A 57,671-nucleotide genomic window follows, 5' to 3' on the forward strand; every position below is an offset into this window, starting at 1 on the left:
ACGACGAATCGAAACAAGAGCTAGCGCAAATAAAACGATATAAAAGCTATTAATCGCAAAGAAATAAATAGCGACCATTTCGAGATAACGAGGAATTAATTCATTTAGAAAACTCATGCTTCTTTCCTCAAGGCCTTGGCGGGCTCTAAAATCTGACGATATAATCTTTGTCCATGCGGGCTTTCATCCACGGACAGGCGCTGCGTGATTTCCATTTTTAAGTCCGGACGGATTTTTAACAAAGACAAATAGGCCACGTTTCGTACAAAGGCGGTTTCCACGCGGGTCATCTTTTGCAAGATCTCTTCGGACTCTTCGTCCGGCGCCATCGTCAAACACAGCGTGTAACGACGGAAATCAAAGTCTTCAAATTCTGGAAATCCTTCGCAGCGAAGTCCGTCGATGAGTTGGTCTTTTACAATCGGCAAAGCCTCCACCACTTGCAGGCGGTTGACGACCTCTAGACAAATACTGACGACTTCACGGCTTTGATGCGTTTTTAAAAGCTCTAAGAAATCTTCGGGGCTGGCGCTGGCATACATTTCTAAAATCTGCATCGCCGTATCCATGCGTCCTAGGTCTTTCAGCAGATTTAATTCTTTCGCAATATTCACATACAATTTAGGGCATTTAATTTTTAAAAGAAACTTTAACGCCGCAAAATGCACATAAGGGGACGGATCGTGCAACATCTTACCCACTTGCCCCGCCGACTCGCTATCTTTTAAGATATCAATGCGCGAAAGTGCCGAAAGACGTTTGGCAAAACTTGAACTGTGTAAAAGTTTTTGGTCTTCGGCTAAAAAACCCATATCACGGTAAAGCTTTTCTAGGTTTTCACGGTAGGCACCGCTCACGCTATCGACGGCCTTTAAAATCAATCCCCGCACAATCAAGCGATGGCGCGTTTTCAGTTTTAGCAAGTCTTGAATATCCATATTCATGCCGCAACAGATATCCGTGACACGCTCATGAAGCTTTGGCATGACTTCCGCAGTTTCTTTTAATGAACCTTTACGGATGATCGTCATGCAAAAAATCAACGAAACGCCCAACGCGTTTAAACCCACCTGAAAGACAATCAGGTAAGCTGCCCAGTGATCATGCATTTTTTGAACTAAGGCATTTACCATTGCCACTTGAGCCCCACTCCCCACTGAGATCCGCGGCGCGTCTGGCCTTGATAGTCTTCAAGGTTTAAGTACAGATGGGCTTTTTTATAGACATATGAAATCGTTATCGCGTAGGAGTTAAAGGGGTCAATAAATCCCACGTCTTCACGATTTTCACCCCCCGCCCAAGAAAGTTCGGCAGAATAGCGTTCATAACGTGCACGGAAAAACTCTCGATGAGCATGATGCCAGCCACTATCATCGTAAAACCAGCTGCTATGGCCAAGGCTTAATTGCTCATTAATAAAATAAATGATCTGGGGTTGATAGCTTTGAACCTCGCCAGTTTCGTATTTTCCGTAATGAAAACCCAGCGCCAAATCCCAATTGGTAAAATAAGACGTGTGCGGAATCATCGAAACCGAAGTTTGGGGACCCACCAAGGTGTCGTCATCAAACGCGCCCGCCAGTTCCACATAAGATTTGAGGTTATCAAAAACAACCGTATCCCCGATCAACACGGCGTCGCGATAAAATCCGACTTCGCTGGTGTAATCACGACGGGCGTGCTCATAGCCCAGATAGAATTTATTTTTATCGCCTAGGTCCGTGTTTACCAAAACTCTATGGCCGGATTCGTGATAAGTATTTCCATAATCGCCCTTAAAGTAAGACGTATCCACGGAAGTAAGTCCCGCCCGCGCGTGAAGTGACATCAGCAAAGAAAAAAGAAGCGCCATTATCTTCATGAACGGCCTATGACGACCTTCACCTTGGCTAAGATCAGCGGCAAGTTGTAGGGCTTGGTAAGGTGGTCTAAGGCGCCGATTTCTAAACTCTTTAAAGAAGCTTCCTCGGACTTATTGGAAGTTAAAACAATGGTGGGCGGCAGCACGTTTTTATCGCGCGCATGCCAGATAAGTTCCACACCCGAAAGTCCGGGCATAGATATGTCCGTGATCAGAAGATCAAATTTATCTTGGCTTAAGTGCTTTTCAAAAGCCTCAAGGCCATCATGAGCGCGAGTCACCTGATAGCCTGCGGATGTTAAGGCACGCTCTAAAATCATACCTTCAATTTGACTGTCTTCTGCAATTAGGATTTTCTTTGCGCCCATATCTCACCAATAAGAAGTTCCCCCGACAGTTCTATTTGTACTTGGAGAAAGCCACGTTGAGCCTCCACCCGTAAGAATATTCACCACCGGTGCTGTGACAAAATCTACAAGGGTTAAATTTAAATCCTTAACTAAGTTAGATAAAAGCGGCGGACTGACGCTCACGATTTTAAGGCCGCTCACACCCGACGCCACATAAAGCAGGTTGTTTCTAGCAAAAACGTGGTTCACCGAAATCCCAGAACCAAAACCGATTTTGCCCAAACGATTTAACGTTAAACTGTCACAACCATTGCTTAAGATATTAGCGTACTGCAAAGAATAAACCTGCACGCCGCCCTCACCGTTACCAGCATATAAAAGACCATTATCGATCGTGGCTGCATTCGTCACGTTACGTCCTGCGGGAACGGTGGCATCCGGATACGGAGTTTGCGTTTGTAAAACACGACCGTCGGTATTACACATAATCGAAAAACCACCATCACCAATAGCTGCCACGGTGAAATACACACCCGACTGCAAAGTCCCTTTAGATTCCGGAATCGTCGCCCCGCCTAGCGCTTTTGATACAGTGGGCGCTGGAGTTTGTCCGGTTGCCGATGTCGAGAGCGCCGCAGGGTTGTAAGCCAAGACGCGACCATTTTGCGCACCTAAAACCAACAAAGCGTTGGTGAAGGTCGGCATCGAAAGAGCCCGAGAGTCATAAATATTACTTTGCCCCAAAACCGTGTAGTTCGTGTTATTAACGATCGAAAGACCGCCGTTGTCCCCGGTAGAAACAAAGATAAAATTACTGGTAACCAAAACGGCATTGGCCACGTAACTTGGCAAATACACCAAGGCCGCCTCCGTCGTTGGCAATCCCGTGAGTGGATTTAAGTTTAAAACACGTAAATAAGAAGGGGGATTGATGTTATCACCTTGCGCACCTACTAAATAAAGTCGACTGCCATTGATCGCCATCGCATTCACGTTATATCCCGTGTATGTGATTAAGCTTTTAGATTTTGGAAAATAGGGGTTTGAGATGTCGATAACTTCTAAAGCCCCAACACGTGTGCTTCCTTGAACGTTGTAAGACACGTAAGCAAAATTTCCGCTAACCAAAGTCTGCGTCGCACCTAAAGTTAAGCCATTCACGACCGGAGCTGGCGCTGTCCCAATCAGAGTCATAGACAGACTTAAAAGACCACTGGCATTCACCAGATCAATCTTTGTGTTTTCAATTTGTATACGACCTGTATCAAGACTGCTATGCTCGCCCCAAAGCACCCCTGAACATCCCAAACTTAAACTTGCGATCGCAGCGATCAACGCTCGACGAATCATTTGACACCTCATCTCGCATTTTTTATCGGTAAAACTTGTTTAGTAATGCAGGAACTGAAGAAATCTTGAACAGTGGTGAGTCTCGCAAACCATTTCTCGAAATGAAACAGAGGTAAAATATTAATTTCACTCATCCTTCTTATTAGCCATCCGATAAGTATTAAGCTGGACTCATCAGGGGAGAAGAACAAATGCATAAAAGGCAAAAGTCTTTGTACGCTATCTTTTTGATCTTGCTGATGGTGCCTTTTCAAAACTGCGGACCTTCGTTTGAAGTCATTAAACAGTCCGACATGAATAGCGTGATGTCTGAAACCGATGTCCTAGTAAAAAAGGGCCAAGCCCTTTACGAAAAAAACTGCATGGGCTGCCACTCTCCCATGATTCAATCTACGAAAACAAATCGTTCAGCCACGAAAATCACTGAGGCCATTAATAACATTTCCCAAATGACTCATCTTAAGAGTTTAAGTGCAAGTGACATTCAAGCCATCGCCGTGGCTTTAGAGCGCCGTTCTGACGGAAATCCATTTACATGTCTGGCGGACCGATCCCCTTCCAACGATGCGCTTCGCCGCCTTTCGCGTGATGAATATCTCAACACCTTAAGTGATCTTTTTGAAGGGGCCGTGAGTTTAAGTGAACTGCAAGCTCAGGTGAATTTATTCCCGCTCGATGTAGGCGATGACGGTATGCCGTTTGATCGCGCGTCACGCACGGTGACTTCGGGTATCTTTAGTGCGCAAGTAAGCATCGCCGAAAAAGTGGGTGACTTGCTAGCGACGAATGCCACGAAAAGACAAAGAATCTATTCGGAATCTTGTTTCACGGCGAGCACGGTGACGGATGCCTGCGTAAATACCTTCGTCCAACGCTTTGGCAAAAAAGCCCTGCGCCGTCCAGTCACTGGTGGCGAGCAAAGTTTATTTCTAAATGCTTATCGCATTGGTGAAAATCACGCGGAGGGTTCACGCTATTTAACGCGTGTTTTGCTTTTGCATCCAAGCTTCCTCTATCACACTGAATTTAACGGCACTTTGGCCGAAGGAAAATCGGATCTTTATAATTTAAGTGCCTATGAGCTCGCCTCTCGTTTATCTTTTTTAATTACCGGCTCTATCCCTGATGCGGCTCTGACAGCCAAGGCGGATGATCAGTCGATTTTAAAAGCCGAAGTTTTATCTCAAGAAGCCACGCGGTTACTTGCGAGCAACAAAGCAAAATCAAGTTTTCGCCGCTTTTATCGCAAATACTTAGTGCTTGATAACTTAAAAGCACCGACTTACTCCGCCGCTTTCAGAGAAAGCATTTCCACGTCAAACTTAAATGAAGACGCCGTCGAAGAAATGCTTTCATTCACGGACTATATCACTTTGAATAATCGCCCCTTGCCTGAAATGCTCAACTCGCGCGTGGCTTTCGTTAAGTCGGCCAATCTTGCCAGCGTTTATGGTATTGCGCCCTCTTCCAGCGCCGATGGTCAAGTGACCTTGCCCGCCGGACGTGCGGGAATCATGACCCGTGTTGGATTTTTATTGTCAGGGAACGATACGACAAATCCTATTCATCGCGGCTTTGTCACCAGAAGTTCTTTACTTTGTGATGAGATCGGCTCTCCCGATCCGACAAAACTTCCACCGGGATCTTTAGAACATCCGCCTCTGGATCCCAACTTAAGCACTCGTCAACGTTGGACCGTAAAAACATCAGCGCCCGCTTGTATCGGTTGCCACAGTCAAATCAATCCCCTGGGTTTTGCCTTAGAAGGCTTTGACGGTATGGGCCGCGCGCGCGCGCAAGAAACCGTGTTTAACTCTTCAGGCACGGTTATCGCCCGCATCCCGGTGGACACCAAAGTCAGCCCGAATATTGCTAGCGAAAGTGAACGCGGCGTTGATGGAGGCAGTGAATTGTCCGCCGCCGTGGCCGAAAGTCAAAAATTCAACGCCTGTTTTGTAAAAAAATGGCATCAGTTTGCTATGCGCAAAAAAGTAGATCCACAAGATGGCTGCATGGCCTCACAACTTTATGAAGTTTTGCAGCGTCCTGACGGAACGCCTTTAGAAATGATTAAGTCTTTGATCAATCACCCCAACTTCCGCCAACGCCGGCAGAGTCTGTAGGAGATCCCAAATGAAATACAATCCCATCACTCGCCGGTATTTTCTTAAAGGCCTAGGTTCTGCGGTTGTGTACTTGCCGATCTTGTCTTCCCTTTCTCCACGGGAAGCTTTCGCGCAAACCCGGGCTCACAGCCGCTTTATCGTGATTGGACAAGATAACGGTTTTCATACGCCAAATTGGTTACCACCCACATCTAACAAATCACGCATGACTTTAAACGGAACCTTCCGCGAAATGCGCCTTACAGATGTGACCGGTCCCCAAACTGGAGCTATTTCAAATATCTTAGGTCCTGAGTTTTCATCTTTAAGATCAAAAATGATGCTGCTTGAAAACTTAGACACTGTTTGCCCCTGGACGCGGGGTCATCAAATGGCCACAATTTTATGTGGAAACTTCGGCCGTGTGTGGTCTGACGCCAAATATTTTGGACCGAGCATTGATCGCGTGATGGCCAGATCCTCAAAAATTTACCCGACCGCTTCAAAAATTGATGGCCTGCACTTGCGTGTCGAGCAATTACAATCAGAACCTGAAATTGATTTATCCTGGGATTACCGCAACGGCCAGATGGTCTTCCCCACCGTCTATGATCAACCGCAAGCCGCCTTTGACGCGATCTTTGGCACCCAAACCACGGGCAATGCTCAAGCCGCGCAAAAAGAAATTTTGCTGGTCGACCAAGTCAACGAACAGTTTAAGCTTTTACGCAACAATTCCCGCACCTCCAGTGCGGATAAAAAAGTACTCGATGAGCACATGGCGATGATTTTTGATCTACAAAAACGCTTAACGGCCTCCGCCCCGACTTGCACTCCGGGAACTCGTCCTTCACGCACTTATCGTAATTATGCTCCGGAAGATCGCTCGGCCCTGATTGATCTGCATACGCAAATTTTAGTCGCCGCGGTGAAATGCGGTCTGACTCGTATTGCGACTTTATCTATCTGTCGCGGAGTGGATGATCTCAATTACAACTCTTTAGTGGGTATTAATTTGCCTCACGGCTGGCATGAACAAAGTCATATCGACTATACCACGGCTGAAGTTTTAAAAATCTATCAGTTCTATTCAAAAAAAGTGGCGGCCTTACTCACCGCACTCGACGTTCCAGAATCGGGCACGGACGGCACTTACCTTGATAATTCGATCGTCCTCTACGGCAATGGACAGTCTGAAGGCGACCATCGCTATTCCAACCGTCCGACCTTGATTGCGGGTGGCGGCGCTGGCGCCATCAATATGAACAAATACATCGACTATGGGGGATTTAATAATGTCGCGGCTCCCTATGGACCGAACTATACGGGCCGCAATTACAATCAATTGCTGATTGCCATGATGCAGGCCATGGGCTTGTCAGAGGAAGATTATTATACATCCGACATGGTGGCTCGTGGTATTCAAGCGGGCTTTGGGGATGACCGTGCACCAAATAATTATAAATCAGATCGTCGCAATCCATTGCCCGGGATCTTAAAAGCGGCGTAAAGCTTTTTACATTAACCAAGGATGTTGTTAATTCTCATCACCTTCGCTATTTTTTTCCTATCTGGTTGCAGGTATCGTCTTTTAGAGAAAATTATCTCTATCATCTTCATCTAGAAAGGACATACTCCATGCCCACAAGAAGAACTTCCACCGAAAAACCAAGCCGCACCAAAGTCAAATCGCCCGTACTTCCGGAGCCAACACCCTCACCATCGCAAGATGAACGCAAAGCTTCGTTTTCAGAGATCAGCCCGGAACAACGGGAGCAGATGATTCGCGAAACCGCTTATTACTTGGCCGAAAAAGATGGCTTCCCCGGTAAAGACGATCAGTACTGGCAACAAGCCGAAGAACAAATTGATAAAATGTTAAAGGCTTAAAGTTCATCGTTCATTTACTCATTTCGGAGCGTGTTTTCAAGGCGCTCCGAACAGCCCTTGATCTAGATGCCAAAAAATTAGTATTTTTGAATATTTAGAATTCACGCAAGCCCGCCCACTTGACAATTTTTTTGAAATTCGCAAAATATTTTTAAGCCCCCACAGCGGGGTTTAAAAAAAATAACTGTTTCAGCTTCAACGCCAAATGAAAGGAGTAATTGGTTATGAAACAGCTAAATTCTCATCTCAATAATTCTCTAAAATTAAAAGCCCGTGATTTTTTAGAGCGCACCATCTTAGCTCTTGGCGCCACCGCTTTAATTGCGATTGCCACTGATGCTCACGCGCTAGTACGGCTTCTTTGACTTGCCCTGGGAGGCATCGTTATACTGGACCCTTACGAGGTAAAAAGTGTTGCGCATGCAGAGTAAACTCACCGAGTGGCAAACCCAGGGACTGATTTCCCAAGAACAGGTCGACGCGATTCATCGCTATGAAGAATCCTTACCAAGGATAAATTGGACGCAAATTGGTTTTTTAATAATGGGTGTTGGCACGGTGGCCTTGGGTCTTGTGGCTTTGATTGGCTACAACTGGCACTTGATTCCAAATGCCGCGAAGCTTTCGGTGGGTTTTGCGATTCTTTTTGGTTTAGCGTACTTGATTTACTCCCCCCAAGGTCGCACCTCCGTCGCCTTACAAAACGGATTGATTTCCTTTTTTGGCCTTTATTGTTTTGCGATGATTGGTTTGATTGCGCAGATTTACAACTTAAGTGGGCCCGGCTATCAGACCGGGCTTTTTTGGTCGGCTATCACCTTGTTGATAGTCACCTGTGCCAGCCACATTATCGTGCCCGCGTTTTGGACGCTTGTTTTTACAACGTCCCTTCTGTGGGGTTGTTATGAGTGGCCACCAGTAAAAGAAAACTTGGTGACGCATTTTAATTTCTTTTTGATTTTTCTTTTGGTCATAACCCTGACCAGTCGGAAGTTTTTTAAAGACACCGGTCTGCAAAACTGCCTTGAATATTCGACCCTCGTTTTTTGGGTTTTTGGGATATTGGCGGCGTCCCTGTCATTTGGAGCGAACTACAAACCTGGAGTGAGCTTCACGGCCATTATTCCACACCTGATTTTAAGCCTGGTGGCTTTAACTTTAGTACAGCTTTCCATCTTAAAGAAGATAGTTAAAACCATGTTCAGCATTATAATCATTTTGATGGCTATTTGTTCTTATTTAGATTTTCAAGTCATCCGCATGGACACCGTCCTTGCGCTCTTAGGAATTTTGGGATTGCTGGCTGGGGCGATCGCTTTTTACGCTGAAGGATGGCGTAAGATGTTCAACCTGATGATGGTCTTTATCGCCTTTAAAATCTTTGAAATTTTCGTACAAAACTCGACAGGGCTTTTAGCGACGGGTTTAGGCCTTTCAGCCGCCGGAGCTTTGGTTTTATTCGGTGTCTATGCTTGGAACAAAAATAAGGTCGTCCTTGAAAGCCGCTTGCAGGAGTTGATCAAATGAAGAAATTATTGCTGGCCTTAGCCATCCCCTGCTTAGCCCTTTTGTCGATGGCCGCTTATCATCAGACTCTGATTATGACCGCGCCCGAACATGAATTTGAAATTGAAGGGTATGATCCCCGCGATCTTTTATCGGGCCATTACCTGCAATTTAGAATCAAGTACCCGACAGAGATTAAATGTGAATATCCACAGCCTGCCCATATGTGTGTCAGCCCCACTGTTCGATTGATGACAGGAAATAATTTTGAAGGGTGTCGCCAGTGGATTACGGGCACGTGCAACTATGGCGTTTTTTCTGACAACCTGACCCGCTTTTATATTCCCGCAGATCGGGCCGCAATTTTAGAAGCCGCTGTGCAAAAAGGTCGAGCGACTGTCAAAGTCGCCGTGGCCCAAGGCAATGCCGTGATTAAAGATCTGCTCATCGACGGCAAAAGCTGGCAAAACATCAAATAGGCATTTTGATCCCACCATGTATTATGCCAAACTTGGCCGCAAAATATTGCGATCATAACAAGCTTTGCTCAAAATCGGGCCTAAGCTAGGAGGCTTGTCATGAGATCTTTTATTGTGGGACTACTTGTTTTTAGCATGACCTTTTTGAACTCTGTCAGTGGGTATGCCGCAGGCATCGTGACCTTACAAGAGTTGCAACAACAAAACCGCCTTGCCACGCAAGCTTTGCGTGAATTAGATCGCCCCGAAGTGCAAGCTCAACTTGCCGCTTTTGGGATTACTCCCGATGAAGCTAAAACTCGTCTGGCCGCTTTAAGTGATCAAGAAATCAAAGATTTGGTAAGCTCTCACACGGGTCAAAAAGCCGGTGGTGATATCGTTATCGGTCTGACGACGGTTCTTTTGATCATCATCATTATTTTGCTTTTAAGATAAAATGAAAATTTTAAGCCTGCTGTTGCCAGCCCTTTTACTTATGGGCTGCGCCACCAGCAAACATCGTTGGGCCCAAGATCTTACCGAGGAAGTTCCGCAAGAAAAGGTCTTGGATATTCCGTTCTTGGCCCAAGAAAAAAACATGTGCGGGCCGGTCGTTTTAAAAATGGCCACGAATTTTTCTGCACCTGAATACACTTTAAGCGATCTTAAAGAAATGACCTTTCGCGAAGAAGTCCAAGGCACGTTTCAAAGTGACATCCTTTCTGCCGCTCGTCGCATGGGCTTAACCCCTTACCGGGTTCCTTCATCCAGCGCGATGTGGAGTCAAATCCGTGATGGACGTCCCGTCATTGTTTTTCAAAACCTAGGGGTGTCATGGCTGCCGGCCTGGCATTTTTCGCTCTTAGTAGGATATGACTCGGTGAAAGACAAAGTTTACTTGCACACGGGCACCGAAGCCCTGCAAAGCATCGGGATTAAAAGATTTCAAAAAACCTGGGAGCGTGGCGGTTCATGGAGCTACGTGGTGACGGCCCCTGCAGATATTCCGGCCAACGCCTCTTTTGAAGAAGCCCTGCAAAACGCCATGCTTTTAGAAAAAATCGATCAGCAGAAACCAGCCGCTGAAGTTTATCAGCAAATGATCGTAAAATTCCCCACTCGCTTTGAACCTCACCTTGGATTAGCGCAAATCTATTACGCACAAGGAAACAAAAAAGCCGCTTTGAAAGAATCAGAAACCGCTTTAACAAAAAGTCCGGGTCATATTGCCTTGCTCTTTAATTTATCGATTTTATATTTTGAAAATGGCGCGCTGGAAAAAGCGCGAGAGCTAAAAAGAGAAACTCTGGCTCACGCCTCCCCTGAAGAGCGCGCCGCTTACGAGAATCGCTTTACTTTTTAGAAAATGAAAACCTAAAGTCCACCATGGCTTGCGCTTCGACCTGAAGATTTTTTAAGTAAGTGACAATTTCTTTCATGGCTTGAGCTTGATCCGCCCAGCTTACCGGCTTAGATAAAATCACCTGATCATAATCAGGTCCCGGATCCCAGCCTTCGCGGGCTTTAATAAAATCACGCGCGGTTGTACTTGAAGCTTTCGCAAAAGAGCTGTCTAAATTATCTTGAAACTGTTTTCTAAGTTCAGGGTCCAACTGAGGGTCTTGGGCCTGATAATAAGCGATCATAACGGCGATTTTTAAATTATAGGCTGGAAAGGCCGCTAAGGACTTGCCTGGGAGATACTGTATAAGCCCTCTCTCGGCATCAGTGAGTTCCCCGTAAAGCTCACCCCATTGCTGGTTCCAGTACAAAAGATCACGTGCGGTGGTATAATTTTTAGGATCTTGTAGCCAATTTTCTAAAGGACCGTACACCTTAAAAAACAATCCGCCTTGAGGGCCAGCAAGAAATGATTGATATTTTTTCTGGGTTTCAGAAAAATTCATTTGAGCAAAATCTTCTAGAGCCTTTTTTTGCAAAGAAACGGCTTCAGCTTCCGTGGTCCCAAAAAAATGAGAGAACTCGTGAATTATTAACGCCGCCAGTTCAGACTCGAAGTTACTTTTAGAAAGTTTTTTGCTAAGTAAAAGCGCACTGATACAAATCTGATTTTTTTGACTTGCATAGATGCTGCCATCTTTAGGCGTGCCGTTTTTATCAAAACAGGGCTCTGACAAACGAATCTCGATAGAGCCCTGCTTAAGAAGAACAACCAGTTGAGGGTTCAGGTCTGCTTGGTTTTTATAAATCCATGGAAAAACCCAAAAGCTCAACTCAGGGATTTTATCTGCAATTTCTTGAGCACTGACGTTAGAAGCTCCGAGAGAGTTTCCTCCGCCATCACTGACTCCACCTTGCCTTAAGGGATGGGCATCTGAGCGGATCGGCCCTAAAAAGGGTAACGTCACGAAAATCAAAACCAGCAAATGAGGGAATTTCATTACGGAGCCTCCGAATAAAAAGCTTTTCCCACCGCTCTATTGGCAGGTCAAGTCTGTTGGGCTGATAGAACCAGTTTTTTCATTTTGCGCATTAGAAAACTGCACCGCGAGTATCAATTTTTTCGGATTTTCTAAAACCAAAACCACCGCCGTCACATCACCACTGTCAGGACTTGTAATCAAAGCGGGTTGAGAACCATCCAAAGCCACCGGGCCTGCGTAATAAATGGGGTCACCCCCAGCCTCAAGCGTGAACTCGCCGTTGCGGGCCTGATCCACACTTAATTCAAGATTCAGGGTTTTATATAAAGGAAATGGCAGCATAGCAAAATGCACCCAGCCTTTGCCCGAACAATGAAGGGCACTCTTAGCGAACACTGGCGCTGCAAATACAGAAGCTAACAAACCTAGAAGAACTGCTTTTTTCATAAAGACTCCTTTTAGAAGGAACCTATTTCAGCTCAGAATTTAAGAATAGATTTTTTTATTGCAGTTAAACCACTATATTGGTAGTAACAATGCCAATAATGTCTAAGACGGTTTTTGATTTTGACTCTTACAAGAACTATTTGAATTTTCTCGTGGGACCACGAGAAAAGCGTGCGGGCTTGCGCTCCACCATGGCAAAGACGTTAAACTGTCAACCCACTTACGTTTCCCAAGTTCTATACGGCCATGCTCATTTAAGTTTAGAGCAAGGTGACAGCTTAAGTGACTACTTTGGGCATTCACGCGACGAAAAACATTTCTTTCTTTTGCTGATTCAAAAAGAACGTGCTGGCACCAAACGGTTAGAAGCATTTTTTGACGAGGAAATGCAGACCTTAAAAAATCGCCGTCTGGTTTTGACGGAACGCCTGGGGGCGAAAGGATCTTTAAATCAAGTTCAACAAGCAACCTATTATAGTTCTTGGCAATATGCCGCGATCCATATTGCGCTGACCATTCCTGATTTAAGACAGGTAACAAATTTATCTAAATTTTTTAATATCCCGCGAAAGCGTGTCGTGACGGTTTTGGATTTTCTTTGTTCCAGTGGTCTTGCCATTCAAAAAGGATCTGAATACCACGCCGGCAAAGTTCAAGTGCGTGTGGGAAACTCTTCCCCAGAAATTATCAAGCATCACACCCACTGGCGAATGCAGGCCATAGATTCTTTAGAGCGAGAAACTTTAAAGGAACTGCATTATTCCGGCATCGTCTCTTTAAGTAAAAAAGATGTTTTAAAAATCAAAGATCAGACCTTACAGTTCATTCAAGACGCTATCAAAGTCATTCGCGATTCCAAAGAAGAAGAGCTTTATTGCTTAAATATCGATTTTTTTAACGCTGGCAAAAACCCTGAGAAGATCACACTTGATGAACGATAGATTCCTGATTAAAGAAGAACAACCTTATATTCCGGAAGTTTTTTGGGCTCTTTCGGAGGTTCAAACATCTGCCAATACTGTTCTAAAAAATCAAAGTAGTCTTCAATTGTTTTCATTTTAGAACGTCCTTTATCTTTTTAATAACTTCCCACTCACCAAAAAGATCTGCATATTTTTTAACCCTGTTCAGGTCAAGCTGAGGAACGGCAAGCAGCTGTTGAATATCGGCTTTATCTTGAAGTTCGCGCGAAGGATCGTTTTTGTAAGCTTGAATTTTCAGACCAATTATATCTTCTGCCTTAAGCACGTAGACCCCTAGGGCAGAGTTTAATACCGCTTCTTTAAGCATTTCTTGGCTTAAAGGGCGATTGGCAAGAAGAATATCAATAAAACCCGGTCCACTAAATTGCAAAACTTCGGCCGATTCGTACTGGAGCTTATAACCTTTTTTGGACAGCAGCGCTTTGATCGCCTCTTTCTTCGTACCATCAGCAAGAAAATCGATGTCCGCCGTCGCACGATGATAACCATATACGGCTAAAGCAAAACCGCCAATCAACGCGTGAGCAATCCCATCGGCTTCTAAAATTGCATGCGCTTCATTAAGAGTTTTTCTAAGGTTGATCACTTTTAAATCCTACCAACGTCGTCCCGGAACATCAACCCGGAAGCTTTCAATAAATCCACCATCACGTTGCGTAACATAGACGGTTTTTCCATCAATGCCTCCAAATACAAGATTGGTTGGATGTTGGCCGTTGACGGAAATTTCTTGCACCAGTTCCCCTTGCGCAGAAATTTTGGCGATAACACCTTTGCGAATGCGCGCGACATAAATATTATCTTCGGCATCCACCTTAAGACCGTCAATTTCATGGCCTTTGAATTGGATTAACACTTCCGGATCCGTCAATTTATCGGCAATTTTAAAGCGATAGATTTTATTTGTACGAGAATCACCTAAAATGAGGGATCTTTCATCGGCACTTAAATCAATGCCGTTAAAAACTTCTTTTCCCTCATAGATCACCTCGGCTTCGCCGTTTTCAACACGCCAAATGCGACTGGATTTGTTTTTCCAGTTTGGATCTGACAAATAAAGCACTTCATTTTTAGACACGACAATGTCATTGGGCTGGCTCATACCGACGTTCTCGACATACGTTTCGACTTCTTTTGTTTTTGGGTCGATCGTCAAAACTTTGTGCCCGACATAATCAGCCACATAAATACGACCTCGCGGTGAAATCGCCGTGGCGTTCCCGACACTTCCTTGCGGCAAGCTTACAAACTTTTGACCCTGGCCTGACGGATTTACGATACCCACTGTTCCCTTTTCGCCAAAGTTCACCGCGAAGATATTTCCTTGCAGATCCACCGAAGGCCCTTCGATCCCAAAACCAAACTGGCCCATTTCTGATAACGGTCTGCTGATAAAAAGATCTTGGGGTATTTCAACAAAGCTTGACGGATTTCTTTGCCCCACACGCTCTAAATACTGCTCGCCCAAATAATATTTAGTTCCCGGCGCACAATCGCCGTTCATGTATTTTTTTGCTGGCTTATAAATTTCATAATAGCCGGGCATTTCTGACGGACGAGTATTGATCACTAATACTTCGTCTTTATTAGGAATCGCCCCGCAAGAGTTTTTATTGCGATCACGGATTTTCAAACTGGGTGAAGATTGCAGTTTGATACGGTACACGTCCCCCGGGATGATGGTTTTAATTAAAGTGTCTAAGTCCGCCACCACTTGGCGATAGCCGGCATCATTAGCTAAAAGATCAGCGGCATTCCCGGGCATAGGACGATCCACCCCCAAAGCGTGAGTGCGCTGATGGATGCGGCTTTCTTTTAAGTTTCCGGGTAAAAACCAGCTGTCTTGTTTAAGCATGTAATGCGCAACCGTGTGATCTTTTTCATCCTCGCCCATTTCTGGGGCTAAGTTAAAGTTGGAGTGACAACCCATGCAGTGACGCTCCACTAAGTTCTTACGAATGTTTGTTAAAAGCGCCGCATTTTTAGAAGACGCTTTAATCAAACCAATAAGTTCTTGGATGTCTTCCTCACTGCGGCTGTCGCAAGGTTCAGGCATGCGCACGGTGGGTGAATCATCTTTATCAATTCTTAAGATCGAAGCATTTTTATCTTCCACCACCCATAAAGAACCATCTTCAGCGACCGTCATCCCCACCGGTGCCCCTTGCGGGCGAACTCCCCCCACGCCGTACCATCCGGTGATCAGCTCTTCAAACTGCACGCCTTTGACGGATTGTTCAACGTCGGAAGTGACAAGCTTACGTCCACTGCAGTTTTGTCCGTAACTAAGAGCATTGGTATTGGCCACGGGAAAACCTTTGTCATCCACCCGCGCAAAAGCAATACGCGAACCTGTGGGCATATAACCATGCCATGTCACTAGCACCGTGCCTTTCAGCTCAGGAAAGCGGTCGGAGTTATAATATTTTAGATCCAGCGGTGAAGAATGCGGAGGAAACAACGTCAACGGTGGTTGATACGCGATCGATGCTTGGCCCGCACACAGATTTTTGTATTTGGTGTTTTTATTTAAGAAATCTTTAAAGTCCGGGCTGACACTGCGGTTGTTATAACAATACGGCCAACCATAGTTCATGCCCTTTTTAATCGAATTAAGTTCTTCATTTGGTTGTGCGGGATCCGGAAAATCCCGCGCATTTTCTCCTTGCAGGAAAGCATAACCTTCATTGGGATACATCGGATGAGTTAACATCGCGACACTGTTACGCAAACCCGTGGCTATCACTTCCATCGCGGGATTTTTATCCACCGCCGTGAGGGTTTTAAAAATCTTTCCCTGCTGTGGCGTGTATTTCCAAATCGCGGCGGTGGGCCGCGCTGATTCCGCCGCATAACAGCTTCCATCCGGACTTAAGTGCGCGCCACACGCATCCGTGGGTGCACCAATGTTAACGTAAATAGCGCCGTTGCGATCAAAGACGAATTGTTTTAAGGGATGAATGTTTTTAGCAATGGATTGTCCTGTCGGCATTGTAAAGGCCATGCCCGGCAGGTCTTTGATCACGACCTCCACAGTTTGCGCCGGCGTTCGTGAAAGTGGATTAAAGCGGAAGATCTTATCTTGAACGCCGACGTAAGCTTTACCATCGGGTCCAAATGCCAAGCCATGAGGGTAATCTAGTTTTTCTAAAAGGGTGCGCAAGGTGTATGTGCCACCTTCGCGTTTGATTAAGATAATGCGTCCATTATTACGAACCCAACCACCAAAATCGGCGAGTAAAAAATCTTTCGTCCCCGTGATTGGGACAATCGTGCGTGGAGCAATCAAACCCTGCTCTTGCCCAGCCACGATCCCGACACAATATCCTGAACGCGTGCTGATCGAAACGCGCGGTAATTTAACTTCGCCCTGCCCGCAAGTTTCTTGAGTAATTTTATAACCACTGATGTGACTGCCACTGGCGACAAAGCGAGACTTATTATCCCAACCGCCGACAAAGTCCGTTTCATAGTACGGAGATACGGCCTCACCACTAGCGAGCTCTTTTACAGGAGTCATTTTTGGGCCGGTGTGCGTGCAGGAAGCCAGGATAAAAATAGAGGCTAAAATCAGGTTCGTTTTTTTCATAAAGTCATCATTAGACGGGGTCGTTAACGGGTCATTAGATAATGCTGCGCTTCTTGGCACTGTCTAATGTTTTTACACCTTATAAGACACCTATTTGAGTCCTAGCGGTTAAGGAATTGCAGTGTTTTTAGGGTATATCGAGGTATTCATGAATTTCAGGTTTTTATTCATCGCTATCGCTCTTTTGACTCTGTCTGCCTGTGGTGACTCCGGCAGCAGTGCGCCCCCGGAAATTAAAGAATACGTGATCAAAGGCGACCCGGATGAGTTTATCGCAGGGGCCACGCTTGATACCACAAGCCCTTATAATGCCGACAACGTCCAACAGCTTAGCAATTATTCGCTGATTTCGCTGATTGAATTTGCGCAAAAAGGCGCGCCAGATAAATACACTTCAAAAGAAGAGTTACAGGAAAAGAACTCAAACAAAGAAACAGACACTGCTCCGGAAAGAAAAACTTACCGCTTAAATATTAAACCCGGCCCGGGCACAAAGTTTATCGGCACGGTCGAAAACCTAGGGGCAGAGTTTGAATTTACTCCTGATAACAACGGACACCTGCAACTCACCCAAGTAAAGGGCGATAAACAAACGATGGCGGTGAGAACCCTGCACTGGAGTCAAACCCCCGATAAATCCACTATCAGCATTCTTTTTTCCTATGAAAACGCAGACTCTGGTAAAGGGATCGCGGCCATTTACTTTAAAGCGGACTCTGTTCAAAAAAAGATTCCACTGTATGACAAAGTCTATCAATACCTAGCCGGAGCTGGTGTCGGCATTGCCTGGAATCAAGAAAAAACCTTAACGGTCAAATCCTGTGGTGCCAACGTCAATGAAGCTTGGGCAAAAATCGGTGTCGAAGCTTGGAGCAAAGCCTTAGGAAATCGCCTGAAGCTGAGTTATGAAAAATCCACCACCTACGCGCCTTTTAGTGATTTAAATCAGCGCTGCATTTATGCGTTAAATATTTACGACAAATCCCCGGGCAACGCAAACCTTGGGACCACGCCAAGTATTTTAGATCTAAACTCTGGCGAAATCATCGATAGCGATGTGATCATCTTTAATGCCGCCTTTAAAACTTTGGAACAGAAGTATAAAGATGCTGGTTACCAAGATCTTCAAGTCCAAAGCGCACTAAAAAAAGACGAAAGCATCACCTACACGCATGAGTTGGGTCATTTGCTAGGTTTGCACCATAAATTTGACGGAACTCAAAGTATTATGTCTTATGATTTTAACACCACGGTGTTAACAAATTACGACATCAAAGCTATTCAGACGCTTTATCCACGGGATGAGTACTCTGAGAGGACGAAGGTGACTTCGACGGGAAAGCCTCTAAATAAAAAGAAATAGCTCCCGCCGATACCTCAGTGCAAAATTTGGTTGCCGACGACGCTGATGGAATCTTCAATTTCTTCCGGGCTGGCATCGCGCACACTGATGGCTTCGATTTCAAAAATAAGATCTTGTCCCGCCAATGGATGATTACCATCAAGATAGGCAAAAGAATCCATCAGCTGCAAAATTTTATAAGTGCGCATCGTCCCTGTTTTACTGCGGATGGTAACGCTAGTGCCAACTTTGAAATTGTTGGGCAATTTATTTTTAGGAAAAAGAATAACTTTTTTTGGATCATATAATCCGTAAGCTTCTTCTGCGGATAAAGAGATAGAGCGGCGTTCGCCCTTACGCAAGCCTTGCAAACCTTCGGCAAGACCTTTTAATACAACACCCTCGCTTGTCGAGGAATTTAAAACATCACGATTAAACGTGGTGCTGATAACCTGTCCTGCTTTGTTCTTTAAAAGACAATTGAAGGAAATGACCTGAACACTCATGCGTTTCCTTTCGATAGATTGTGAACACCTATAAAGACAGAGAACTCACAAATAAGATAGTCCTAAAGCGACATTCTTAAAAGTTATGTAATATCTCGACGAAAAGCGGTCTTTAATGAGAATGCCTACGGCTCAAGTCGTTCTGGGACGATGTGGGTTTTATTTTTCAATAAAAGCATTCGGCTCTATCTATCGACGCGTGAATGTGGTCTTCTAGTTACACAAGTCGTTCACACAGTTCATTAGATGTCCTTTTGTCTTCTGCGAATGGCACCTGAAGCTTTCAAGGAGGCATATATGGGAAAAAAATTATACGTAGGAAACCTGTCTTTTAATGTTGATTCAAATCAATTAACAGACGCATTTTCAGAGTTCGGTACAGTCGATTCAGCAAATGTTATCACCGACCGTGATACAGGTCGCAGCAAAGGTTTTGCATTCGTTGAGATGTCAACAGATGGCGAAGCCCAAACTGTAATCCAAAAGCTAAATGGCATGGACCTTTCAGGCCGCGCCATGAACATCTCTGAAGCTAAACCACAAGCGCCTCGCGAAGGTGGTGGTGGCTACCGCGGTGGTTCTGGCGGACGTCGTTACTAAATTTTAAATTTCAAGAAACGTTGTTGTTTGCAGTGGTCGACCTAAAAAGTCGGCCATTGTTTTTTTATCTGGAATTGACTCATGGGCACCCCGTCACGTCTGGAATTTCGTTTTGCTGTAAGCAGTCCTTATAATAAGGCGAGCAACGCAAGCGCAGATGGAAATGCGTATCGTGTCCCGCGGTCGGCCAAAGGCGTCTTAGGATTTCTTTATCAATCGGGTTATTAATAATTCCGCGATCCTTCGCCCAGCCACATAAATACGCTTTAATAGTTGGATGCACAAATATCATATACACCGCAGGTAAAGACCGGCCGCCGACCTCCATCTCTTGTAAAATTAAAATGCGCCAGAAGTCCCAGTTTTTTTGCGGATCAAATTTTTCACTGACCGTGCCATCTGGATTTAAAACAGACCCATAGCGAGTTTGTCCCATGTAATAGACATCGCCATCGAGTCCATTTTGATGAGACTTGTGGGGACCATAGGCCCCGCCATGCTCTTGGGCGATACTGCCTATATGAATTTTATAATCGGGCGAAAAATATCTAACGTAAAAGGCACTGGCATTAGTTAAAAGTGAGATCATGATCCCCGCCCCCCAACTGGCGTCGGGCGAATTCACTCTGATAAAGCCATCCCCTTGTGCAGGCAAAAGCACTCCATTTTCTAAACTGCCATATTGGTAGCTGACGGTGCCGTCAGGATTACGAATCTCTCGGGTTTGTGCCGGACCGACAGCGTGCCCAGGACCGGTGAGATCCAACCATGGACTGTCTGCAAAGGTTGTGGAGGAAAAACTTATTATAAGGATGGCTGCAATCACACGCTTCATGCAGCCATATTACTTTAAAACTTGGACCTTTGGGGTTTCATCTGGGAAATGTGTTATCTACCAAAGTTTTGATTCCACCGAGAAATAAACAAACACTCCCCGCTCATGCTCTGTCGCTGAAGGCCCTAACCCTAAAATCGCGCCTAAACCGGGAACGATCTCGGTGTCTTCACCCACGTCAAAGGCGGTTCTGATTCCAGGCACCAAAAGATATGTGCTGGCGCTTTCTTTTTCCCCCTCACCGATCACGGACTCTTCGCCGTTCATGACAAACTCTAAAAGCAGATTGGTTTTGGGAGTGACGTTATAAACCGTGCTCGTGCCAAAGTTAAACCCGAATAAGGACGCTTTATTGTCTAAACTGTTTTTGGCATCCGGCGTATACGTAAAACCCATGTTCCAGTGATTTGTCCAACGATCATTGAGGGTGATCGATACCGATTGGTTGAACTGCATTCCGACAGCGCCGTTCCCTTGGCCTTTTTTATAATCACCCGTGGGAGTGATTAAAGAAATCCTGGGCGCCATGGCGATCATGTCGGTATTTACTAGTTGATAGCGATAATTTAAAAGCACGTCGCCCAGGCCGGTTTGCTCATCACCAGTTGCATCCATGGATTTTGCCACCGGAATGACGTAAGAAAACTGATGAGTCTGACCGCCCATAGGAATTTCATTCGTAAAAGAATAATTCCAATCTTTCGTCAGGTCAGACTGCTGCCAGCCCTGAATAAACTGCACCACGCCTGGATCTTGATTATAGGCTTCTTCGATAAGAAAAGAATTATCTTTCACCACCTCTGCCGCCAACGCCATCGATGCTGAACTTAAAATACCAAAAAGTCCTACAGCCAGAACGCCAAGATTCATATCGCCTCCACGCTATATCTATATCAGTTTTTCCCCGAATACTGACCGACAAATTTAATAAGCTGATCAAAATCAATGGGCTTAGTCAGGTAATCATCACAACCCACATTCAAACATTCTAATCGCACTTCATTCATCGCATGCGCACTTAAAGCGATAATCGGTTTTTCAAATCCGCGTTCACGCAATTTTTGGGTGGCCGTATAACCATCCATCACCGGCATCTGTAAGTCCATTAAGACAAGGTCGTAATTTCCCTGAAGAGCTTTTTCTATCCCCAACATGCCGTCACTAGCAAGATCGACGGTCGCATTTTGTTCAGTCAAAACTTTAGAAATAAGCTCTTGGTTATCCGGAGTGTCTTCGACCAACAAAACTCTCACTCCCGAGATATCTGTTGCCATCCCAGATTCATTTTTACGCGCACTTTCTTCAGCCGTGTTGCGACTTAAAGTTCCTGACGTCAGCGTGATTAAAAACGAACTGCCCTTGCCCTTCACAGATTTTTCTAAAACGACGTCGCCGTTTAAAGCGCGCGCCAGTTTTCTTGATAATGCAAGGCCCAAGCCCGTACCGCCAAATTTGCGTGTCACGGAATTATCGGCCTGACAAAAGACTTGAAATAGTTTTTTCTGATCCTCAAGTGCGATACCTTCGCCGGTGTCTTCCACTCTAATGCCTACAGCCGCTCGTCCGGATTCATTTTTTTCGGCCAAAAGCGTGACCTTGACATCACCTTCAATGGTGAACTTCACGGCGTTGCCGATGATGTTCGTCAGGATTTGTCGCAACCTTAAGGGATCAGTCACGATCTTGGCAGGAACATTGTCTTTCACCGTCAAAGAAAGCTTAATTCCTTTTTCTTTGGCATTCAGACTTAAAAGTGACATGACTTCTTCGGTGACGGCTCTTGGGTCAGTTTCTAAGTTTTCAACTGTAAACTGCCCGGACTCCACTTTAGAAATATCTAAGATGTCATTAATGATATGAGACAGCTGATGCCCGTTGCGAGTGATGACGTTGGCATACGACAAGCGCTCTTCATCGGAAATGGTTTCATCCTTGAGTAAATCGGCAAACCCAATCATTGCGCCCAACGGCGTTCTTATTTCATGGGACATATTAGCTAAGAAGGAGGACTTCAGCTCATTGGCTTTTTCGGCGGCCTCTTTAGCTTGGCGCAAGTCCTCTTCATAGGCGCGCTGCTGACTGACGTCTAAGGTGATCCCGTCAAAACGAATCGCTTCACCGGCGTCGTTATAATCCGTCCAACCGATGGCGCGAATATATTTAATGTCGTTAGGATTTTCAGGATTCACCGTGCGGTAAACCACATCATACGGCGTTTTATTTTGGATCGAGGTTTCAATAGCCAAACGCGCGGGCTCACGATCTTCGGGGTGAATGATTTCATAAAAGGTCTCAATCGTAACGTAGGCATCTGGCGGTAAAAAGAAATGTCCTTTAACTTCTTTATTCCAGATCAGATCTGAAAACGGCAGATTGCAATACCAAACACCAAGGTCGGTGGCTTCGGCTGACCGAGAAAAGCGAGTTTCTAGCGCAGCTAAATTAATTTCGGCATTTTTTCTGGCCGTAACATCCCAAATCAAGCCGGAAAGCTGATAAGGCTGTCCACGAAAATCATACCGTGCGCGGCCCCGGGCATTGATCCAACGGATCTCACCGTCGGGACGAATGATCTGATATTCATCATTATACAAAGATCCCGAAGCAATGGCGTCTGCTAAAACTTCGCGCGCCTGTTCCCGAAAATCGGGATGAATAAATTCATCAATCGCGGCATCAGACGTGTCATAGGTTTTTGCAAAGCCAAAGATACTACGAGCCTCTTCGCTTAAAACCACATGACCTGAAGGTAAAGCCACCGTCCACATCCCCATGTTGGCACTGGATAAGGCAAACTTTAGTTTTTCTTCACTCTGTTCAACGGCGCGATGGGTGGACATCAAGTCATCTTGCCAATGAAGTTGAATGTCTTTAGCCACCTGCAAATCGAGATAATATTTAAGCTTCGTTACCAAAATACGCGGAGAGATCTTGGCACATACGATATCCGTCGCCCCCGATTCATAGGCGATAACTTCATGATCTTGATCCATAGGTTTTTGGGTGACCAGAATCAAAGGGACTAATCCGCTTAAAGATCTTAGTTGTTTAAGAGTTTTAAAATCATTTTCTTCTAGCACCTGATAACACAATAAAATGGCGGCAAAGTCCGACGTCGCCAATCGTTTAAAAACATCCGTCGCAGATTCGGCATAAGAGATATTAAATCCGGAATGACTGAACTCCGGTTGGGCGCAAATTTTTTTGCCCAGCTCTCCGACGGCAAGAACTTGCGGCGAGATTTTTTTCAGATGAGGGGTGACATACGTAAAATCCAAAAAATAGCTTTCACCGGTGCGAGGTTTAAAATATTTAAGCTGCCACGGATATTAGCCATAAGCTTCAATTTACTGCATTAAAAAAACTCCACGTTCTGCAAAATCTTGTTTAATCTGTCGCCAGACAACTCGCCGCACAAACTAAGGGAGCCTATCGCCACGTGTTGGGCCAAAAGGTCCTGGAATTCTCGCCTAAGAGCGAGTTTTTTCCTCTAAATCTGGTTTAATCCAGCCTAATAATCCAGCCTCGAAAACTCGCGTCAAAAACCGATAAAAAGATGAGCATCATAAGAATGAAAAATGGGCGAGGGAATGCATCAATGAATTCTGAAAAAAAGGGAAGCATTGCGGGTAAATCGGATCGACGTTTGGTGGTGGGCCTTATTTCCGCTATTTTCGGTTTGATCTTTATTGGTTTCTTCGTACAAAAAGGACTTCAAGATATTCGCACGGTCAGTGACTCTCGAACTGAAGCTCGCGAAAACTCCTTTAAGTTAAAAACTCTTTTTAATCTTTTAGTTCAAGCCGAATCCGGCCAACGGGGCTATTTGCTTACCGGCGAAAGAAAGTATCTTGAACCCTATTATGACTCGTTAAAAAGGGTTCCCGCGGCACTGGAAGAATTGACCGTGCACCTTGAAAAACAGGACATGCAAACCGCACGCTTCACCGAAGCCAAAGACCTTGTTCACAAAAAATGGGCGGAACTTGCAAAAACTATTGAACTTAAGCATGCCGGTAAAGCGAGCGCGGCTTTGCATTTGGTGGAAACGGGTGAAGGTAAAGCCTTAGCCGATAAGATCCTAACCATCTTTCAAACGATGGAACAAGAACAGCAAAGACAAATTGAAGCTTATACCAATAAAATCAACTTCATTATTGAGCGCGCCAAGTATGTAGTTTTAGGCGGAAGTGCCTTTGCCATTTTGTTGGTGATCATCTTTTCTTGGATATTAGACAGCAATCAAAGACAACGTGCGGTCACGAACCTGGCCTTAGAAAAACGTCGAGAGATGTCGCAAAAAATGATCGAGATGCAAAATAAAATTGCGACGGCTCCGCTTAACTCTGATTCTTTAATGAACCTAGTTGCCGAGCTTTCTTTAGATCTTACTCAGGCCGACGGTTCTTTAATCGAAATTCATGAAGGTGATCATCTCATTTATCGCCATGTCGCCGGAGCTGCGACGGGATTTCTGGGGATGAAAGTAAATCGCCTCAACAGCTTTTCAGGCTTATGCTTAGAAATGGGCGCGACGCTAGTTTGTCATGATTCCGAAATCGACAATCGCGTGGACCGTGAGGCGTGCCGTCGCGTGAACTTAAGATCCATGATTGTATCTCCTTTACAATACCAGGGTCAAAACATCGGCGTGTTGAAAAATTATTCTGCTAAGGCTCATTATTTTGACGAAGACACCGCAAATTCAATTTCGGTGATCACCGCATTATTGTCTTCAGCCCTAGGGCAAGCCCGCGAATTCGAAGAAAAGAATGCGGCCATCCGCGACCTGCAAAAAACTAAGAGCGAACTGACGGTATCCAGAGACGTGGCGCAATCCGCAACCGAAGCTAAATCAAGATTCCTAGCCAGCATGAGCCACGAAATCCGCACCCCTTTAAACGGTATCTTAGGAATGAGTGGGATCTTGCTGGATGGACAGCTTTCAGCCGAACAACGCGACTATGCCAATACCATCAAAGTTTCCGGTGAATCGTTATTACGTCTGGTGAACGACGTGCTTGATTTTTCTAAAATCGAAGCCGGAAAATTGGAATTTGAAAACGTTGATTTTGGCCTGGTCAGTACTCTGCAAGATGTGATGAAGTCTTTTGGTTTTGCCGCTCGCCAAAAAAATTTGAAAATAAATTTAAATATTGATTCAGGCGTGCCCCACCTCATTAATGGCGACCCCGGGCGCATTCGGCAGATCGTGATGAATCTTATCGGGAATGCGATTAAATTCACCCCGGAAGGAGAGATTTCCCTGAATGTGAAATCCCAGGACTTACCGCGTGACAAGGTTCAATTGCGCTTTGATGTGCGTGACACCGGTATCGGGATTTCTCAAGAAGCAATCGGAAGTCTTTTCCAAGAATTCGTGCAAGCAGATACCTCGACGACAAGACGCTATGGAGGCTCAGGTTTAGGTCTATCAATTTGTAAGGGGTTGGTTGAAAAGATGTCCGGCTCTATTGGTGTAGAATCCGAGGAAGGCAAAGGCTCTAATTTTTGGTTTACGATTGTGGTGCCAAAGGGATTGAATGCTCAGACCTCTTCCACGGAAGCCGCCCCGGTCCCAAATACGCCGACAAAAGCTTGGCGCATTTTGGTGGCTGAAGACAATCAGGTGAATCAATTAGTCATCAGTAAAATCTTAGAAAAGATGGGTTACCGCGCTGACGTCGTCGCTAACGGCAAAGAGGCCATCGAAGCCTTACAAAATCGTCCCTATGATTTGGTTTTAATGGATTGCAATATGCCCGAAATGGATGGCTTTGATGCGACACATTTTATTCGCACCAATAAGTCTATCCCGAATAACCAGATCCCTATTATCGCCATGACCGCCAATGCAATGCCGGCCGATCGCCAGCGCGCCCTTGATTCCGGGATGAGCGATTATCTTTCAAAGCCCTTAGATCTTAAAAAAGTGGGCGCCGTTCTTACTAAATGGTTTGAACGAATTGAAGCCGACGCGAGCCGATCGGCTTAAGGCGCGTCAGATTTTCCTTCGGTGTCTGCATCAGCGTCTTCGGAAGCCGCGTGAGGTGCGTCGTCGTCCGCTTCGTCATCGGGCGGAAGTTCAACCTTAGGGGTTTTCTTCTTTTCTTCCTCCAGGGACGAAGGCGTTTTTGCTAAGACCGAATTGCAGGAAGCTTTAGCTCTAAAGAAATGCTTCCACATTTCTCCTTCGATTTTTCCTTTTAATTCAGGATCTTGAAGTTCAGAGCCCATGTATGAAGAGTATTTATTGAACTCTTTAATGCGTTTAAGTCTTGGAATTTTACGTTCCCCGTCGCATTCGCCTTGAGAGGCTTTGCCGCCTTCAGCAATAAAACTAAATGCTTTCGGTGGAGATCTTTTTCGGGCGTGGGCGAACGAACCTGGATTTAAAACAGGTTGAAGAAGTAAGACACACGCAACAGCAATAATTTTTTTAAATGTAGAATTCATAACAAAAATGCTAGCAGGAAAATACGAGCGAAGAAAACGAAAGCGTCACCTAGACTAACGCAATCCGTCGACAAGCTTAACTTGCCTCCTTAACCGCCAAGCCCTCCGCCGCGGCCTGATATTCTTCGATTTTGCCGTTTAAATAGTTCTGCGCTCGGTATTTATTGAAGTCCTGCACATCACTTTTAAACATGTGCACGTGCCTAACCCCTTGGTCTGCGAGCTTATCAATCTGCTTTTGATAGATTTTCCCGCCTCGCGGAGTGTACAAAACGTATTTCTGATTGCGCTCTAAATAAACATACAGATTAAACTCAACGGATTCATCGGCTTTGATGTCCCCCAAAGAAATCGCTAGCATCATTTCGCTAGCGGATTCTTGAAAGTGAGCCTTGATATCGGCATGGGGAAAAAATGCCATGGCAACTTCTTCGCCGTTGTGAACGGATTTTCTTAAAAACTCGGCACACTCCACGGCCCAATCTTCAAACGGCACCTGCTTGATTTTAATTTGCATGGTGTCTTTGCCGTTATCGACTTGCTCCCCATTATCCGAAAGGAATTTAAATAATTTTTCGCGGACACGATCAATAAACTTTTCATCCATTTTTCTATCTTGAGCCATCGCCGCGACCAGATACCCCGAAAATCGGGTGGATTCAATCACGATGCAGGCCACGTTGCTAGCCTGTTCGATAAATTGAACTTCCTCTGTGGTTTTGGCGCCTCTTACGACCGATTTCTCTAAGGCCTCTTTGGTTCCTTTTAAAATAATCGAATCGCGTTGATTTTTTGTTGTCGGTGAAAGCTCATCATCCGAAGGAAGGTATCCACCTTGCTTGAGCCCTTCATGGGGTGGACGATATCCGGGAGGTTTATTTTTACCTGCATTGGGATCTTGGGAGTTGTGATGAAGCGGCCCTTGAGTTTGACGGCCCCCCGCTTGAGGATTGTAATGTCCGACATGCGAAGGATCATAATAGGAACCACCGTTATCAACATCATCACCCATTAACTGCGCCAGCAGACTTTGCGCGCTGACGTTTTCACCTTTGATGCTGATGACTTTCTCTTCGCTCTCACCAAATTTACCGCGTTCCAAGTTTTGGCCAGCGGCAAGCTTGCGTGATTGATCTTTATAGAATTTATTGACGGTTCTTTCGACCGCAGGACCCGTCGCCGGCGGGTTTAACATATACTCGGCACGAGTTTCTGCTAAGGCTTTAATAGAAGCCGGAATCGTCTGTTCAGCAAACATAATCACGCAACAGGGAAATGCTTGCGGTAACACCTTTGCAAGTTTGCGCACTTTTTTATTGGGATGATCGACACTGATCATGACAAAGGCCGGTTGATTTTGCACCATATAGGCCAGAGCATCTTTGAGCGCAATGGTGGAAAAGAGTTTCCACTCGCGGTTTTTTAAAAAGTTCTCTACGCCCGTCAAGCCTTGCGCCTGAGACTTGATGATTAATAAGGATTTATTTTCGCTGCCGCCCGAAGAGTCCACCACAACGTCCTTAAGTTAAAAAGTCTTTACTAATAACAGAGAACTTATCGGGATTTGAGGCTGAATATTCAGCCTTGCGAAGAATATTTCCAATTATTAAAATTCTTGAATATTTTTTCTTGGGATGAAGGTCTGGGTTTTCAAGTTTCTCAACAACTAGCTTTAATTTTGTTTATAGTTTTACAACTTCGGCATTAACTCCCTCATTTTAAGACCCGAAAAGATAGCATGATAAACATTAAGTACTTTTCTATTTTGCCCGTCCTTTTACTATCATTAACTCCACCTGCCTTCGCCACGGACCCCTTTGCTGCCGTTGAGCACATTCAAATGCCAAATGGATTGCAAATCTTCTTAGCCCCCAGCAAAGAAGCCACCTTAACGTCGATACGCTTAGAGGTGGGTGTAGGTACGCAAGCCGAAGAGGGCGATCTTATTGGCGTATCTCATTTACTAGAACATGTTTTGTTTCGCGATAAAAATCTTGCCGATGAAATGAGTTACCTACAGCTTATTAAAGAAGCTGGCGGAAGTGCGAATGGTTCTACAAACTATCGAGAGACGGCTTACTTTGGCTCCATCCCCGCAGCCAAAGGCACTTGGCTTTTTGAAACTTTCAGCAAAATGATTTTGCAGCCTAACTTTGAAGATCGATACGTTCAAAAAGAAAAGTCCACCATAGAGCTAGAACGGGGACGCCCCAGTCCAATTGAGGAAACTATTGGTTTTAGTCTGTGGTCACTACTGCGCCCCTCTTACTTAGATAAAAAGGGCTTTTGGGAGTCTGAATTTAATTATCCCAGCAATAAAGACTATACCCTTTTGCAAGAACAGCTTTCCACGCGCAAGTTAACAGCTGAACAAGTCGAAAATCACTATCATGACTATTACTATGCAAAAAACATGAAGCTTTATATTGCCGGCAAATTTGACCGCGCGCAGATCATAAAAGAAATCGATAAAAATTGGCGCTATCTGCAGGCAACAGAAGGGAAAATCTTACCGCCCTTACCTACAGGTTCCCCGCGCAAGTCCCCTTACGTTCGCACATCTATTAGTCCTGAGCCCAACGTCTCCTTAGGATCTAAAATCTGGGGTGCAACGGCAGAAGAGACCGCCGTGCTTGAGTCCTTTTCAAGCTATCTTGCCCACCGGATGATGAAAGAAATCCGCAACTCTAAAGGTCAAACTTACACCGCGTATGATAGCAATAACATGCACCGCGGGGCGGGATATATTTCTGTAAGTTTTGTCACGCCGAAGGAGTTCTTTAAAGAGAATTTAAAGATCGCCCGCGATTATTTCGATGAAGGGCGTAACGGCAAAGTCTCTGAAGCGCACGTGAAAGAAGCGCTAAACCTGGCAGTTTCTGAATACAATCTGCGCGGCAAAGAGGCTGAGGATATGTTAAAAACAGCTAAAGCCTATGCCGATCAACTGACTGATTTTGGAAGCTTTCAATCACCTTATGCGGCTCTTCTCACGATGACTCCAGAAAAATACAATCAGATATTAACAAAGCATCTCGTCCCCGAAATGAAGTACGAGTCGCTGACAGAACCGCCATTGTTTTTCCATTATGATCAGTATCTCTTATATGCTCTTTCGCTCGTATTTATTTTTATGGGTTTCCGGGCTTTGCTAACACAACAATTCCAACACGACAAAATTCGATGGGTGCGTAAGGTCGCTTACCCCTCCATTAAGATCGCAGAAGGAATTGCATTTGCTATCGCGATTGTCATGTATTTGCATGTTCAATACTTAGTGGATCTGGCCTTTGAAAAAGATTTTATGCAAAAGCATATTTTCACCAGTCAGTACCTTTACATTGTGGTTTCAGTGTTTGCGCTACTGGCCGTCGCTCAAGGGGTGTATTCATTGATGCCCCGTAAGCTCATGGTTCACGATCAAGCTTTGTGGATTAAAAGTGTGACTTATTACTCTCAACAAATTCCTTTAAGCGAAATTTCTAAGGTCGAAGACGTACGTTTAATCACTTCACCATCACTCAAATTATTTTGGGCCATCAAGTATCGCTTTTATAACTTCTCTCCGAAATTTTGGAAGAAGGGACTGGCGATCACCTTAAAAAATGGCAAGGCCTACTACTTTAGCATGAATGATGCGGGCAAGGCGGCGGCAGAGCTTAAAGGCCTTATGCAACCACAACCGTCCCTGGACCGGTTGCAAAAAGCTTCCTAAGGCTTGATTTGATCTCGTGGCAACGCAAAAAATAGAATCACACTTCCGATGAGGGCTGCCACCAAAGAGCCAAAAACAATGCCTGTTTTTGAATACACCTCAATACTCTCAGGCAATGCCAGGGCCGAGATAAATAAGGCCATGGTAAATCCCACGCCGCCCAAAAATCCAAGTCCCAACATTTGCGACCAATTCACGCCCTGCGGCAATGAGGCCCATTTCGTCTGCACGAAAATTCTTGAAAAAAGAACGATGCCCAAAGGCTTCCCGACGACCAGTCCCAACAATACTCCTAAGTGAACTGGATGCCTCACCATTTCCGACATGGAAAAACCCGAAAGGGAAATTCCCGCGTTGGCAAAGGCAAATACCGGCATGATGGCGTAACTCACCCACGGATGCAGCCAGTGCACCAGTTGATCCAGGGGTGAATAAGTCGCTTGATAGTCTTTAGAAATTTTAAACGTCAGCGGTGTGGCAAGCCCCAACAGCACCCCCGCGATGGTTGCATGAACGCCGGAATACAAAACACATCCCCAAGCGATGACTCCAAGGACGGCATAAAAGAAGTAATTTTTAACCCCACTTTTTTGCGCGCCAAAAACAAAAGCAAAAATAACCAGCGCGCCCAGTAAACCTGCAAAACGGATTTCATGAGTGTAGAATATGGCAATAACTAAAATAGCCCCCAGATCATCCACGATGGCCAGCGCTAATAAAAAAACTTTTAACGCCAAGGGCACTCTTTTGCCGAACAGACTTAAGATACCGATCGCAAACGCAATGTCTGTTGCCATCGGAATTCCCCAACCCGTAACGCCGCCCCCTTGCAGATTAAAGATTAAATATACCGCGGCCGGAATCAGCATTCCGCCCACAGCGGCGGCCATGGGTAAAGCCGCTTTTTTTAAAGAGCTCAACTCGCCCGCGACAAATTCTTTTTTTAGCTCCATCCCGATCACAAAAAAGAATATCACCATCAAACCGTCATTGATCCAATGCTGCAGGCTAAGGCCCAAGATATCCATTTTTAAAAAATCAAAATACGTGCTTGCCAAAGAACTATTGGCGACCACCAAAGCCAATACCGCGGCCATCGCCAGGATAATTCCTGATGACGCTTCCATTTTTAAGAATGTCTCGATGGGTCTTCTCACAATTTTAATCACTGAACGGCGCATAAGTTACTTCTTTCTTCTTTTTTCAAGAAAGATAAAAAGAATGATAAATATGATAGCGGGAATAATAATAAAAAGAAGCGGAATCAGCTTGGCGCTAATATCGGGCATAGGAGTCTCCATTTTTTTATAAAATGGCGACCCTACCATCGAACTTACTTTTGACTTGGATAAGTCAAAACCCTTTTATTCAATTAGTCATATTATGGCTGATCAGAGGTAATTTGTCATCCCAAATCCGATGATCGCACCTGCAAGGACCAACCAAGCCGAGTTCACCTTAAATCGCACTAATAATATTGCAGAGAAACATGCCAAAAGAGCCGTGGTGACATCAATGACCGAACTTTTTGCCAAGAAAAAGGCCGTCACTGTCATGACCGCTAAAGAAGCGACATTGACGGCATCAAGAACTGACGAAGCCAATCGCGATGCGCGCAAGCGCGGTATGAAGGGAGCTGATATCGCCACGAAAAAAAAGGCCGGAAAAAATATTCCTAAAGTGGCAAGGACTGCGCCCGCGGGACCGGATAAAACGTAACCAATAAATGTCGCCGTGGTAAAAACCGGCCCCGGAGTAAACTGTCCCACCGCCACCGCGTCTAACAATTGGGCTTCGGTCAACCAATGCCAGTTATCAACCAAATCAGCTCTTAAAAAAGCCAATAGCACATAACCACTGCCAAACAGAACCGATCCGACTTTCAGAAAAAATAAAAAAAGTTTTTCATTTGAAAATGGCAAGAGAGCCGCTGATGAAACAGCTAGCGACGCCGCCGCCAGCGTGCCTTCATTTTTTCCCGGGATAAATGCAAAACCTGAAAGAGCCCCTTTGCTTCGATATAAATAAAACGCGCCAGCAATAACACCAGCGCCAAAGATGGTCGTAAGCTCCCCGACCCCGGCGGCATTTAAAACAATGGCGGTCACACCTAAAGCCGCTAAAAAGCCGGATTTAACTGCGGACTTACTTAAGCTCCAAATCGCTTGGAGGACAACGGCGATGATCACGGGCTTAATGCCATACATGATGGAATGTAAAGCCGGCAGATTTCCGTAAGTGACATAAACCCACGCAACGGCGGACACGATCATGACGGCCGGAAAAATAAATGCGACACCTGCCACGATCAATCCACGCCATCCGGCCCGTTTGTGGCCGATATGAATCGCAAGTTCAGTGGAGTTTGGGCCAGGAATAAAATTGGTGGCGCTTAAAAGATCTAAGAACTCTTCTTGACTGAGCCACTTGCGCCGAACGACCACTTCATTTTGCATCATCGCAATGTGCGCCGCCGGACCGCCAAAAGCGGTGGTGCCCAGCTTTAAAAAGAGCCAAAATAATTCTTTTAAAATTTTCGTATTAGTGCGCACCGATCGCCAGATTGAAATCAAATTCTGAAATCGCTTCAATGCCTTCTTCTTCCAGAATGTCCTGCACCACGATTTCAGCATCTAACAACTGGTTTACGTTGTCGCTGACAAAGCTCGTTTTAAAGATGACTTTCTTTTTAGAATCTTCCGCGCCGATCACGGCCACACAGCCTTCAAGGCCTGTTATAAAAACCCCACCCAGCTCTTCGGCTGCGGCGTTAAGTTCTTTTAAATGCGTCTTAATAAGTTTTGTGGCTTCGGCTTTGAATGCTTGCATGCGGGGTAATATACCTGGCTTGGTTTTATTTGCAATATGCGCGGCGCATTGTTTTTGAGTCTATCTCCTTTAAAAATGCATTAAAAGGAGTTTTCATGACCCCGTATGTTTACCACTTTAAGCCTCAAGGCATGTTTGGTGATCGCCTTTTTCCTTTAAACCGATTGAAAGACCAGCACCCGGCCGTGTACGAAGAGCACGTCAAAAAATACAAAGGCCGCGAACGCCTTCTTAGCCGAGAAATTCCTTTACTGAATTGCCTATGGAATGACGTCCTTCATATCTCCCCGATCCATCCACAACTCGTCATGGATACCTGGCGCGCCGAAGGACTTTATCCTGCGACCCGCCCCGCAGTGCAAATCGAAGTCTACAAGATCCCGGTGGATCTTTTGACTGAAGACACCACCGCTTGTTACCAGTCCTTTAATTTTGATTATGAAAACTACCAACCAGAAAATGAAAAGTTTTGGGCGTTTAAAAAGTCTGATTATGCAGAACAAACCGAAGTCTCTGCAAAACAGATTGAAATTTGGACATCCGACACCGCCAAGGGTCGACGATTGTTTTGGTACAGCCATACGATGCACGTCCTAGCGATGCAGGAGATTGACGTGGCAAATTGTGAGCTCATTACCTGCACTTAGTCCTGCCTGTGTATCATCGCGAGCCAATAACAATCTAACGTATTGACAAAATTTCTATCTCGGACAATAATTATCCGAGATAGAAATGGAGACAAAATGCCAAGACTTAATTATTTCGCCCTTGCTATGCCGGCCTTTCAACACTTAGGAGCGTTGGATCAATACTGCAAAAAAAGCTCTGTCGATCAGACCATCATGCGCCTGGTGCAGATTTATGCGTCTCAGCTTAACGGCTGCGCTTTTTGCGTGGACATTCATTGTAAGGAAGCTAAAATTGCAGGCGAGCGCGAGCTAAGAATTTACCATGTGCCCGTGTGGGAAGAGTCCCCGCTTTTTTCGGATAAAGAAAAGGCCGCTTTCGAGTGGACCAAAGCGGTGACTTTAATTAATCAAGGGCCGGTTTCTGATGAGTTGTTTCAAAAAATGCAACAGCACTTTAGCGATCAGGAGATTGTAGATCTTAATATGCAAATCGCATTTATTAATTTATTCAATCGCTTTGCCGCGACCTTCAAATCAGTCCCAGGTGAAAGAGATAAAGTTTTAGGCCTGGAGAAAGCGAATCTTTCGTGATTTTAGGAAATCAGGTCGAGTGGGCCCTTCACTGCATCATGATCTTAGGGAGTGTCCCTGAGGGCAAACTGTTAAATTCAAAAGCCCTCGCCGAATTTCACGGAGTTCCTAAGGAATATCTTTCAAAATGTTTGCAACTATTATCGCAGGCCGGATTGGTGAAAACCACTTCCGGCCCTTATGGTGGATACAGCTTGGCAAAAACCCCGGATAAGATTTCTTTTTTGGATGTGGTTGAAGCGGTAGAAGGCACGACCAAAACTTTTAAATGCAACGAAATCCGCAGAAACAATCCCTGCCTTGCAAAGTCCGACCGCAAGTTTTCAGGCCTATGCGGTATCGCCGCCGTCATGCACGAAGCCGACGAAGCCTGGAGGCAATCGCTTCGTAAACGAAAACTTTCTGATATCACTGATTATCTTGCCGATGGGGTTAGCAAGGAAACCATGAAGAATTTCGCAGTGTGGATTGAGGAGCATTGATCTTAAAAAATGCGGCGGCACAATGAAGGTGTTCGCGCGATGATGCCTGGTAAGAACACCCGTTGAGCTGGCGTTAAAAACTTCACATAGGGATCAAAGGCCAATCCTGTTTCGGTGACATACTTGTAAAACGCCTCGGCCTTGGCTTCTTCGCTCATATACACGTTAGGAATTTTAACCTCGATAGATTTTCCAAGTGATTGGATGTGTTTGATACGTGCCTCTAAAAGTTCGGTTTGAATTAAAAAATCCAAGCTGCTTTCTTGCCCACGCATTGCGCGGATTTCAAATGTCTGAATAAGCAAATCAAAAGCTCGGTCTCCGATGCGATTGACGTTAAATGCCTGGTACTTAGTAGAAGGTGCCCAATCCTGCATGATCGTGACATTATAAACTTCTTTACGAACGCGTCTGGCAAAAGTATTGATGGATCTAATTTTACCGGCATCGACATCCGCACAGATTTGCGCAAACGCATCACGCTGGGCTTGCGGCAACATTCCCAACGGCGGAGCATTCGCCCGGTCGGCAGAAAAAATACCCATCGCAAGTTCCGGATGGTTAGAAAAATCCACCATAAAATTCTTTAAAAGTTTCACCGCCGCAACGCCATCCCCCAGGGCTGATACTGCCCCAATATGGATGTGACTGCCTGCCCAGTGTGTTCCCATGATTTCTGAAGCCGGCAATAAATCAACCGACGCCGCCGTATCAAAAATATGTTTTTGAATGCGATCCTGGTATAATTTGATTTCCGCAACGGTTGAAGGTTTTGTTTGAACTTCAACCACCGCGGGGTCGGTCGCGATATCAAAGTACCAACCATCGGGATAAGTGACGCGATAAGTTTTAACACCGTAACCGTTTTCTTTGGCTTGAATATAGCAATTAGCACAAGCGTTTCTAACCGCTTTCATCATACGATCCCGGGCCGCTTCGCTTTCAGGACTGTTCACATAGCTGCCTTGGGCCGTTCGGTCGATAAGGTCATTGGTAAAATTAAACTCGGCCCCGAAGGTGGCTTGCGCCCAGGCGCTTGAGCTAAAGCTTGAAAAAGCTAAAATAAAGCTAAGCAGGGATTTTGGGCGAAACATGGAGCCTCCGGTTACCGTTCTTAGAAGCAAGAAGTATGCTGTTAATCGGGTCCATGGGGTCATCTGTGGTGGATTTCGATGTTTCGCTTTGAGACTGTGCCGAAAAGGGCGTTGGCGTGTCTAATGCTTGGGGTTTTTTGAGCAAAAAGGAAACTAAGGGCAATCTATCACACTTCTGATGGAGTCAACTAAAGCATTTTCGTCTGTCCTGAGATCTAAATGCAGATTTATCGTTTTAACTAAAACACTTTCATCAGAACCGGAGATCCTAAACATCTTACTAACCTCAAACCCTTCCTGAGGATAAAGAAGAATCGGAATGATCTTGGAGCTCTCGGAGTGAATTTTGGTATATGCAAGTATCTGATATACGTCTGAGTTACGAATTCCATAATGAGCCTTAGAATTGGTTAGAATTTTATACTTTGTGTCTAATATAAATCGTCGTCCACCTTTAGTCTCAAGATAGATATCACTGAACGTCGAAAATCCTGACTTTCTTATGAATCCATTCTCAGAAAGCAAATCACGTTCATGCGAGACAAGCTTTTTGTGCTTTTGATAAATCACATTATCAAGGCCAAGGGCTTTTTTATTGGCGACAATGACCTTGTAAATATATTCTTCAAACAAATCATTCATATCAAAAACAAAAGAGAACATTTCTGTGCTCTTTTGTCTAAAGGTGCATACGGACCTTTGCACAAACATTTTAGCCAACTCAAACACCTCCTGAAACGCTCTTTGGTGATTTGGCAAAACAACGGCCTCTACCGAGGAACGATCAAAAGTGCGTTCACTTACATCCGGAAGAAGTTTTATGACCTTATTAAGATTTCTGTACGAATCTGACGAGCGCGTTATATCTTTCAAAAAATTCGCGACAAATAAAAATAACTGATTCAATGGTGTATCTTGATTAACTTCATCGAAACGGCAATACACTCGGGACTTATTAACTAAATTTCTCTTACGATCTTCTTTAAATAGAATCTTCCCCCTGATAAATGGAAGATTTTCTTCGACCGATGAGTACCCCAAAGGTCTTTCGAACAATAAAAGACTTAACAAATCATCGGCAAATATTTTAATAAAAAATTCTAAAAAATTTCCTATGTCTTTTTCAAGTAACGCCAGAGCCGACTTGTGATATTTGAAGTCATGGCATACCGAAAGCATATGAATCAAATTATTTCGAATGTGCGAATCACCTTCTCCATTGGAAATGAGCTTAGGAAGAATCTCAAACTGAATATCACGGGAAACAACCACTCCTACATAATTTTTGGCCTTTATCGAAGTTGGTGAAACACTAAAAATAGATTCATTCGGTACTATAGCTGTGGATAGCTTCTCCATCGCCTTAGGAAAAGAATGATGATTGCTAATTTCACTCAAAGATGTGGATATACGTCCATCAAACTTAGATATGAATCCTGAGTATTCATAAAAGGTGTAAAGTTTAGGGTTCAAGATGCCAGTTTCCTTATTAGTTCAGAAAATTTCTCATCTGACACGTCTTCCATTCTGATCCAATCGTAGCTTCTGCCGTCGTCTTCTTCTCCCCAGATAGATTCATCGACAAAATCATTAACTATTTCCTTAAGCTTGTTCCAGTCTCCGTGAAAATACTCTGACAGCATGGGCATAATTTCTGTGAACCAAACTTTTTTGAAATCCGTTAGATCACTAATCCGCTCTTTCATCAAAAAGCTATGGCCTAAACGATAATCTCTACCTATGAACATTGCGATCGACCTATTTAGGTTATTAAGAACCTGCCTAATGGGCAAACCATCAACTTGCTCAGGCACTAGAGAATAATTAGGATTTAGCTCTACAAAAGAGAAGCGTCTTCTCAAAGCGATATCCATCATTGCGATCGACCGATCCGCGGTATTCATTGTCCCAATTATGTGTAGATTCTTGGGCACCACAAACTTTTGCTTTGAGTACGGCAGCTGAACTTTTACGCAGTTAGCCTCACCTTCCCGCTTACTTGACTCTATTACGGTAAGCAGCTCCCCAAAAACTTTCGAAATATTTGCCCTATTAATTTCATCGATGATGAAGACATACTTATCTTCGTCCACGGCCTTACTTGGGGACTTACCGACCAATGCAAGCACGTCTGAGACCTTAGCACTTTTCATCCTATGAACAGATGGCGTCATTAATTTATTGCCACCATTTAGATGAAGAACTTCGTGAACCTGTTGATCAATCCACTTCACTTTTCTTGTATGAGGATACCCAGGATTATCAGGTCTAAATTCATAGTCTCCAGTCACAATACCGATAGCTCTAATAGATGTTTGAGAATTAAAAACACAAATAATATCATTGATTTTCATCTCTTCAACAAACATCGTAAGTTGCTGTCTTCCTGCCGAATCGGGATGAGCATCGTAATATTCATTTATATCGTTTCTAGAAAAGTCGACATGATCAAAGCTCAGCATCGCGAGCCCCTTGCGCATCGCATTTTCAAACGTAGCGGGCTCAGTTCGACTTCCCAACGAAAGACGCCAAACTTCAGATGATTCAGTTACCCCCTCAAAACGGCCCGCAATAGACCTGTTTCGCATGTTATCCACAAAATCTTTAAAAACTCCGTCTCGAAGTTCATACTGGATAGACTTGTCCTCGCCGAAGCTTGGAAAGATACCTTCCATAAACTCTTCATACGAATATGAAGAGTGAAAAGTTACAAAACCAATTTTTTTAAGTTCTCTAAGGTCTTCAAACCGACTCATAACCGCTCTGTGAAGCTCTTTAGGGTCACTGATCTGTGGCAATCTACCATCGATAATTTCCACAGCTTCATAAGCAGTACGAAAAGTCTTTCCTGTTCCTGGGGGGCCATAGAATATTTGATTCAGCGGTTTCTTCATTTGATTTTCTACTCTTTCTTGAGGAGCTATCTCATTTGGTTTCACACCTCCTGGGATTGGGGTTAGTACCGACCCAGTGCTTTCTTGGTAAAGAGTATTTAGAATATTCACGAGTTCCCGAGGAGCTTCTGTTAAATAGGCACCTTGATTCAAGGAAAGGTTTTTATTGAAAAATAGGTTTTTGTGCTTGTCTAATAACATTCGAAGGATTGACTCAAATCGTTTGCTTAAAATGAGCCCCCTAGAAATCGGTGGCTTTAGTCTTTCAAAGCCCTTAAGAGGGATGCGATACGCCTCCTCGCCCTGCCACTCTGTGCCCTCTATCCCTTCAAACGTATCATCAACTACATTGGCAACCTGAGATATACCCGTTACGGCTTCATTATTCGTCAAATGAAATACAATATCCCCAGGTTGAACTTCTCTCATTACACTGTAAATATCGCGACCATCCTTAGAGAGCTGAGGCGACCAGAGCGCCTTGCCAACTGCATCTGGCCCTACTACGCGATCAGGCCTATCCTTCGTTATAGTTTTCTCAACCCAATAACGTCTAGAAGGTGTCGCACCAAAGTCAAAACTGTCCACCTCATCTCGGGTCAAAATGAGGTCTCCAAATTGCCGCAAAAATTTTGGCAGCTCATTGGTACTTTTAGGAATTTCAAAGAAAACATTATCACTTCCCATTTTCTCTGAAAATTTGGAAATTCGATCGCTGTTCCAAACGTCTCTTTTCTTCGGAGCATAGTTCCAGATCAATTTACCATTTTCGACTTCATGAATTTCAAAGAGTGGCCCTATTTTTTTCCCTGTGTAAGCTACCAGATAATAGTTCCCATCTTCACGCCACTCGATGAAAAGAATATGAAATATCTGATTGCCACTTGTTACCTTTACCGCCCCCATAAGCGGCTTATCGTCAGCCCAGGTATGAAAGCCTTTTAAAGGCCGACCTTCTTGGATAACTTCCACAGCTAACTCGGGTGTGTTTTTATGTCTTTTAATTAGTTGGAAAATCTCTGATGCTTTTTTGTGATCCATTTCTTGTTTATCGGAATTCGGGCCAGATTATATATAGGACCTACGTCGATCAGAGTTTAAATACAAAACAGTCGATCAAGAAATACAATATTAGGAATAGCTCCTAGATATTTAGACCATCGCGAAGAATAAATATCTTATGCTTAGAGAAGAATTAAAATAACCGTGTCCGTTTTTTATTTCTAGAATCAATAACCAAAACAAAATGTTAAATTTCAGTTAAATAATAATTTGAACCAAACTTTGTTAAAACCTTAAAAAATGCTAAAGCAAAAATTGATTAATCCGATAAATTCTTAGTGACGGGCTTTCACGAAAGTGAATTCCGTAGGAAGTTTCTAATGGCGAAATATGTTCCAAGTATTTAGACAATTGCTTTTTGCATTTAATGATATTAGCAAGCCCGTCACACCAAATTATGAAGACAGAACAACTCACTAATCGCATCTGGCTGACAAAAAAAGCACGAATGAATGCAGAAAATAGACTACTTAGAGTTGACTTTATTTTGTCGTACCTTTTGGTTTACTATAGTACTTCACTTGCCGCTCTTCAACTATCTCCCCTTTACTTTGAAATCAACAATGAGGGGCAGTTCAATTGGATCACTACCACAATGTCAATTTTTGTGCTTCTATTTTCTACAATTATGGCGAGCAGCAACTTTAAATTAAGAGCAGATAAAATGAAGTCCTCATATATTCTTCTTACGCAGCTAGAGTACGATTTATCGTATGGTTCAAGTGCTTCCGACATAGCAAGCAGATATACCTTAATTCTGGATAGAACTGACAACCATTCGCAGAGAGACTACGAAAAAGCCCAACTCTGGTCAAAAGCTCACCCAGATGAGACCGTATTTTCAACAATATATAGACACCTAAAATATGCAGGGATAACGGCTGCCATCTATATTGTTGTAATCGCTAGTTTAGCTATTCCCTTCCTGTTACTAATAAAATTTATCTACCCAGAACTTAAGAATGTTTGAAGTTCTGAAAAAAATTTTTCTTAATAAAGTTCGTCACAAACCTACAGCAGGAATTGATCGCATCCGACCCGATCGATTCGAAAAAAATTTAGATTCAGAACTGGAAACGATCTGCAAAAAAATAATGGAAGGCAGTTTCCGATTCCGGCCCTATAAGGAAGTTTTAATCAGTAAAGGAAAGGGCAAAGCTCCTCGAGTGGTCTCAATTCCTACCGTACGCGACAAATTGGTTCTAAACTGGCTTCTAATACACTTGCAAAATGAATTCAGAATTGATGACAATTTTGTGTACACAACAATCGATAAGGTTAGGTCAGCACTTCTATCTTCGAAATATTACTATTGCAAACTCGATATTTCCGGCTTTTACGACAATATAAATCACGATTTACTTTTGACCAGTTTGCAAGAAAAAATTAGCTCTAAAAATTTGATTGAGCTAACTAGCAAAGCCATAACCAATCCTACTACTCCACAAAACGCGAGAACTGATGAAACCAACCGATTAGGTGTTCCACAGGGAATCCCTGTATCAAACTATCTCGCCAACTTCTTCGGAAAAAGAATAGATGTAGCTCTAGAAAACAACCCGGAGGTTTTTTATATCCGCTATGTCGACGACTTACTCTTACTTGCAGAAGATAAGGCTACACTAGAAAAATGTAAAAAAATTCTAACCGACAGAGTGCGCTCGGCTGGCCTCTTAGTAAATGGCGAAAAAACTCGCGAGGGTCACCTTCGAAGCACCGGTATCGACTTTCTGGGCTATCATTTTACATCACATACCGATGGGAAAGTTAACCTCAGCGTCCGCCGCAGCTCCTATCAAAAACATTACTTATCAATTTTGAGAGTCTTTTCCCAATATGCTCGACAAAAGAAATCTCTCAAAGAAATAAATATGAAAAAATTTATTTGGGATTTAAACCTTAAGATTACGGGAGCCATCATTGATGGCGACCGCTATGGCTGGCTATTCTTTTTTTCACAAATAGATGAATCTTGTCACCAGATTTTCGCGTTAGACGAGTTCGTGGATGCACAACTTAGAAAAAACGGCCTTTCGCGAAATGACCTCAAAATAAAAAGGCACTCAAGAACACTTAAAGAAATTAAAAAAAATCTAAAAAATACGGACTATATACCTAAAGATCATAACTTTAATGCTGATCAAAAAAGGAGTTTTCTGATTGAAGTATGCAATGTCTCAATAGAAGAAATAGGCCTAATGAGCGACGACCAGATAAACATCACCTTTAAAAAGGCTATCTACCTCGATGCTCGACAGCTCGAAAAAGACCGCGGATCAACCTCCTAGATAAAAAATTTGTTATTGGTTCAGAATATAAACTATTAGCAACCGATATTAGCCTCGCAATGCTCTTCCGAGTTATTCCACATCACCGAATTGGCTCTTAGAAAGTCATTCAAAGGGAATCTCGTTCGTCGAGCCTAAGCGCAAGGCACTTTAATGCACTAGACACTTCTCTCACGACATAATGCGAGGCGCCAAAATGGCTTTTTGATTGATAGTCAAGGCGATAGTCCTTAAAAGTTTCAAAATGACCTCAACTATTTTGACCAATTTTGAGCTCCATCAGATCGAAAGAAAAATCGAAGAGATTTTCGCCGTTCTCGATGATTTAGATCCAGAAGTTCTTGAGCACGCTGATAAATTGGCTCGTCATCATGAGATTCTGGACCATTACGAAAGCCTTCTTAAGCTTTCGTATAAGAAGGCCCGAATCACGGAGAGTGGATTAAAGCTCGTTTAACCCGCTTCTACATGACGTTTTTTACGCACCGGCTTATTCCTCTTAGTTTCCAAGTTATCGATAGCTTTTTTTAATGCCTCCGCCTTCACTAAATCTTTAGCCCAATTTTTTGGTCTTTTCTCGAGATATAACCTTTCAATTTCCTTTCCTTTGGTACTATCCAGAAGAAGCCCGCCGAATATATCCCGGCATTCCATCGCTACAATTTCAACTTTATTATCTCGTTTTTTTTCAGCAATGTATTCCTTGGCATCTTTGGAAAACTCCCACGCAACAAAAATACCCTTTTTCTTTTTACCCAATGCCCCAAAAAACCTTTGTAAATCTGGGCGACCGACTGAAGTTTTTTCGTAGTTCTTGATCTGGATCGGAGTTCCATCATCGGTCCATCCGTCAACTCCTTTGTCGCCAGATTTTCGATCATTCACTTTCCAACCCTGAACTTCACAGACTTTTTCAGCGAATAAATGACCATTCATTTTTTTGAGTTCAATATCAGTTTGCGGAAGATTTTTGACTTCAAGTCTCATTTTTCCCTCTCGAATTGCTGGAACATCAAAGTACAATCGCTCGGTCATAATCTTCACAGATACAGGTGAAACGTCGCCCGTGATAAATGCCCTACCAAGGTCAGCACAAACTTTTGCAGTGGTTCCTCCGCCTCCAAAGCAATCAAGTACGATATCACCTTTGTTGGAAGCGCACTCGATAATCCTTTTAATTAACGCCTCAGGTTTTTGAGTTGGATAGCCCAAACTCTCATCAGCTTTCGACCCGATGAGTTTAATATCATCCCAGATATCTGAAACAGCCACGCCTTTATTTTCTTCCAAATAATATTTCAAATTTGGAATACCATTCTTTGACCATACTATTAGCTTTTTCCTATCGTATTCTTCTAAATGTTTATGAATAGTAACCCAGTGAGCTCCCGATTTTCCACGTCTATTCGGGTCGACGCCCCTCCAAGGTTTCCCGGTTTCTCCATTCCTCTTTCCACTAACAAGCAACGGAACAAGTCGGTATCGACCTTTGTGATCCGTGTAACGATAGTTTTTTAATGAACTTTCAGACAAGGCTTGCCTCTGAATGTGGTATGTATATTTATCTGATTTTGAATAGAAAAAGATTGTATCGTGAGCTCTTTTATAGATCCCATTGATACTTGAGGTGTTAGAACTTCGTTTCCATATGATTTCATTCCGAAAATTATTTTCTCCGAAGACATCATCGAGGACACATCTCAACCGATGAGATGCATGCCAGTCACAATGTAGAAAAATACTTCCAGTCTTTTTTAATTTTTGATGGATGAGCTCAACTCTTGGCCTCATCCATTCAATATAATGGGAAATCCCGCCCGCGAAGCGATCACCGAATGAACGGACTTCGTATCCATTGCCCCAAATAATTTCATACTGCTTATTAGAAAAAAAGGGCGGGTCGATGTAACATAGATCAACACTTTCGTCTTCGAGTTGCTTAAGCCATTCAAGGTTATCTCCACAAATAATATAATTTCCGGCCTTATCGTTCCTAAAAGCCCACGCCCCCTTTACACCCATTCAAACTCTCCCCAATTTAGTAATTAATCATTAGTTTATTTCTAATCAAATTTTGTTTGTTTTTTTGAAAGCCAGCTAGTGTTTTCAAAAAGGCAGGTCCTCTTAGATTTGAGCAGGGGAAGTTATTTCCTCTGCTCAAATAGGCCTGCAAACATTTTAGTTAGAAAGTCCGGGCACATTTTTCCGGACATGTAGATTCTTTGACGATCCGTTAGGTTGAGGGCAGATTATCTCCCGAGAAAATCCCACGTCTTCAATGGGTGGGGCACGACGCTCGCTAATTTAAAAATAGCTATCCCATCTTAATGCGCTTGGAAGTTGTCTAAACTTAGCAGAGGGAGTTTAAATTACAATAAACTGCATGAGAACTAGAGAAGCAAAGATGCGAAAACAAAAAAACCCGCCTTCCAGCGGGTTTAATATTTCACTCAGAGGCTCATTTCCGGTGAAACTTCCTTCGATTCACGATCGAAGAACAAAATTGGTAGTGAGAGGCGGACTTGAACCGCCGACCTACGGATTATGATTCCGTTGCTCTAACCAGCTGAGCTACCCCACCACACGAACGCTTATCTTTTGAATTTGCGTAGGAATGTTTTTAGGGTTTGGGGCGCGTTATGTCAATAATGGGCTTTGCGTTAAGTACACTTTTTTAAGTGATTGCCCAATAAATTAGCTCTTTCACCCCTCCCCAGACCTTCCTATATTGGATTTGGCTTTAGGGACGCCGTCATTTATGAATATAACTATATGAAAAAGACCCTGCTTCTAACTATGTCCCTGTGCCTTTTACTTTCAGCCTGCGCCACGGACTATAAAGGACCGCTTCCGGATTTAAATAAAAAAGGCCCTGCGGCCCAAGAAGAATTCCGTCAGTTTTACATCAACGACGACTTTTGGGATCAAGCCGCCTTTTACCAAATGGGACCAAACAAAGAACAATATTGGCTAAAATCTATGGAGCCCGTCCTGGAACACGTGTCTCCCGAAAGCAGGGCGCGCTTAGAAAAAGCTTATAAACTGCAACTGGCTTCGCAAATTTTAATCTGGGGTGCTGTTGCCGCCATTTTCTTAATCCCCACCCAAGATGATGCTCAGACCAAATCACAGCTATGGGGCGCATATTTTGTGGGGTTTGGCGGATCTGTCGCCACGGGAATGATGTCAGCCCATGAACGTGCAGAGGCCGCCAAAATCTATAACCGCGACCTAAAAAACAAACTCATCCCCGACGTGAATCTGACTTGGAGCTTTTAAGCCCATCCCACCGTCAAATGACAAACTGACTTTTGATTATTGCAGACTAAAATAAAGACTTCTTTTCGCAGGAGGTCTTTATGGCATGGAATCCAGTTGGCAATGACACCGGAGTTTTCATTCACGAATACCAAGTCGAAGAATACGGGCGCACCAACTGTGTCGCCGTAAAAACCCCGAAAGGGTTGCTGATTTTAAGTCCTTCGCAAAAAACTTCGCCCGAAGATTTTGAATGGGTGCGTGCTCAAGGTGGTGTTGCCGGATTTGTAGCCCCCCACGGAGGGCACACCTTGGGATTTGCAGAATGGGTGAAGCAATTCCCCAACTGCCCCATTTACACCGCCCCCGGATCCATCCCACGCATTAAAGAAGTCACACACCTTCATGCCCGGTCGATTGTGGAAATCGCAAACCTGGATGAAACTGTGCGCTGGATTGTGCCGGAAGGTTCTAAAAACGACAGCCTGCTTTTAGAAGTGCGTCGTGGCGCGCGGCCCGTGGTTTATATTAACGAAACATTGGCGGATCTTGAAAAACAACCAGGGCATAATTTTTTATCGCGCCTGTTTTTTAAGCTTTTGGGATTGCATGAAGGCTTTAGTGTTAACCGCGCGTATTTAAGAATTTACGTCAAAGACACGCAAACTTTGCGCGATGAAACTTTGCAGCTTTTAAAATCAAATCCTTACGTGATTTTGGCTCACGGCCCCGTGCGGTCTTCGGCGCAAGACCTGCAAAGATCAAAGGAATTGCTGGCACAAATCTAGGCCTCGTTTTTCTCTTGGCTTACATAGGCTCTGATGTCGTCCATAAGGTGACTAGAAACCATCCATCCACCCACATTAAAATGCGTTATAGTTTCACCGGATTGCCTATCAATAAAAGTCGAAATCAGATTAGGATTTTTCCTCTCTCCGAACGAAATAAATGCCTCCCAATCGTGAGTCAGTGCCTTAACGGCGCTGGAAGCTACTTCCTTATATTCAGAAATATTGTGAGGTTTGTATTTCTCGATCAAAAATAGTAGCTTCACAAAAGTCCCGCGCTTCCTGTGAATAGATACCGTGTTGGTCATACCTAAAAGACATAAATATCCGAAATAAATTCGATCGAGAGAATCAAGATCACCCACTAGCTGCTCAACATCATCAAAACGCAAGAATGGCCTTTTACCCGTACAATTAGATATACGTCCAAGGGACGCATAGTACAATCGAACTAAAAGATTTCGCTCGATGACCTGCTCGTCGGCTATGTATCCATTAGAAATTCCGTCTCCGAACTCACCTCTTTTCCTCTCAAATAGCAGGCCAAAACGATCATATATTACTCGCTGCAACTCAATAATTTTCTTCTCGTTTGATCTCCGATCTGCGGAGCTAACGGTGGTTTGTTGATTTGTAGCAGTCGATATTTTATCTATCAATTGAACCGCTGAATTTTCAAACTCACTTCCCAGGGGATTATTCAAAGTAATAATTTTGACCAAAACCTCCTTGTTTTCAAAGATCTTTTCAGCTTTCGAGTAGTCATTTTCTTGAAGTAACTTACTTAAGGTATATGCGGTCTGCCCTCCATTAATAATTTGAGGATTTTTTAGCATCAATTTCGCCTTACTTTTTTGGCCAATGCGCTCATTGATCGAAGTTTCGTTCGAAACAAAAGTTATTCCGTTATTGAAGAGTGCAAACTCATTAGTTTCCTGAGATACAATTGTATCTCTAATAGCTATGTTTACCTTTTTCCCTTCAAGCTCTAAATAACTACGAGGATTAAATTTCAATATTGAATTTTTATACTTAGTCAGAATTTTGGCAATTTCAATTGTAGGAACGAACAAAACGGTAATTTCGGCCTCCCCTAAAGAGGTATTTACCGGATAGCTAATCTTAGATCCTGCATTTTTATTGCTCAAGTCAATCTGAATACTTAAATCGGATGCATTAAAAAATGTCCCCGATATCACAGGAAACACCAAACGCTGGTAACACTTATCAAAATCAAAAATTATAACTGGCAACTTGCCAAATAGCTTGTTGGCAACTAATTTTAAGCCTTTGTCGACATTTGCTATCAAAATCACCTGATATTTGTATCTGGCAACATCCTCAATTTTTCCTATCTCTCGAACCAATTGAAGAACTTTTCCAGAATAGTCATTGCCTTTTTCGTCAGTTGTTTCCCCATTCAATATTCGATCTACATCCATAGAAAGCAACTCTTCTAAGGTAATATGTTTTTGCTCAAAATTACTTTGGCTTGTTCTAAATTTGGACTGTATTAAGGAAATTACTTTTTTATCCGTATCAATGTAGTACCCATCTATTCCGCCATCTTGCGTACCATCTGTAATAAAATGCTCTCTTTCGGTGAAGTCCAAAATGCCATGGCTCACTAATAAATATAAATGGATGAAGGCACGAGATCTTGCCTGATTAACTTTCTCTATATCCGCTTTGTCGGGTTGGTATTTTTGTTTGAATTTTGTTTCAATAGATTCATCTCGAATCTTATCCAAGATATTAAGGAGAGTTTGATATTTACTCATTGATGCCTCCAACTACCATATCGCAATTAACAAATGGATCTGACTTTATACATTATTTTATGTTTATTACATTTTTTAACGCAAAGAGGTTTTTCATATTCCAAGAGACCAACGACAAAGGTCGATTTAAGAATTCTTCCCAAAGAGACCGACAAAAATATGACCCGCCTCAGCGCTTTAATGACTTCACAAAACCCAGACACGGCTGGTATGATTGAAAAAGATATGAGAAATGATGGGTTGAAATCGTCAAAAATTCTTTTACTTTCTGCCTTAACACTAACTAATGGTTTTTTGGTCAGCTGCAGTCTTTTTGATAAAAAACCACCCGCTCACACCCGCATGGCTCAGATCACAAAGCAGAAAGTCTTTTTTGCTAATTCTGACGCCGTTTGGAGAGCCGCGCACAACGTGATCAAGTACCCCATCGCCGTGGAAAACCAAGACAACGGCGTGATGGAAACAGAATACATCAAAGGCATTGATGGATGGCTTGCGCCGGGGGAACAACGCTCCCCTTCAAGTGGGATTCGTTACAAGCTGACCCTGACCTTTGCTAAAGGGAAGGCCGATGGACGCGATTCCACGCGAGTTACGATCGACAAAAAAATGGAAATTTTAAGGGACTTCTTTTCTGAACCAGAAACGATGGAAACAGACGGCTTAGAAGAAAAAATCATCTTTTACCGTATCGAGCGCGAGCTTGTGATCGCCGACGCCTTGAAACGCGCCAATTAATCTTATAATTGAATATTTTCTTTACGAACGTAGTCTTTCCAAAGACCGACGGACTTAGCCACGTTGGCTTCTTCGCCCAATTTCACGCCGGTCAGTTTTTCTAAACCACGGATGGCGTTGGCCTGAACTTGGATATCGTTGTCCGATAAAAGCTGAGCAAAGATCTTTAACTCACGATCCAAAGGTTTCTTATTTAAAATGCCAATGATCTGAGGACGGATCCACAGGCTTTGGGTGTTTTTAAAGTTATAGTTTTGATTGAGCTCATCCCATAAAAGATCACGTGTTGTCGGGTTCGTGCTTTTTTCTAAAGCTTGCACGGCTGCGGAACGAACAACTAAGGCCTTATCTTTTAAAAGCTGCTTTGCTAAAACTTCGCCTTGCGCGGGGTTGACTTCATTTAACGCCACAAGCGCGGCATTGCGCATGTACCACTCGCGATTCGATCCGGCTTTCATCAAATCAGCCGTCGCTCTTTCACGGCGAGATTCTGCCGCCGCAGTTAAAGCTCTCCAACGAACGGACATCGGTTGCTTGTCGTTAAAGGCTAAAGTGATAAAGCTTTCATAGTGTTTTTCGCCCACCTCGCCAATCAGCATGCGACGGTTTTCTGCGGGCAAATTAAGAACTTCCATGGCCGAAGTTAAAGTACTAGATGAAGGTCTTGTGTTGGCTGCCAAAACACTTGAACAAAGTAGAGTAAACCCAAGAGATGCCACGAAGATCTGTTTCATATTTAGCTCTTTTTGTTGCCAACGAAGTCTTCAAACTGATCCATCAGCTTGTCGGTGTCGTCAGGGTTGGAGGTTGCTTTGGCTGTCCCGTCACCCGCTTTTTCGGCGGCTTTATCCAAGGCTGCCTTTTGCTGGCCTTCAACGGCCGCGGCGAATTCTTTCATCAAGTCATCATCAATAACGCTGGCTTCTTCAGGAGTGAGCGAATCAGGTTGCGCGGCCAATTCGGCTAATGCTTCGGGAGCTGGCTCAGGATCTGGCACCGCCGCTAATTTTGGAGCCACCGGTTCTGAAACTGGTTCCGGCGCCGGGGGCGCTGCGGCCGGTGTCGGAGCTTCGGGAGCCGCCGTGGCTGGAGCTTGTGCTCCCGACTTTAAAGACTCGATCTGTTTTTTAAGATCATCATTTTCTTCGCGGTATTTTGAAAGATCGGCGATGTCTTCACTGATGATTTCATATTCCGCTAAACGAGCTTCAAGATCTTTAATTTTATTATCAAACTCGTTGCGCTCTTCCGCACTCATCCCCGCAGCAGCTGGAGCGGCCGGTGCAGCAGCGGCACCCCCCGCACTTGCGGCGGCGGCAGCCTCATTTTTAGCGGCCGTCAATTGCTCTTGGGCTTGGGCTAACTGAGTTCTTAGGATTTCCATTTTCTTCGTACTTTCAGAAAGACTTGCACGAAGTTGAGCGGCCTCGGCCGTGGCTTCACCGCCCCCTGCGCTCGAGGCATCACCCGATGCGGGTGCATGTTCCGGAACTTCGACAGGCACACTGAGGTCGTCGGAGTTTGCTGAAAGCTTTGCACCCAGGGATTGATTTTCTAAAATTTTTTGCAGCGTTTTTTCTAACTGAGCCGCGTCAAGATTTTGATTTCCAGCAGTCGCGTGGCCTTCCGCCCCTTCGGACTTGTTACCAAAAAAGCTGCGATACGCCAAAAACAGCGAAAGCAAAACAACCAAGGCGATAAGGCCTTCAATAATAGAGGTATTGTGATGATCCCAGAACAGGAGAAATTTTTCGATTGTCACCAGGTAATTCTCTCTTACCAAGTAGCTGCCGTCAACGCTAAGAGCTGACTAGACCTAGGGAGGTCCATACGATATGGTGACGCTGATAGGGCGGTGATATGAAAACCTATGATTTAATTCTTAAAGGCGGAACCTGTTTACTTCCCAACCCTTCGGGAACAGGTCTTATCGAACAACTGGCCGACGTTGCGATTTCAAACGGACGCATCGAAAAAATAGCGGACCTCATTAACGAACCTGCCGCTAAAGTCATGAACCTGAAAGGCCTTCATGTCCTGCCTGGAGTGATCGATAGCCAAGTTCATTTTCGCGAACCCGGTCTTGAACACAAAGAAGACCTTGAAACCGGCACTCGAGCCGCAGTTTTAGGTGGTGTCACCACGATTTTTGAAATGCCTAACACCAATCCTTCAACGACGACGAAAGAAGCCTTTGAAGACAAATTAAATCGCGCTAAAAATCGCGCGCATGCCAATTACGCGTTTTTTATGGGCGGCGCTCACGATAACGTTGATAAAATCGCGCAGCTTGAAATGCTGCCACATTGTTCGGGTGTCAAAATATTTATGGGCAGCTCCACCGGAACATTGCTGGTCGAAGACGACGACACCTTAGAAAAAATCTTAATGCAAGGCCATCGTCGAGTCATCTTTCACAGCGAAGATGAAATGCGCTTAAGAGAGCGCAAACACATCGCTGTCGAAAAAGCCGATCCGCATTTCCATCACGTGTGGAGAGACGTAGAAACGGCCGTGAATTCCACCCGAAGACTTTTGCGCTTGGCTCGAAAAACCGGTCGCCGTATTCACGTGCTGCATATTTCAACAGGCGATGAAATGGAGATGTTAAAAGAGGCCAAAGACATCGCCACTGTTGAAGTTCTTCCTCAGCATCTGACTTTATTTGCGCCGGACTGTTACGACAAGCTGGGCACATACGCTCAACAAAATCCGCCCATCCGTGAAAAGCATCATCTTGAACGCATCTGGAAAGCCGTTCTTGATGGCACGGTGGACGTGATTGGTTCCGATCACGCGCCACACACTAAGGAAGAAAAAAATCGTCCCTACCCTGCCAGTCCTTCGGGCGTTCCGGGAGTGCAAACCTTAGTGCCAATTATGTTAAATCATGTCCATGAAGGCCGTATGCCATTAAAACGTTTTGTAGAAATGGTGACCGAAAATCCACGGAAAGTTTTTGGTGTCAAAAACAAAGGCCGCTTAGAAGTGGGCTATGATGCCGACATCACCGTGGTGGATTTAAAGAAAAAGAAAACCATCACCAATGATTGGATTGCCAGCCGTTGCGGATGGACACCGTTTGATGGCATGCAAGTCACCGGTTGGCCCACGCACACGATTGTCGGCGGTCACATTGTGATGGAAAATGATCAGGTCGTTATGCCGTCGATGGGTCAAGCCGTGGACTTTATAGAGACTTCGAAATGAATTCGAAAGCCCTAGGATTTTTCTTTGGCGGGTTATTACCCGTCATCGCCTTTACGGTGATTGAAGAATATTACGGTGTGATGGCCGGTCTTCTGGCCGGAATGGTTTTTGGCTGTGGCGAGATTATTTTTGAACTTTATAAATATAAAAAAATTCAGCGCATCACTTTGATTGGCAATGGCCTTTTAATTGGCCTGGGTGTGATCTCGCTGATTTCTTCAGAAGGCATTTGGTTTAAACTGCAGCCTGCCATCATGGAAGGCATTTTTGCGATCGTGCTGTGGGGCTCATGGGCCCTAAAAAAGCCATTATTAGTGTATTTAGCCGAACAACAAGGACATCAATTTCCCTTGATCATTAAAGAAAAAATGAGTGGGTTCACATTCCGAATCGGAGTCTTCTTCGCTATCCATGCGGCTTTAGCGACCTGGGCCGCGTTTTCGTGGAGCACGCGCGACTGGGCGCTGTTAAAGGGAGTTGGACTGACGGTTAGTTTTGTCCTGTATCTTGTCATTGAGGGTTTCATCCTGCGGCGGTCTATTCGTAAAATAGACTGATGAAAAGAATTATATTTTCGTTATTCGCCGTTTTTATTTTATCCACCACCGCCTGCTCCCGCGGGGAATTCCTGTTCCGCTTTGCGGATGATTATGCCGCATCTAAGGCCGATCGTTATTTTGATTTAACATCGGCTCAGAAAAAAGAATTTAAAATAGAAATCCGTAAAGATATTGATACTGGCAAAAAAGAAGCTTTTCCTAAAATGGCAAATCGCCTTCGTCAGTTAGAAAAAGATATCAAATCTGATGATGTGGATCCCGCAGTTTTCACCAAGGCCTTTAACGAAATTGAAAAACAAGTCAAAGGCATTGGCGTGTACTTTCAAGACACCGCGATTAAAACATCGTTAAATCTATCCCAAGCTCAAGTGGAACACTTTGCCAATGAAGTGCGCGAAGATATCGCCAAAGAAGAAAAAGATCCCGCAGAGGCTACCGAGAAAGTTGAAAAACGCTATCGCAAAAATATTGAATACTTTGTCGGCAGCGTGACTCGCGAACAAAATAAAATGATCCAAAGCTTTTTAGATAAAAATCCTTACCCTTGGCGCTTACAGAACCGCAGCCAAGAACATGTGGTGAAACAATTCGTGGTCGCAGCCCAAAGCCCCGATACGCGCAAGGCCTTCGTTGAAAAGTTCGCCAAAGACTATGAATCTGTGCGCTTGCCAGAATACAGAAAAGCCTTGAGTGAACATCAAGCGGCATTTATTAGCTTCCTGACAAATGATTTTTGGAAATCGATGTCTAAAGAACAAAAAAAGACTTTCAAAGAAAACCTGATAGCGCGGGCCGAACAGTTAGAGCGTATTGCAAAGCAATAGATAGCAACAAAACACAGGCTTGATAATCGAAACAAGACAAGCCATATTTAAACCCTCGATGGAGATTTAAATATGGCTCGGTTTTTTTGGATTATTCTCACTCTATTTTCCCCGTCTGCTTTTGCCCACGTGAAGTGGTTTACACGCGAAAGTTTCGCTAAACCGCCGATCACTTTTGCGGATTTAAATACTCCGACCTTTTGGAATCTTTTTGTCCTTTCCATGTTCACTTTGGCGTCTTTAGTGTGGTTAGATCGCAGGCTTGAATCTTGGGGCACTTACCGCAAGATGAACGAATACTTTGATCAGTTTACTTCGCGCGCGACTTTGATTTTGCGTGTCTTTACGGGTGCTTCGATTTTACTTTCTTGGCAGGTGGATTCGATGATCGCGCCTGAATTGCATCTATATTCCAGTGGCTGGGGTTGGTATCAATTCGCCTTGGCCTTGTTGTTATTATTCCGTGTCACCACGCCCGTTGCTGGTGCAGGCATGGTGGTCCTTTATATTTTTGCCGCGACCCAGTACGGCATTTATCACCTGCTTGATTACGTCGTTTATTTGGCGATTGGTATTTTCTTATTTCTTTCAAACAGCACCGACAAGCGCATTAAAGACCTGCGCATTCCGGTTTTATACTCAGGCCTTGGATTTTCACTTTGCTGGGTGGCGATGGAAAAACTGTTCTTCCCCAATTGGGGATTAGACGTTTTACAACAACAGCCCGCTTTAACCATGGGCTTGCCGCCAGAATTTTTCTTAATGGCTTGCGCGTTTGTGGAAATGAGCTTGGGTTATTTGTTAATTATTTGCTTATTGCAAAGACCTTTGGCTCTAGTGATCACGATCGTGTTCTTTACGACCACTGCTTTTTTTGGAAAAACGGAAGTGGTGGGCCACACCTTACTGCACGGCGCCTTGTTGGTTTTCGTCGTTGTCGGTCAACGCGGGACTTATCAGCCGCCGATTGCCTTTCATAAAAACTTGGGCCTGCGCATGGCCTTTGCCTCGGTGAACTTTGCCATTCTTTTTGCGCTACTCGCGTATCCGTATCATAGGCTTTCACAACAAGCTTACGATAAACACCAGCACATGATGCAAGAAGCTCACGGCCATGCCGAAGAAAGCCATTCTGACGGAAGCCGTTAAACGGCAATAAAAAAGCCTTCTCTTTTATGAGAAGGCTTTTTAGTTTTAAGTTTTAGGGCTTAAATTTTAAAAATTTTAAAGTTCGTGACCATTGCGGATGATTTCTAAGATTTCATCGGCATCTTTACCGTGAGAACAACCGGCGTGATCGTCGACCGGGATTGAGATCTCTGGATCAGCTTCAGAAACGACCGCAACGCCATTATAATCCAAACCTTTAGAACTTAGATAATCTTTGGCCCGGCTGCGAAGGCGTGACATTTGCGATCTTAGATCTTGAAACTTCGTCGAGTATACCGACAATGCCGAATAATCTGCGTAATCAAGATCTTCATAATAAGATCGCTTGAAAGTCGAAATTTCCACATCCAATTGATCAATAAAATCTGCCGTCTTTTTAGCTGAAGAAATCACGTAAGCCGCACCATTTAAACGCTGCTTATCTAAAACCATTTTCAATTGGCCGTTTTCAAGTTTTTCGCCCAGGATGGTTTCAATTGTCATTTCTTCTAAGAAATACTGTTTCACCAGTTCGATCATGGCGTCATTCATGTTTTTCAAAGTGACGTAAGTTTCTTTCACCGCCGTTTTTCGACTTGTGCCCGTCTTATAATCAATTGATCTTTTTTGCGAACCGTAAGTTGAATACAAGCTTAAAGCTTTTGTTTTAATCGCGTCACCCGAAAGGCCTTCTTCTTGAACTTGCGAATCAAACAAGTGATGCATGTATTCATGAACTAAAACCCACTTATTCGCATCAGAACGAACGATGATGGCAGCAAGGCCCTTTGTTGACGGCAGGCTGGTGGAGTTTTTAGAAAGATACAGGCCTAAAACGCCATTGTTTTGGTTAGCTTCACTGAATTTATTTTCTAAGTCAGACGGAGCCGACGGCAGCGCACTTGAAAATCCACACGTGCCCTCTTTGTAAGGACTTGTCTTATAAAAACGCACACCCGTGGTTTCTGCAAAACGAACGACTTCCGAACCGTTGGCCGCTAAAACTGGATTTAGTAAACTGACGTCGTATTTTTTACCGAAGTAGCTGGCTTGAATCTGTTTGTTCGCAGGCTTTACTAAGGCGTTAGGACCTTCACTATATCCATAAAGACAAGAGGCCTCGATGTAACCCGTAAGATCGTCCTTAGGTTTGGTTTCTTTTTTTGAACCACCCAAAGCCGCCATCAAAACTAGTGTATTCGGCGCGCACGCCGTCCCCGATAAACCCACCACAGCAGCCAACGCCATCACTAAAGACTTCGTCATATCCATCCTTCATCCACCTTACATAAATTCGACCGGACGAGTTTTATCGCAAAGTCCGGCCGTTCGGGGAACGAAGTGAGGCGTAAGCATTCTTTTCTTAAGCTGTCCAACGGTTGGACATGAGATCGGCTTTAAAGTCCTTTATTTTCCAGTATAGGCCGTTGTCGATTTATTAGTCATAGCCTCTAAGGCCGTGAAGTGGTCTTGGGTTCTTTGGGTAATACCTTGATAGGCCGCTGAAAGTTCCAAAATCGTTGAAAGATCTGAACGCTGCGCCAGCTTCACCGCTTTTTTAGTCATTTGAACTGCGATCGGTGGGTTTTCAGCAATCTTTACGGCGATCCTTTGAGTTTCGGCTTCAAGATGGGCGGCCTCGGTAAAGTAATTAACCAAGCCCCAATTCTTCACCTCTTCGCCTGAAACCATTTCGCCGGTTAAAGACATTTGCATGGCCTTAGAATAGCCAATCACACGCTGTAAGAAAAAGGCTCCCCCATCACCTGGGACCAGGCCCAATTTCACAAACGTCTCACCAAATTTAGAGTTTTCACACCCCACACGCAGATCACACATCATCGCCAGATCACAACCTGCCCCAATAGCCGCCCCGTTCACCATCGCAATTAAGGGCTTAGAAAACTCTTCCATCACTTTCGGGATTTGCTGGATGCCGTGAATATAGCGCAAGCGCAGCTCGTTGCTTTCACCGGCAAACATACCAGTTTGTGCTTTCATGGCTTTCACATCGCCACCGGCGCAAAAGACATTCCCCTGCCCACGAATCACGACCACGCGAATGTTGGGATCTTGATCGGCTTCACGCAAAACTGTGGTTAACGAGGTCACCATTTCTAACGAAATAGCATTGCTAAATTCTTGGTTATCAAGACTGAGCCACAAAACAGAGTCGGCACGACTCGCTTTAAGATGAGTAAAAATCTGCGAATAAAATCCCATTGAAAAACTCCGACACGTTCAAAGTTTGTTTTCAGTTGTATCTTAAGTCCTAAACCATATTTTATTCAAGGAACTAAAAAATAAAAAAAGGCCCCCTTTATGGGAGCCTTTTAGACTTCTTATTTCTGTCTCTGATTTACTATTGGCAGAACGGAAGATCTGGTTGGATTTGGCAGATGATTTGGCAAAGTTGTGGATCGCCAAGTGGGCATTCGCCGGGTTCACCTGGGTTGCCTGGATCGCCACCACCCGGAGGTTGTGAAGGTGGATTTGAAGATTTAGCACCCACGTTCATATTCAATGTCGAAGCCGTTTTTCCGTCAGCATCAGTCACTGTGATCACAGTGGAACCGTTAGATACTGCCGTGAAAGTTCCGTTGTCAGAAACTGTGGCTACAGAAGCATTGCTAGAAGCAAACTTAAATGGCGCTTTACCATTTAGAACTTGCAACGGCAAAGTTTCAGAAGTTTTAACAGTCGCTGCAGAAGGAACGATCGTCATTTTTTTAGACATAACTGCATCAACCGCACCGTAAGCGTCTACGCGGCAGTTACAAGCCGTTTCGATAGCTACTTTAGCACCTGTTGTTTGCAAGATCGCGCGGATCTGTGCACCAGTTAGTGATTTATCTTGAGACTTCATCAAAGCCACAAGACCCGAAACTAGCGGAGTTGCCATTGAAGTCCCAGAAAGGTTTCCGTACTTATTGTTTGGCAAAGTGGACATGATGTTTTCGCCTGGAGCTGCTACGTGAACAGTCGCTGTTCCATAGTTTGACCAAGATGGTTTCGCGTCACCTGAACCAGAAGCTGCTACGGTGATAGAGTTCGGGAATCCGTTGTTTGCTGGATACATTTCAGTCACGTCGTTGTTTTTACCATCGTTCGCCGCTG

At 44.2% G+C, this 57,671-nt stretch carries 54 protein-coding genes and 1 tRNA gene (2 of these 55 cut by a window edge); 26 read left to right on the forward strand and 29 right to left on the reverse strand.

Annotated features, from left to right (window positions below; all coding sequences use genetic code 11):
- The 5 genes in view from AZI86_RS00255 to AZI86_RS00275 are tightly spaced (at most 5 nt apart) and all read right to left on the reverse strand, a layout consistent with a single transcriptional unit that may run on beyond the window.
- Positions 1-117 carry the 5' end (the start) of a glycosyltransferase family 2 protein gene (locus AZI86_RS00255; RefSeq protein ID WP_061833091.1) on the reverse strand. Its footprint begins 1,284 nt before the window's first position, so the window shows 117 of its 1,401 coding nt (coding positions 1-117); the start codon lies at positions 115-117; its stop codon lies beyond the left edge, outside the window.
- Positions 114-1,139, reverse strand: a complete 1,026-nt coding sequence (locus tag AZI86_RS00260) for a hypothetical protein (RefSeq protein WP_157684578.1) — start codon at positions 1,137-1,139, stop codon at positions 114-116. Before AZI86_RS00260 ends, AZI86_RS00255 begins: the two co-directional genes overlap by 4 nt.
- Complete coding sequence (locus tag AZI86_RS00265; protein WP_216635878.1) at positions 1,127-1,852, reverse strand: hypothetical protein; 726 nt, start codon at positions 1,850-1,852, stop codon at positions 1,127-1,129. The genes AZI86_RS00260 and AZI86_RS00265 overlap by 13 nt, the downstream gene beginning before the upstream one ends.
- A 5-nt stretch (positions 1,853-1,857) precedes the next feature.
- Positions 1,858-2,229, reverse strand: coding sequence for a response regulator (locus tag AZI86_RS00270; RefSeq protein ID WP_061833094.1), 372 nt, complete (start codon positions 2,227-2,229; stop codon positions 1,858-1,860).
- A 3-nt stretch (positions 2,230-2,232) separates the two neighbouring features.
- On the reverse strand, positions 2,233-3,561 hold the full coding sequence (locus AZI86_RS00275; RefSeq protein ID WP_061833095.1) for a hypothetical protein: 1,329 nt from the start codon (positions 3,559-3,561) through the stop codon (positions 2,233-2,235).
- 191 nt (positions 3,562-3,752) lie between these two features.
- On the opposite strand from AZI86_RS00275, the gene AZI86_RS00280 reads away from it, so the two are divergent.
- The 8 genes from AZI86_RS00280 (at position 3,753) to AZI86_RS00310 (ending at position 10,883) form a co-directional block, all read left to right on the forward strand.
- Positions 3,753-5,684 (forward strand): DUF1592 domain-containing protein, encoded by a 1,932-nt coding sequence (locus AZI86_RS00280; protein WP_061833096.1) that lies wholly within the window; start codon positions 3,753-3,755, stop codon positions 5,682-5,684.
- Between the two features lie 10 nt (positions 5,685-5,694).
- The gene (locus tag AZI86_RS00285; protein WP_061833097.1) at positions 5,695-7,176 is read left to right on the forward strand and encodes a DUF1552 domain-containing protein; all 1,482 of its coding nucleotides are present in this window, start codon (positions 5,695-5,697) and stop codon (positions 7,174-7,176) included.
- A 128-nt stretch (positions 7,177-7,304) separates the two neighbouring features.
- Positions 7,305-7,556 carry a DUF2934 domain-containing protein gene (locus AZI86_RS00290; protein WP_061833098.1) on the forward strand — a complete coding sequence of 84 codons (252 nt, stop codon included), beginning with the start codon at positions 7,305-7,307 and terminating at the stop codon, positions 7,554-7,556.
- 224 nt (positions 7,557-7,780) lie between these two features.
- On the forward strand, positions 7,781-7,921 hold the full coding sequence (locus tag AZI86_RS19130) for a hypothetical protein (RefSeq protein WP_157684579.1): 141 nt from the start codon (positions 7,781-7,783) through the stop codon (positions 7,919-7,921).
- A 55-nt stretch (positions 7,922-7,976) separates the two neighbouring features.
- On the forward strand, positions 7,977-9,083 hold the full coding sequence (locus AZI86_RS00295) for a DUF2157 domain-containing protein (protein ID WP_061833099.1): 1,107 nt from the start codon (positions 7,977-7,979) through the stop codon (positions 9,081-9,083).
- Positions 9,080-9,541, forward strand: a complete 462-nt coding sequence (locus AZI86_RS00300) for a GDYXXLXY domain-containing protein (protein WP_061833100.1) — start codon at positions 9,080-9,082, stop codon at positions 9,539-9,541. Before AZI86_RS00295 ends, AZI86_RS00300 begins: the two co-directional genes overlap by 4 nt.
- Before the next feature lie 99 nt (positions 9,542-9,640).
- Positions 9,641-9,976: a PA2779 family protein gene (locus tag AZI86_RS00305; RefSeq protein ID WP_061833101.1), complete on the forward strand. Its 336-nt coding sequence runs from the start codon at positions 9,641-9,643 to the stop codon at positions 9,974-9,976.
- Between the two features lies 1 nt (position 9,977).
- Positions 9,978-10,883 carry a PA2778 family cysteine peptidase gene (locus tag AZI86_RS00310; protein ID WP_061833102.1) on the forward strand — a complete coding sequence of 302 codons (906 nt, stop codon included), beginning with the start codon at positions 9,978-9,980 and terminating at the stop codon, positions 10,881-10,883.
- Here the strand turns inward: AZI86_RS00310 and AZI86_RS00315 are convergent.
- Positions 10,873-11,922: a hypothetical protein gene (locus AZI86_RS00315; RefSeq protein WP_061833103.1), complete on the reverse strand. Its 1,050-nt coding sequence runs from the start codon at positions 11,920-11,922 to the stop codon at positions 10,873-10,875. The genes AZI86_RS00310 and AZI86_RS00315 overlap by 11 nt on opposite strands.
- Positions 11,923-11,958: 36 nt before the next feature.
- A complete protein-coding gene (locus AZI86_RS00320; protein WP_061833104.1) occupies positions 11,959-12,351 on the reverse strand; it encodes a hypothetical protein in 393 nt (130 codons plus the stop codon).
- A 98-nt stretch (positions 12,352-12,449) separates the two neighbouring features.
- Here AZI86_RS00320 and AZI86_RS00325 point away from each other — a divergent pair, with 98 nt between their 5' ends.
- Positions 12,450-13,292: a TIGR02147 family protein gene (locus AZI86_RS00325; RefSeq protein ID WP_061833105.1), complete on the forward strand. Its 843-nt coding sequence runs from the start codon at positions 12,450-12,452 to the stop codon at positions 13,290-13,292.
- Between the two features lie 112 nt (positions 13,293-13,404).
- On the opposite strand, the gene AZI86_RS00330 is transcribed toward AZI86_RS00325, so the two are convergent.
- Both AZI86_RS00330 and AZI86_RS00335 read right to left on the reverse strand, forming a co-directional pair.
- Positions 13,405-13,920 (reverse strand): DUF6036 family nucleotidyltransferase, encoded by a 516-nt coding sequence (locus AZI86_RS00330; protein WP_061833106.1) that lies wholly within the window; start codon positions 13,918-13,920, stop codon positions 13,405-13,407.
- Between the two features lie 9 nt (positions 13,921-13,929).
- Positions 13,930-16,923, reverse strand: coding sequence for an SMP-30/gluconolactonase/LRE family protein (locus tag AZI86_RS00335; RefSeq protein WP_061833107.1), 2,994 nt, complete (start codon positions 16,921-16,923; stop codon positions 13,930-13,932).
- A 148-nt stretch (positions 16,924-17,071) separates the two neighbouring features.
- Between AZI86_RS00335 and AZI86_RS00340 the strand changes: the two genes are divergently transcribed.
- Positions 17,072-18,286 carry a matrixin family metalloprotease gene (locus AZI86_RS00340; RefSeq protein ID WP_061833108.1) on the forward strand — a complete coding sequence of 405 codons (1,215 nt, stop codon included), beginning with the start codon at positions 17,072-17,074 and terminating at the stop codon, positions 18,284-18,286.
- 14 nt (positions 18,287-18,300) lie between these two features.
- Here the strand turns inward: AZI86_RS00340 and AZI86_RS00345 are convergent, their stop codons facing one another.
- Entirely contained in the window at positions 18,301-18,771 is a 471-nt protein-coding gene (locus AZI86_RS00345) for an FKBP-type peptidyl-prolyl cis-trans isomerase (protein WP_061833109.1), read from the reverse strand.
- Between the two features lie 297 nt (positions 18,772-19,068).
- Here AZI86_RS00345 and AZI86_RS00350 point away from each other — a divergent pair, with 297 nt between their 5' ends.
- The gene (locus AZI86_RS00350; protein WP_061833110.1) at positions 19,069-19,371 is read left to right on the forward strand and encodes an RNA recognition motif domain-containing protein; all 303 of its coding nucleotides are present in this window, start codon (positions 19,069-19,071) and stop codon (positions 19,369-19,371) included.
- Between the two features lie 79 nt (positions 19,372-19,450).
- Here the strand turns inward: AZI86_RS00350 and AZI86_RS00355 are convergent, their stop codons facing one another.
- Genes AZI86_RS00355 through AZI86_RS00365 form a run of 3 tightly spaced genes read right to left on the reverse strand, consistent with a single transcriptional unit; the run spans position 19,451 to position 23,484 of the window.
- Complete coding sequence (locus tag AZI86_RS00355) at positions 19,451-20,206, reverse strand: penicillin-insensitive murein endopeptidase (RefSeq protein ID WP_061833111.1); 756 nt, start codon at positions 20,204-20,206, stop codon at positions 19,451-19,453.
- Positions 20,207-20,263: 57 nt separating this feature from the next.
- Complete coding sequence (locus AZI86_RS00360; RefSeq protein ID WP_061833112.1) at positions 20,264-21,076, reverse strand: hypothetical protein; 813 nt, start codon at positions 21,074-21,076, stop codon at positions 20,264-20,266.
- A 23-nt stretch (positions 21,077-21,099) separates the two neighbouring features.
- Positions 21,100-23,484, reverse strand: coding sequence for a response regulator (locus tag AZI86_RS00365; protein ID WP_061833113.1), 2,385 nt, complete (start codon positions 23,482-23,484; stop codon positions 21,100-21,102).
- Positions 23,485-23,804: 320 nt separating this feature from the next.
- Here AZI86_RS00365 and AZI86_RS00370 point away from each other — a divergent pair, with 320 nt between their 5' ends.
- Positions 23,805-26,201, forward strand: a complete 2,397-nt coding sequence (locus tag AZI86_RS00370) for a response regulator (RefSeq protein WP_061833114.1) — start codon at positions 23,805-23,807, stop codon at positions 26,199-26,201.
- Here the strand turns inward: AZI86_RS00370 and AZI86_RS00375 are convergent.
- Both AZI86_RS00375 and AZI86_RS00380 read right to left on the reverse strand, forming a co-directional pair.
- On the reverse strand, positions 26,198-26,662 hold the full coding sequence (locus AZI86_RS00375; protein ID WP_061833115.1) for a hypothetical protein: 465 nt from the start codon (positions 26,660-26,662) through the stop codon (positions 26,198-26,200). The two genes, AZI86_RS00370 and AZI86_RS00375, sit on opposite strands and share 4 nt — an antisense overlap.
- A 76-nt stretch (positions 26,663-26,738) precedes the next feature.
- On the reverse strand, positions 26,739-28,172 hold the full coding sequence (locus tag AZI86_RS00380; RefSeq protein ID WP_061833116.1) for a hypothetical protein: 1,434 nt from the start codon (positions 28,170-28,172) through the stop codon (positions 26,739-26,741).
- A gap of 228 nt (positions 28,173-28,400) precedes the next feature.
- Between AZI86_RS00380 and AZI86_RS00385 the strand changes: the two genes are divergently transcribed.
- Positions 28,401-30,377: a M16 family metallopeptidase gene (locus AZI86_RS00385; RefSeq protein ID WP_061833117.1), complete on the forward strand. Its 1,977-nt coding sequence runs from the start codon at positions 28,401-28,403 to the stop codon at positions 30,375-30,377.
- Here AZI86_RS00385 and nhaA read toward each other — a convergent pair.
- From nhaA to AZI86_RS00400, 3 genes are all read right to left on the reverse strand, one after another.
- On the reverse strand, positions 30,374-31,558 hold the full coding sequence (nhaA, locus tag AZI86_RS00390; RefSeq protein ID WP_061833118.1) for a Na+/H+ antiporter NhaA: 1,185 nt from the start codon (positions 31,556-31,558) through the stop codon (positions 30,374-30,376). The two genes, AZI86_RS00385 and nhaA, sit on opposite strands and share 4 nt — an antisense overlap.
- A gap of 210 nt (positions 31,559-31,768) precedes the next feature.
- On the reverse strand, positions 31,769-32,929 hold the full coding sequence (gene chrA / locus AZI86_RS00395; RefSeq protein WP_216635879.1) for a chromate efflux transporter: 1,161 nt from the start codon (positions 32,927-32,929) through the stop codon (positions 31,769-31,771).
- A complete protein-coding gene (locus AZI86_RS00400) occupies positions 32,919-33,206 on the reverse strand; it encodes a hypothetical protein (RefSeq protein ID WP_061833119.1) in 288 nt (95 codons plus the stop codon). Before AZI86_RS00400 ends, chrA begins: the two co-directional genes overlap by 11 nt.
- Before the next feature lie 95 nt (positions 33,207-33,301).
- Here AZI86_RS00400 and AZI86_RS00405 point away from each other — a divergent pair, with 95 nt between their 5' ends.
- From AZI86_RS00405 to AZI86_RS00415, 3 genes are all read left to right on the forward strand, one after another.
- On the forward strand, positions 33,302-33,853 hold the full coding sequence (locus AZI86_RS00405; RefSeq protein WP_061833120.1) for a hypothetical protein: 552 nt from the start codon (positions 33,302-33,304) through the stop codon (positions 33,851-33,853).
- A gap of 96 nt (positions 33,854-33,949) precedes the next feature.
- A complete protein-coding gene (locus AZI86_RS00410; RefSeq protein ID WP_061833121.1) occupies positions 33,950-34,426 on the forward strand; it encodes a carboxymuconolactone decarboxylase family protein in 477 nt (158 codons plus the stop codon).
- The gene (locus AZI86_RS00415) at positions 34,423-34,908 is read left to right on the forward strand and encodes an RrF2 family transcriptional regulator (protein ID WP_061833122.1); all 486 of its coding nucleotides are present in this window, start codon (positions 34,423-34,425) and stop codon (positions 34,906-34,908) included. The genes AZI86_RS00410 and AZI86_RS00415 overlap by 4 nt, the downstream gene beginning before the upstream one ends.
- 2 nt (positions 34,909-34,910) lie before the next feature.
- Here AZI86_RS00415 and AZI86_RS00420 read toward each other — a convergent pair whose 3' ends face one another.
- From AZI86_RS00420 to AZI86_RS00430, 3 genes are all read right to left on the reverse strand, one after another.
- On the reverse strand, positions 34,911-36,002 hold the full coding sequence (locus AZI86_RS00420) for a hypothetical protein (protein ID WP_061833123.1): 1,092 nt from the start codon (positions 36,000-36,002) through the stop codon (positions 34,911-34,913).
- A gap of 153 nt (positions 36,003-36,155) precedes the next feature.
- Positions 36,156-37,475 (reverse strand): McrC family protein, encoded by a 1,320-nt coding sequence (locus tag AZI86_RS00425; protein WP_061833124.1) that lies wholly within the window; start codon positions 37,473-37,475, stop codon positions 36,156-36,158.
- Entirely contained in the window at positions 37,472-39,937 is a 2,466-nt protein-coding gene (locus AZI86_RS00430; protein ID WP_061833125.1) for an AAA family ATPase, read from the reverse strand. The genes AZI86_RS00425 and AZI86_RS00430 overlap by 4 nt, the downstream gene beginning before the upstream one ends.
- 418 nt (positions 39,938-40,355) lie before the next feature.
- Here AZI86_RS00430 and AZI86_RS00435 point away from each other — a divergent pair, with 418 nt between their 5' ends.
- The 3 genes from AZI86_RS00435 (at position 40,356) to AZI86_RS00445 (ending at position 42,703) form a co-directional block, all read left to right on the forward strand.
- Positions 40,356-40,928, forward strand: a complete 573-nt coding sequence (locus tag AZI86_RS00435) for an SLATT domain-containing protein (RefSeq protein ID WP_157684580.1) — start codon at positions 40,356-40,358, stop codon at positions 40,926-40,928.
- Complete coding sequence (locus AZI86_RS00440; RefSeq protein ID WP_061833127.1) at positions 40,921-42,246, forward strand: reverse transcriptase domain-containing protein; 1,326 nt, start codon at positions 40,921-40,923, stop codon at positions 42,244-42,246. The genes AZI86_RS00435 and AZI86_RS00440 overlap by 8 nt, the downstream gene beginning before the upstream one ends.
- A 244-nt stretch (positions 42,247-42,490) precedes the next feature.
- Positions 42,491-42,703, forward strand: coding sequence for a hypothetical protein (locus tag AZI86_RS00445; protein WP_061833128.1), 213 nt, complete (start codon positions 42,491-42,493; stop codon positions 42,701-42,703).
- Here AZI86_RS00445 and AZI86_RS00450 read toward each other — a convergent pair.
- Together AZI86_RS00450 and AZI86_RS00455 are read right to left on the reverse strand one after the other, a co-directional pair.
- Positions 42,700-44,268: a DNA methyltransferase gene (locus tag AZI86_RS00450; RefSeq protein WP_061833129.1), complete on the reverse strand. Its 1,569-nt coding sequence runs from the start codon at positions 44,266-44,268 to the stop codon at positions 42,700-42,702. The two genes, AZI86_RS00445 and AZI86_RS00450, sit on opposite strands and share 4 nt — an antisense overlap.
- Positions 44,269-44,750: 482 nt before the next feature.
- Positions 44,751-44,827 (reverse strand) — tRNA-Met (locus AZI86_RS00455).
- Between the two features lie 191 nt (positions 44,828-45,018).
- On the opposite strand from AZI86_RS00455, the gene AZI86_RS00460 reads away from it, so the two are divergent.
- The gene (locus tag AZI86_RS00460; protein ID WP_157684581.1) at positions 45,019-45,525 is read left to right on the forward strand and encodes a hypothetical protein; all 507 of its coding nucleotides are present in this window, start codon (positions 45,019-45,021) and stop codon (positions 45,523-45,525) included.
- A gap of 80 nt (positions 45,526-45,605) precedes the next feature.
- Positions 45,606-46,292 (forward strand): hypothetical protein, encoded by a 687-nt coding sequence (locus tag AZI86_RS00465; RefSeq protein ID WP_061833131.1) that lies wholly within the window; start codon positions 45,606-45,608, stop codon positions 46,290-46,292.
- Here the strand turns inward: AZI86_RS00465 and AZI86_RS00470 are convergent.
- Entirely contained in the window at positions 46,289-48,073 is a 1,785-nt protein-coding gene (locus AZI86_RS00470) for an AIPR family protein (RefSeq protein WP_061833132.1), read from the reverse strand. The two genes, AZI86_RS00465 and AZI86_RS00470, sit on opposite strands and share 4 nt — an antisense overlap.
- A gap of 159 nt (positions 48,074-48,232) precedes the next feature.
- Here AZI86_RS00470 and AZI86_RS00475 point away from each other — a divergent pair, with 159 nt between their 5' ends.
- Entirely contained in the window at positions 48,233-48,811 is a 579-nt protein-coding gene (locus AZI86_RS00475) for a hypothetical protein (RefSeq protein WP_253715489.1), read from the forward strand.
- Between the two features lie 2 nt (positions 48,812-48,813).
- On the opposite strand, the gene AZI86_RS00480 is transcribed toward AZI86_RS00475, so the two are convergent.
- Positions 48,814-49,545: a HEAT repeat domain-containing protein gene (locus AZI86_RS00480; protein WP_061833133.1), complete on the reverse strand. Its 732-nt coding sequence runs from the start codon at positions 49,543-49,545 to the stop codon at positions 48,814-48,816.
- Between the two features lie 2 nt (positions 49,546-49,547).
- Positions 49,548-50,573 (reverse strand): hypothetical protein, encoded by a 1,026-nt coding sequence (locus tag AZI86_RS00485; RefSeq protein ID WP_061833134.1) that lies wholly within the window; start codon positions 50,571-50,573, stop codon positions 49,548-49,550.
- A gap of 98 nt (positions 50,574-50,671) precedes the next feature.
- Here AZI86_RS00485 and AZI86_RS00490 point away from each other — a divergent pair, with 98 nt between their 5' ends.
- From AZI86_RS00490 to AZI86_RS00505, 4 genes are all read left to right on the forward strand, one after another.
- Entirely contained in the window at positions 50,672-52,021 is a 1,350-nt protein-coding gene (locus AZI86_RS00490) for a dihydroorotase (protein ID WP_061833135.1), read from the forward strand.
- Positions 52,018-52,578: an inner membrane-spanning protein YciB gene (locus tag AZI86_RS00495; RefSeq protein WP_061833136.1), complete on the forward strand. Its 561-nt coding sequence runs from the start codon at positions 52,018-52,020 to the stop codon at positions 52,576-52,578. The genes AZI86_RS00490 and AZI86_RS00495 overlap by 4 nt, the downstream gene beginning before the upstream one ends.
- A complete protein-coding gene (locus AZI86_RS00500) occupies positions 52,578-53,405 on the forward strand; it encodes a DUF6279 family lipoprotein (RefSeq protein ID WP_061833137.1) in 828 nt (275 codons plus the stop codon). The genes AZI86_RS00495 and AZI86_RS00500 overlap by 1 nt, the downstream gene beginning before the upstream one ends.
- A 72-nt stretch (positions 53,406-53,477) precedes the next feature.
- A complete protein-coding gene (locus tag AZI86_RS00505) occupies positions 53,478-54,554 on the forward strand; it encodes a DoxX family membrane protein (protein WP_061833138.1) in 1,077 nt (358 codons plus the stop codon).
- A gap of 75 nt (positions 54,555-54,629) precedes the next feature.
- On the opposite strand, the gene AZI86_RS00510 is transcribed toward AZI86_RS00505, so the two are convergent.
- From AZI86_RS00510 to AZI86_RS00520, 3 genes are all read right to left on the reverse strand, one after another.
- Positions 54,630-55,820 carry a hypothetical protein gene (locus AZI86_RS00510; protein ID WP_157684582.1) on the reverse strand — a complete coding sequence of 397 codons (1,191 nt, stop codon included), beginning with the start codon at positions 55,818-55,820 and terminating at the stop codon, positions 54,630-54,632.
- A 141-nt stretch (positions 55,821-55,961) separates the two neighbouring features.
- Positions 55,962-56,777, reverse strand: a complete 816-nt coding sequence (locus tag AZI86_RS00515) for an enoyl-CoA hydratase-related protein (protein ID WP_061833140.1) — start codon at positions 56,775-56,777, stop codon at positions 55,962-55,964.
- A gap of 139 nt (positions 56,778-56,916) precedes the next feature.
- Positions 56,917-57,671: the 3' portion of a S8 family serine peptidase gene (locus tag AZI86_RS00520; RefSeq protein ID WP_061833141.1), read on the reverse strand. Its footprint extends 784 nt past the window's final position; only the last 755 of its 1,539 coding nucleotides appear in the window; its start codon lies beyond the right edge, outside the window; the stop codon is at positions 56,917-56,919.

Source organism: Bdellovibrio bacteriovorus (assembly GCF_001592735.1).
GTDB classification, from domain to species: domain Bacteria; phylum Bdellovibrionota; class Bdellovibrionia; order Bdellovibrionales; family Bdellovibrionaceae; genus Bdellovibrio; species Bdellovibrio bacteriovorus_D.

Excerpts from the sequence above, each read along its gene's own strand:
- AZI86_RS00265 (WP_216635878.1), bottom strand. The coding sequence starts at position 1,852 with ATGGCGCTTCTTTTTTCTTTGCTGATGTCACTTCACGCGCGGGCGGGA.
- AZI86_RS00270 (WP_061833094.1), bottom strand. The coding sequence starts at position 2,229 with ATGGGCGCAAAGAAAATCCTAATTGCAGAAGACAGTCAAATTGAAGGT.
- AZI86_RS00275 (WP_061833095.1), bottom strand. The coding sequence starts at position 3,561 with ATGATTCGTCGAGCGTTGATCGCTGCGATCGCAAGTTTAAGTTTGGGA.
- AZI86_RS00280 (WP_061833096.1), top strand. The coding sequence starts at position 3,753 with ATGCATAAAAGGCAAAAGTCTTTGTACGCTATCTTTTTGATCTTGCTG.
- AZI86_RS00285 (WP_061833097.1), top strand. The coding sequence starts at position 5,695 with ATGAAATACAATCCCATCACTCGCCGGTATTTTCTTAAAGGCCTAGGT.
- AZI86_RS00290 (WP_061833098.1), top strand. The coding sequence starts at position 7,305 with ATGCCCACAAGAAGAACTTCCACCGAAAAACCAAGCCGCACCAAAGTC.
- AZI86_RS19130 (WP_157684579.1), top strand. The coding sequence starts at position 7,781 with ATGAAACAGCTAAATTCTCATCTCAATAATTCTCTAAAATTAAAAGCC.
- AZI86_RS00295 (WP_061833099.1), top strand. The coding sequence starts at position 7,977 with ATGCAGAGTAAACTCACCGAGTGGCAAACCCAGGGACTGATTTCCCAA.
- AZI86_RS00300 (WP_061833100.1), top strand. The coding sequence starts at position 9,080 with ATGAAGAAATTATTGCTGGCCTTAGCCATCCCCTGCTTAGCCCTTTTG.
- AZI86_RS00305 (WP_061833101.1), top strand. The coding sequence starts at position 9,641 with ATGAGATCTTTTATTGTGGGACTACTTGTTTTTAGCATGACCTTTTTG.
- AZI86_RS00310 (WP_061833102.1), top strand. The coding sequence starts at position 9,978 with ATGAAAATTTTAAGCCTGCTGTTGCCAGCCCTTTTACTTATGGGCTGC.
- AZI86_RS00315 (WP_061833103.1), bottom strand. The coding sequence starts at position 11,922 with ATGAAATTCCCTCATTTGCTGGTTTTGATTTTCGTGACGTTACCCTTT.
- AZI86_RS00320 (WP_061833104.1), bottom strand. The coding sequence starts at position 12,351 with ATGAAAAAAGCAGTTCTTCTAGGTTTGTTAGCTTCTGTATTTGCAGCG.
- AZI86_RS00325 (WP_061833105.1), top strand. The coding sequence starts at position 12,450 with ATGTCTAAGACGGTTTTTGATTTTGACTCTTACAAGAACTATTTGAAT.
- AZI86_RS00335 (WP_061833107.1), bottom strand. The coding sequence starts at position 16,923 with ATGAAAAAAACGAACCTGATTTTAGCCTCTATTTTTATCCTGGCTTCC.
- AZI86_RS00340 (WP_061833108.1), top strand. The coding sequence starts at position 17,072 with ATGAATTTCAGGTTTTTATTCATCGCTATCGCTCTTTTGACTCTGTCT.
- AZI86_RS00345 (WP_061833109.1), bottom strand. The coding sequence starts at position 18,771 with ATGAGTGTTCAGGTCATTTCCTTCAATTGTCTTTTAAAGAACAAAGCA.
- AZI86_RS00350 (WP_061833110.1), top strand. The coding sequence starts at position 19,069 with ATGGGAAAAAAATTATACGTAGGAAACCTGTCTTTTAATGTTGATTCA.
- AZI86_RS00355 (WP_061833111.1), bottom strand. The coding sequence starts at position 20,206 with ATGAAGCGTGTGATTGCAGCCATCCTTATAATAAGTTTTTCCTCCACA.
- AZI86_RS00360 (WP_061833112.1), bottom strand. The coding sequence starts at position 21,076 with ATGAATCTTGGCGTTCTGGCTGTAGGACTTTTTGGTATTTTAAGTTCA.
- AZI86_RS00370 (WP_061833114.1), top strand. The coding sequence starts at position 23,805 with ATGAATTCTGAAAAAAAGGGAAGCATTGCGGGTAAATCGGATCGACGT.
- AZI86_RS00375 (WP_061833115.1), bottom strand. The coding sequence starts at position 26,662 with ATGAATTCTACATTTAAAAAAATTATTGCTGTTGCGTGTGTCTTACTT.
- AZI86_RS00385 (WP_061833117.1), top strand. The coding sequence starts at position 28,401 with ATGATAAACATTAAGTACTTTTCTATTTTGCCCGTCCTTTTACTATCA.
- nhaA (WP_061833118.1), bottom strand. The coding sequence starts at position 31,558 with ATGCGCCGTTCAGTGATTAAAATTGTGAGAAGACCCATCGAGACATTC.
- AZI86_RS00400 (WP_061833119.1), bottom strand. The coding sequence starts at position 33,206 with ATGCAAGCATTCAAAGCCGAAGCCACAAAACTTATTAAGACGCATTTA.
- AZI86_RS00405 (WP_061833120.1), top strand. The coding sequence starts at position 33,302 with ATGACCCCGTATGTTTACCACTTTAAGCCTCAAGGCATGTTTGGTGAT.
- AZI86_RS00410 (WP_061833121.1), top strand. The coding sequence starts at position 33,950 with ATGCCAAGACTTAATTATTTCGCCCTTGCTATGCCGGCCTTTCAACAC.
- AZI86_RS00420 (WP_061833123.1), bottom strand. The coding sequence starts at position 36,002 with ATGTTTCGCCCAAAATCCCTGCTTAGCTTTATTTTAGCTTTTTCAAGC.
- AZI86_RS00430 (WP_061833125.1), bottom strand. The coding sequence starts at position 39,937 with ATGGATCACAAAAAAGCATCAGAGATTTTCCAACTAATTAAAAGACAT.
- AZI86_RS00435 (WP_157684580.1), top strand. The coding sequence starts at position 40,356 with ATGAAGACAGAACAACTCACTAATCGCATCTGGCTGACAAAAAAAGCA.
- AZI86_RS00440 (WP_061833127.1), top strand. The coding sequence starts at position 40,921 with ATGTTTGAAGTTCTGAAAAAAATTTTTCTTAATAAAGTTCGTCACAAA.
- AZI86_RS00445 (WP_061833128.1), top strand. The coding sequence starts at position 42,491 with ATGACCTCAACTATTTTGACCAATTTTGAGCTCCATCAGATCGAAAGA.
- AZI86_RS00450 (WP_061833129.1), bottom strand. The coding sequence starts at position 44,268 with ATGGGTGTAAAGGGGGCGTGGGCTTTTAGGAACGATAAGGCCGGAAAT.
- AZI86_RS00460 (WP_157684581.1), top strand. The coding sequence starts at position 45,019 with ATGAAAAAGACCCTGCTTCTAACTATGTCCCTGTGCCTTTTACTTTCA.
- AZI86_RS00465 (WP_061833131.1), top strand. The coding sequence starts at position 45,606 with ATGGCATGGAATCCAGTTGGCAATGACACCGGAGTTTTCATTCACGAA.
- AZI86_RS00470 (WP_061833132.1), bottom strand. The coding sequence starts at position 48,073 with ATGAGTAAATATCAAACTCTCCTTAATATCTTGGATAAGATTCGAGAT.
- AZI86_RS00475 (WP_253715489.1), top strand. The coding sequence starts at position 48,233 with ATGACCCGCCTCAGCGCTTTAATGACTTCACAAAACCCAGACACGGCT.
- AZI86_RS00480 (WP_061833133.1), bottom strand. The coding sequence starts at position 49,545 with ATGAAACAGATCTTCGTGGCATCTCTTGGGTTTACTCTACTTTGTTCA.
- AZI86_RS00490 (WP_061833135.1), top strand. The coding sequence starts at position 50,672 with ATGAAAACCTATGATTTAATTCTTAAAGGCGGAACCTGTTTACTTCCC.
- AZI86_RS00495 (WP_061833136.1), top strand. The coding sequence starts at position 52,018 with ATGAATTCGAAAGCCCTAGGATTTTTCTTTGGCGGGTTATTACCCGTC.
- AZI86_RS00500 (WP_061833137.1), top strand. The coding sequence starts at position 52,578 with ATGAAAAGAATTATATTTTCGTTATTCGCCGTTTTTATTTTATCCACC.
- AZI86_RS00505 (WP_061833138.1), top strand. The coding sequence starts at position 53,478 with ATGGCTCGGTTTTTTTGGATTATTCTCACTCTATTTTCCCCGTCTGCT.
- AZI86_RS00510 (WP_157684582.1), bottom strand. The coding sequence starts at position 55,820 with ATGACGAAGTCTTTAGTGATGGCGTTGGCTGCTGTGGTGGGTTTATCG.
- AZI86_RS00515 (WP_061833140.1), bottom strand. The coding sequence starts at position 56,777 with ATGGGATTTTATTCGCAGATTTTTACTCATCTTAAAGCGAGTCGTGCC.